At 70.8% G+C, this 52,892-nt stretch carries 37 protein-coding genes and 1 pseudogene (1 of these 38 running past the window's edge); 14 read left to right on the top strand and 24 right to left on the bottom strand.

Translation table 11 applies throughout. The features are described from left to right. The 3 genes from IE258_RS19120 to IE258_RS19110 form a co-directional block, all read left to right on the top strand. On the top strand, window positions 1-395 hold a 395-nt coding region (locus IE258_RS19120; protein WP_506417435.1), incomplete at its 5' end, for a phosphoglucose isomerase-related protein. 1 nt (window position 396) lies between these two features. After that, window positions 397-1,278 carry a phosphogluconate dehydrogenase (NAD(+)-dependent, decarboxylating) gene (gnd, locus tag IE258_RS19115; RefSeq protein WP_189745016.1) on the top strand — a complete coding sequence of 294 codons (882 nt, stop codon included), beginning with the start codon at window positions 397-399 and terminating at the stop codon, window positions 1,276-1,278. Window positions 1,279-1,363: 85 nt separating this feature from the next. Beyond that, the gene (locus IE258_RS19110) at window positions 1,364-2,869 is read left to right on the top strand and encodes a membrane-associated oxidoreductase (protein WP_189745014.1); all 1,506 of its coding nucleotides are present in this window, start codon (window positions 1,364-1,366) and stop codon (window positions 2,867-2,869) included. 16 nt (window positions 2,870-2,885) lie between these two features. Here IE258_RS19110 and IE258_RS19105 read toward each other — a convergent pair whose 3' ends face one another. Beyond that, window positions 2,886-3,479 carry a TetR/AcrR family transcriptional regulator gene (locus tag IE258_RS19105; protein ID WP_189745012.1) on the bottom strand — a complete coding sequence of 198 codons (594 nt, stop codon included), beginning with the start codon at window positions 3,477-3,479 and terminating at the stop codon, window positions 2,886-2,888. A gap of 266 nt (window positions 3,480-3,745) precedes the next feature. Between IE258_RS19105 and IE258_RS19100 the strand changes: the two genes are divergently transcribed. Further along, entirely contained in the window at window positions 3,746-4,633 is an 888-nt protein-coding gene (locus tag IE258_RS19100) for an NAD(P)-dependent oxidoreductase (protein WP_189745011.1), read from the top strand. A 66-nt stretch (window positions 4,634-4,699) separates the two neighbouring features. Next, complete coding sequence (locus IE258_RS19095; protein ID WP_189745070.1) at window positions 4,700-5,929, top strand: serine hydrolase domain-containing protein; 1,230 nt, start codon at window positions 4,700-4,702, stop codon at window positions 5,927-5,929. Between the two features lie 38 nt (window positions 5,930-5,967). On the opposite strand, the gene ribA is transcribed toward IE258_RS19095, so the two are convergent. Next, window positions 5,968-6,657 carry a GTP cyclohydrolase II gene (gene ribA / locus IE258_RS19090; protein ID WP_189745009.1) on the bottom strand — a complete coding sequence of 230 codons (690 nt, stop codon included), beginning with the start codon at window positions 6,655-6,657 and terminating at the stop codon, window positions 5,968-5,970. 53 nt (window positions 6,658-6,710) lie between these two features. Between ribA and IE258_RS19085 the strand changes: the two are divergent. Further along, a pseudogene (locus IE258_RS19085) lies at window positions 6,711-7,424 on the top strand (creatininase family protein); the annotation flags it as partial. Here the strand turns inward: IE258_RS19085 and IE258_RS41255 are convergent. The 5 genes from IE258_RS41255 to IE258_RS19065 form a co-directional block, all read right to left on the bottom strand. After that, window positions 7,307-8,413 (bottom strand): lysylphosphatidylglycerol synthase transmembrane domain-containing protein, encoded by a 1,107-nt coding sequence (locus IE258_RS41255; RefSeq protein WP_229892215.1) that lies wholly within the window; start codon window positions 8,411-8,413, stop codon window positions 7,307-7,309. The pseudogene IE258_RS19085 and the gene IE258_RS41255 sit on opposite strands and share 118 nt — an antisense overlap. 95 nt (window positions 8,414-8,508) lie before the next feature. Continuing rightward, entirely contained in the window at window positions 8,509-9,555 is a 1,047-nt protein-coding gene (locus IE258_RS19080; protein WP_373309770.1) for a hypothetical protein, read from the bottom strand. A gap of 218 nt (window positions 9,556-9,773) precedes the next feature. Further along, the gene (locus tag IE258_RS19075; protein WP_373309768.1) at window positions 9,774-10,997 is read right to left on the bottom strand and encodes a glycosyltransferase family 4 protein; all 1,224 of its coding nucleotides are present in this window, start codon (window positions 10,995-10,997) and stop codon (window positions 9,774-9,776) included. Continuing rightward, window positions 10,994-11,392 (bottom strand): 6-pyruvoyl trahydropterin synthase family protein, encoded by a 399-nt coding sequence (locus IE258_RS19070; protein WP_087805854.1) that lies wholly within the window; start codon window positions 11,390-11,392, stop codon window positions 10,994-10,996. Before IE258_RS19070 ends, IE258_RS19075 begins: the two co-directional genes overlap by 4 nt. A 115-nt stretch (window positions 11,393-11,507) precedes the next feature. After that, entirely contained in the window at window positions 11,508-12,518 is a 1,011-nt protein-coding gene (locus tag IE258_RS19065) for a zinc-dependent alcohol dehydrogenase (RefSeq protein ID WP_189745005.1), read from the bottom strand. A gap of 109 nt (window positions 12,519-12,627) precedes the next feature. Here IE258_RS19065 and IE258_RS19060 point away from each other — a divergent pair, with 109 nt between their 5' ends. Beyond that, window positions 12,628-13,458: a CDP-alcohol phosphatidyltransferase family protein gene (locus IE258_RS19060; protein ID WP_373309767.1), complete on the top strand. Its 831-nt coding sequence runs from the start codon at window positions 12,628-12,630 to the stop codon at window positions 13,456-13,458. A 39-nt stretch (window positions 13,459-13,497) separates the two neighbouring features. Here the strand turns inward: IE258_RS19060 and IE258_RS19055 are convergent, their stop codons facing one another. Beyond that, complete coding sequence (locus IE258_RS19055; RefSeq protein WP_189745003.1) at window positions 13,498-14,310, bottom strand: SDR family NAD(P)-dependent oxidoreductase; 813 nt, start codon at window positions 14,308-14,310, stop codon at window positions 13,498-13,500. Window positions 14,311-14,438: 128 nt separating this feature from the next. On the opposite strand from IE258_RS19055, the gene IE258_RS19050 reads away from it, so the two are divergent. After that, entirely contained in the window at window positions 14,439-15,026 is a 588-nt protein-coding gene (locus IE258_RS19050; RefSeq protein WP_189745001.1) for a TetR/AcrR family transcriptional regulator, read from the top strand. Here IE258_RS19050 and IE258_RS19045 read toward each other — a convergent pair. From IE258_RS19045 to IE258_RS19020, 6 genes are all read right to left on the bottom strand, one after another. Beyond that, window positions 15,023-16,468, bottom strand: a complete 1,446-nt coding sequence (locus IE258_RS19045) for an MDR family MFS transporter (protein ID WP_229892213.1) — start codon at window positions 16,466-16,468, stop codon at window positions 15,023-15,025. The genes IE258_RS19050 and IE258_RS19045 overlap by 4 nt on opposite strands. 1 nt (window position 16,469) lies before the next feature. Continuing rightward, a complete protein-coding gene (locus tag IE258_RS19040) occupies window positions 16,470-18,266 on the bottom strand; it encodes an ABC transporter permease subunit (RefSeq protein WP_229892212.1) in 1,797 nt (598 codons plus the stop codon). A 15-nt stretch (window positions 18,267-18,281) separates the two neighbouring features. Next, window positions 18,282-19,793: an ABC transporter substrate-binding protein gene (locus tag IE258_RS19035; RefSeq protein ID WP_189745065.1), complete on the bottom strand. Its 1,512-nt coding sequence runs from the start codon at window positions 19,791-19,793 to the stop codon at window positions 18,282-18,284. Window positions 19,794-19,904: 111 nt separating this feature from the next. Beyond that, on the bottom strand, window positions 19,905-20,459 hold the full coding sequence (locus IE258_RS19030) for a GNAT family N-acetyltransferase (RefSeq protein ID WP_189744997.1): 555 nt from the start codon (window positions 20,457-20,459) through the stop codon (window positions 19,905-19,907). 47 nt (window positions 20,460-20,506) lie between these two features. Beyond that, on the bottom strand, window positions 20,507-20,932 hold the full coding sequence (locus IE258_RS41250) for a hypothetical protein (RefSeq protein WP_229892210.1): 426 nt from the start codon (window positions 20,930-20,932) through the stop codon (window positions 20,507-20,509). A gap of 65 nt (window positions 20,933-20,997) precedes the next feature. Continuing rightward, window positions 20,998-23,130 (bottom strand): hypothetical protein, encoded by a 2,133-nt coding sequence (locus IE258_RS19020; protein WP_189744995.1) that lies wholly within the window; start codon window positions 23,128-23,130, stop codon window positions 20,998-21,000. Between the two features lie 274 nt (window positions 23,131-23,404). On the opposite strand from IE258_RS19020, the gene IE258_RS42050 reads away from it, so the two are divergent. Both IE258_RS42050 and IE258_RS19010 read left to right on the top strand, forming a co-directional pair. Then, a complete protein-coding gene (locus IE258_RS42050) occupies window positions 23,405-23,632 on the top strand; it encodes a DUF4011 domain-containing protein (protein ID WP_189744993.1) in 228 nt (75 codons plus the stop codon). Between the two features lie 111 nt (window positions 23,633-23,743). Next, window positions 23,744-24,313, top strand: a complete 570-nt coding sequence (locus tag IE258_RS19010; RefSeq protein WP_189744992.1) for a hypothetical protein — start codon at window positions 23,744-23,746, stop codon at window positions 24,311-24,313. 69 nt (window positions 24,314-24,382) lie between these two features. Here the strand turns inward: IE258_RS19010 and IE258_RS19005 are convergent, their stop codons facing one another. Both IE258_RS19005 and brxD read right to left on the bottom strand, forming a co-directional pair. Then, a complete protein-coding gene (locus tag IE258_RS19005) occupies window positions 24,383-26,578 on the bottom strand; it encodes a DEAD/DEAH box helicase (RefSeq protein WP_189744990.1) in 2,196 nt (731 codons plus the stop codon). Further along, window positions 26,578-27,927, bottom strand: coding sequence for a BREX system ATP-binding protein BrxD (gene brxD, locus IE258_RS19000; protein ID WP_189744988.1), 1,350 nt, complete (start codon window positions 27,925-27,927; stop codon window positions 26,578-26,580). Before brxD ends, IE258_RS19005 begins: the two co-directional genes overlap by 1 nt. A 174-nt stretch (window positions 27,928-28,101) precedes the next feature. Between brxD and IE258_RS18995 the strand changes: the two genes are divergently transcribed. Further along, the gene (locus IE258_RS18995; protein WP_189744986.1) at window positions 28,102-29,919 is read left to right on the top strand and encodes a DUF262 domain-containing protein; all 1,818 of its coding nucleotides are present in this window, start codon (window positions 28,102-28,104) and stop codon (window positions 29,917-29,919) included. After that, complete coding sequence (locus IE258_RS18990) at window positions 29,916-30,968, top strand: CBS domain-containing protein (RefSeq protein WP_189744984.1); 1,053 nt, start codon at window positions 29,916-29,918, stop codon at window positions 30,966-30,968. The genes IE258_RS18995 and IE258_RS18990 overlap by 4 nt, the downstream gene beginning before the upstream one ends. Window positions 30,969-31,037: 69 nt before the next feature. On the opposite strand, the gene pglZ is transcribed toward IE258_RS18990, so the two are convergent. The 5 genes from pglZ to IE258_RS18965 all read right to left on the bottom strand — a co-directional run bounded on the left by pglZ (window position 31,038) and on the right by IE258_RS18965 (window position 40,449). Continuing rightward, window positions 31,038-33,959 carry a BREX-2 system phosphatase PglZ gene (gene pglZ / locus IE258_RS18985; protein WP_189744981.1) on the bottom strand — a complete coding sequence of 974 codons (2,922 nt, stop codon included), beginning with the start codon at window positions 33,957-33,959 and terminating at the stop codon, window positions 31,038-31,040. Next, window positions 33,956-37,843, bottom strand: a complete 3,888-nt coding sequence (pglY, locus tag IE258_RS18980) for a BREX-2 system ATPase PglY (RefSeq protein ID WP_189744979.1) — start codon at window positions 37,841-37,843, stop codon at window positions 33,956-33,958. Before pglY ends, pglZ begins: the two co-directional genes overlap by 4 nt. Before the next feature lie 460 nt (window positions 37,844-38,303). Continuing rightward, on the bottom strand, window positions 38,304-39,179 hold the full coding sequence (locus IE258_RS18975; protein WP_189744977.1) for a hypothetical protein: 876 nt from the start codon (window positions 39,177-39,179) through the stop codon (window positions 38,304-38,306). A 236-nt stretch (window positions 39,180-39,415) separates the two neighbouring features. Then, window positions 39,416-39,619 carry a DUF397 domain-containing protein gene (locus tag IE258_RS18970; protein WP_189744975.1) on the bottom strand — a complete coding sequence of 68 codons (204 nt, stop codon included), beginning with the start codon at window positions 39,617-39,619 and terminating at the stop codon, window positions 39,416-39,418. After that, complete coding sequence (locus IE258_RS18965; RefSeq protein WP_189744973.1) at window positions 39,616-40,449, bottom strand: helix-turn-helix domain-containing protein; 834 nt, start codon at window positions 40,447-40,449, stop codon at window positions 39,616-39,618. Before IE258_RS18965 ends, IE258_RS18970 begins: the two co-directional genes overlap by 4 nt. A gap of 191 nt (window positions 40,450-40,640) precedes the next feature. Here IE258_RS18965 and IE258_RS18960 point away from each other — a divergent pair, with 191 nt between their 5' ends. Further along, on the top strand, window positions 40,641-41,201 hold the full coding sequence (locus IE258_RS18960; protein ID WP_189744971.1) for an ATP-binding protein: 561 nt from the start codon (window positions 40,641-40,643) through the stop codon (window positions 41,199-41,201). Here IE258_RS18960 and pglX read toward each other — a convergent pair. Both pglX and pglW read right to left on the bottom strand, forming a co-directional pair. After that, on the bottom strand, window positions 41,128-44,748 hold the full coding sequence (gene pglX / locus IE258_RS18955) for a BREX-2 system adenine-specific DNA-methyltransferase PglX (protein ID WP_189744969.1): 3,621 nt from the start codon (window positions 44,746-44,748) through the stop codon (window positions 41,128-41,130). The genes IE258_RS18960 and pglX overlap by 74 nt on opposite strands. Next, window positions 44,745-49,421 carry a BREX system serine/threonine kinase PglW gene (gene pglW / locus IE258_RS18950; RefSeq protein WP_189744967.1) on the bottom strand — a complete coding sequence of 1,559 codons (4,677 nt, stop codon included), beginning with the start codon at window positions 49,419-49,421 and terminating at the stop codon, window positions 44,745-44,747. The genes pglX and pglW overlap by 4 nt, the downstream gene beginning before the upstream one ends. A 352-nt stretch (window positions 49,422-49,773) precedes the next feature. On the opposite strand from pglW, the gene IE258_RS41245 reads away from it, so the two are divergent. Continuing rightward, window positions 49,774-51,573 (top strand): HNH endonuclease, encoded by a 1,800-nt coding sequence (locus IE258_RS41245; RefSeq protein WP_229892201.1) that lies wholly within the window; start codon window positions 49,774-49,776, stop codon window positions 51,571-51,573. 133 nt (window positions 51,574-51,706) lie between these two features. Here the strand turns inward: IE258_RS41245 and IE258_RS18940 are convergent, their stop codons facing one another. Then, window positions 51,707-52,892: the 3' portion of a DUF2075 domain-containing protein gene (locus IE258_RS18940; RefSeq protein WP_189744965.1), read on the bottom strand. 704 nt of this gene lie beyond the right edge of the window; 1,186 of the gene's 1,890 nt are visible here — the last part of the coding sequence; its start codon lies beyond the right edge, outside the window — the gene reads right to left on this strand; its stop codon occupies window positions 51,707-51,709.

Here is a 52,892-nt window from a genome sequence, read left to right as displayed (position 1 = left end):
TCAAGGCCCAGCACGACCTGCTGATGGCCAACTTCTTCGCCCAGACCCAGGCCCTCGCCTTCGGCAAGACCCCGGACGAGGTACGCGCCGAGGGGGTACCGGAGGAGCTGGTCCCGCACAAGACCTTCCGCGGCAACCACCCCACCACGACCGTCCTGGCCGCCGAACTGACCCCCTCCGTCCTCGGCCAGCTCATCGCGCTCTACGAGCACAAGGTCTTCGTGCAGGGCGCGATCTGGAACATCGACTCCTTCGACCAGTGGGGCGTCGAACTCGGCAAGGTGCTCGCCAAGCGCGTCGAACCCGCCCTCACCGAGGGCGCGGACGTGCCCGGCCTCGATCCGTCCACGGCCGCGCTGGTGGCCGCCTACCGTGAACTGAAGGAAGTGCACTGACATGCAGATCGGTCTTGTTGGTCTCGGCAAGATGGGCGGCAACATGCGCGAGCGGCTGCGCAACGCCGGCCACACCGTCGTCGGATACGACACCAACCCCGAGCGGGCCGACGTCGACAGCCTGGTCGAGCTCGTCGACCGGCTGGAGCGGCCGCGCGCGGTCTGGGTGATGGTGCCGGCCGGCGGCGCCACCCAGCACGTCATCGACCAGCTGGCGACGCTGCTCAAGCCCGGCGACACCGTCATCGACGGCGGCAACTCCCGCTGGACGGACGACGAGCGGCACGCCGAGGACCTCGGCAAGCGCGGCATCAACTTCGTCGACGCCGGTGTGTCCGGCGGCGTGTGGGGTTTGCAGAACGGCTACGCCCTGATGGTGGGCGGCGACAAGGAGACCGTCGAAGACCTCAAGCCGGTCTTCGACGCGCTCAAGCCGGACGGCCCCTACGGCTACGTCCACGCGGGCCGGGTCGGTGCCGGGCACTTCGCCAAGATGGTCCACAACGGCATCGAGTACGCCATGATGCAGGCCTACGCCGAGGGCTGGGAGCTGCTGGAGAAGGTCGACTCCGTGGACAACGTCCGCGAGGTCTTCCGCTCCTGGCAGGAGGGCACCGTCATCCGCTCCTGGCTCCTGGACCTGGCCGTCAACGCCCTCGACGAGGACCACCACCTGGAGAAGCTGCGCGGGTACGCGGAGGACTCCGGCGAGGGCCGCTGGACCGTGGAGGCGGCCATCGACAACTCCGTGCCGCTGCCCGCGATCACGGCCTCCCTCTTCGCCCGGTTCGCGTCCCGGCAGGAGGACTCGCCGCAGATGAAGATGGTCGCCGCGCTGCGCAACCAGTTCGGCGGCCACGCCGTGGAGTCGGCCAAGAAGTAGCCGCCCGGCAACGGCCGCCCTGGAAGTGGGCGGTCCGGAAAGCGCGTTGACGTGATCGGCCGGTTCGGGTCAGAGTCCCTCCCTGATGGAGATCAACGACCTGACACCGGCCGAGTCGCGTCTTTGGCGGGCGTTCGCCTCGGGCACCGACGTGGACTTCCGCACCGCGGGCTCCTCCGCCGCGGGCTCCTCCGCCTCGAACTCCTCCGCCGCGAACTTGGACGACCCCGCCGTGGGCGGCACCTGGGGTCCGGAGCGGACCGTGCGCGCGAGCGTGCTGCGGTCCCTGCTCCTGGACGGCCCCCGGGAGGACGGCCGGGTGGCGGCGCTCAGCCTGGCCGGCGCGCGCGTCACCGGACGGTTGGACCTGCAGTACGCGACGGTCGACCACCCCGTGCGGCTGCGGCACTGCCACTTCGAGGAGGCACCGAGGTTCTACGGGGCCCGGCTGCGCGAGCTGAACCTGAGCGAGTCCGTACTGCCCGGGCTGATCTCGCACGCGGTCCGGGTGGAGGGCGTACTGCGGCTGACCCGGGCCCGGTTCAGCGATACGGTGCGGCTCGCGGGGGCGGAGGTCACCGGCAGCCTGTACCTGGAAAGCACCCGCATCGAGACGCCGAACACCGAGTGGCCGGTGCTCCAGCTGAACCAGGCGGTGCTGGGCGCCGACCTGTGGGCGCCGGGGCTGCGCGCGGCCGGCGAGGTCCGGCTCACCGGCGCCCGGGTGGCCGGCACCATCAACCTCAACGACTCGGTGCTGGACCGGCCGGGCGGCAGCGCCGTCCAGGCCGAGACGCTCGCCGCCGAGGCCGACGTGCTGCTGCGCCGCGCGGACGTCCGGGGCCGGCTGGAACTGCGCGGTGCCCGGATACCCGGCCGGCTGGACCTGTCGCACGCCCGGCTGGCCAACGCCGGGAACACCGCGCTGCGCGCCAGCAGTTGCGTGATCGGCGAACTCTGGCTGCGCGAGGGCCCGGCGGTGCAGGGGGCGCTCAATCTGCGCCGCGCCCAGGTGGACGTGCTGTTCCTGCAGCCGGAGGTGGTGCCGGACTGGGTCCAGCTCAACGACCTCACGTACACGTCGCTCATCCCGCACGAACCCGCCGAGCGACGGCTGCCGATGCTGGAGAAGGGTGACAGCTACCTCCCCTTCACCTACGAGCAGTTGACCGCCGCCTACCGGCGCATCGGTGACGACGACGCGGCCCGCATCGTGCAGCTCGCCAAGCAGCGGCGGCGCCGGCGCACCCTGCCCTGGTACGGCCGTCTGTGGGGGCACCTGCAGGACATCGCGGTCGGCTACGGCTTCCGTCCGCTGCGCGCGGGCGGCTGGCTGCTGTCGCTGCTGGCGGTCGGCTCGGTCGCGTACGGGCTGCACCATCCGCCCGCGCTCAAGCCGGCGGAGGCCCCCGGCTTCGACCCGGTCTTCTACACGCTCGACCTGCTGCTGCCGGTGATCTCCTTCGGCCAGGAGAACGCCTTCGCGCCCGAGGGCTGGTACCAGACGCTGTCCTACGTGCTGATCGTCACGGGCTGGATCCTGGCCACGACGGTGATCACCGGCCTGACCCGCACGGTCAGCCGCCAGTGATCCGCCGCGCCGCGGATCAGTCCCCGGGCACGGCGGCGTCCAGGAGCGGGCCGAGTTCGCGGGCGACGGTCGTCAGGGCCCGCACATCGCGTTCGGCCCGGGCGATGAGGATCGCTCCTTCGAGGGAGCTGATCATGACCGTGGCCAGCGGTTCGGACCGCGCCTCGGGCACGCCCATGCCGACGAGCGCCGCCGCGACCGGCCGCGTCCAGGCGGCGAAGGCGTCGGCGGCCGCCTTCCGCGTGGTCTCGGAGCTCTCGGCGCAGTCCACCGTCGCCGCCGCCACGGGACAGCCCGCGGCGAAGCCGGACGCCTCGTACTCGTCGGTCCACTGCCGCACCATCGCGGTGAACAGCCCGCTCGGCGCCGGACGGTCCATGCCCCGCAGGAAGCGTGCGACGCGGTCGGCGGCGTACCGCCCCGCCCACTGGAGGGCCTCACCGACAAGCTGTTCCTTGCCGCCCGGGAAGTAGTGCTGGAGCGACCCCCGGGGCGCACCGGCGTGGGCGGCGACGTCCCGCATGCCCGTGGCCTCCACACCGTCCCGCCGGATGAGCTGGGCGGCACTGAAGACCATCCGCTCCCGCGGCCCTCGCCCGGACGCCGTCATCGCCGCTCCCTCGCCGTACCGTCACGTGCCGTGCCCGTGCCCGTGCCCGTGCCCGTGCCCGTGCCCGTGCCCGTGCCGACTCTATGACGGCTGTCATGATGCGGGCTACTATGACGGCTGTCATATCCCCTGTTTCCTTCCTTGTTCCCTTTCCCTGCTCCCTTTCCCTCGCCTTCTCCCGCGCCATTCGGCTTCCGGCTTCCCTCCCCATTCGGCTTCCGGCGCGTCCGCACGCGGGCGGGCGGCTCTCGTACGGACGGTGTGTCATGCGGCTCGTCGGCTTCATCGGTCTCGGCATCATGGGTCAGCCGATGGCACTGCGCCTGGCCCGCGCGGGCACTCCCCTCGTGGTGCACAACCGCACCCCCTCCCGCGCCGCTCCGCTGCGCGCCGCCGGGGCCCGGGTGGCGGGCGGCCCCGCCGAGGTCTTCGACCGGGCGGACACCGTGATCCTCATGCTGGCCGACGGCCCGGCGATCGACGCCGTACTGGCCCGCGGCACCGCGGAGTTCGCCACCCGGGTCGCCCGGCACACCGTCGTCCACATGGGCACCACCTCCCCCGAGTACTCGCACGGTCTGGAGGCCGACATCCGGGCCGCGGGCGGGCGGTACGTGGAGGCGCCGGTGTCCGGTTCGCGGGTCCCGGCGGAGACCGGCGCACTGGTGGCGATGCTCGCCGGGGAGGAGAGCGCCGTGGCCCGGGTGCGTCCGGTGCTGGCCCCGCTGTGCCGGGACACCTTCTTCTGCGGTCCGGCGCCGAACGCGCTGCTGACCAAACTGGCCGTGAACCTCTTCCTGATCACCCTGGTCACCGGCCTGACCGAGGCGTTCCACTTCGCCGAACGACACGGCCTCGACCGGCGCCGGTTCCTCGACGTCCTCGACGCCGGCCCGATGGCCAGCGCCGTCTCCCGCATGAAGGCCCCCAAACTGCTGGACGGCGACTTCACGGCGCAGGCGGCGGCGTCGGACGTGCTGAAGAACAACCGCCTGATCGCCGAGGCGGCCCGCGCCACCGGCCTCGCCTCCCCCCTGCTCGACGCCTCGCACGCCCTGTTCGAGGAGACGGTGTCCCTGGGGCACGGGGGCGAGGACATGGTGGCGGTGCTCCGTGCGTTGGAGGCGCGCACCGCGGAACTCGACCGATCGTGAGTTCCGAGATGGACCGCGCGGGGTATGCCGGACCCGTCAGTCGAACGATCAAGGAGAACGATGGCGATGCCACCCCTGCGGCAGGAGGTCGAGGCGGGCGCGGCCGGGCTGGACCCCGGGGCGCTTGACCGGCTCGACCTGCACTTCGCCCGGCAGGTCGAGGAGGGTCGGCTGCCCGGGTTCCTGGTGGCCCTCGCGCGGGGCGGACGCGTCGCCCATCTGACGGTGCACGGGCTGCGGGACGTCGCGGCCGGGCTCCCGGTGACGGCGGACACGCTGTGGCGGATCTACTCCATGACCAAGCCGGTCACGTCCGTGGCCGTGCTGACCCTGGTGGCGGAGGGCCGGCTGTCGCTGGACGACCCGGTGGACCGGTACCTGCCGGCCTTCGCCGAGCCACGGGTGTACGTCGAAGGGACCGGCGAGGAGGTCGTCACCCGGCCGGCCAACGGCCCGGTGCGGGTCCGGCACCTGATGACCCACACCGCGGGGCTGACCTTCGGCTTCTACCACACCCACCCCGTCGACGCGCTGTACCGGGCGGCCGGGCTGGAGTCCTCGGTCCTGCCTGGCGCGGACCTGGCCGAGACGGTCGAGCTGTACGCGAGCCTGCCCCTGCAGTTCGAACCGGGCACCGAGTGGAACTACTCGGTGGCCAGCAACGTGCTGGGGCGGCTGGTCGAGGTGGTGTCCGGGCAGCCCCTCGACGTGTTCTGCGCCGAGCGGATCTTCGGGCCGCTGGGCATGACGGACACCGGGTTCCACGTCACCGACGCGCAGGCAGACCGCCTGGCCGAGCTGTACGGCGAGACGGAGGACGGCGGCATCGCCCCCGTCCCCGGGCTGCCGCTGCGGGGCCGGCCGCGGTTCCTGTCCGGCAGCGGCGGCCTGGTCTCGTCCGCGTACGACGTGCACCGCTTCGCGGAACTGCTGCGGCGCCGCGGCGAACTCGACGGGGTCCGGCTGCTCGCCCCGGCGACGGTCGACCTCATGACCCGCAACCACCTCCCGGGCGGCGCCGACCTGCGGTCCTTCGGCAGCCGCCCGGCACACGACGAACCCGGCAACGACGGCGTCGGCTTCGGACTCGGCGTCTCCGTTGTGACCGACCCCGGCCGCACGCGGTCGCCCTCCGGGCCGGGCACGTACGGCTGGAGCGGAGTGGCGACGACCACCTTCTGGGTCGACCCGGGCCGTGATCTGACGGTGCAGTTCATGACCCAGGTGCGGCCGAGGTCCTCACACACGGTCTACCCGGACCTGAAGCGGCTCGTGCACGACGCCCTCGTGGACTGATCCGGCCCCGCCCCGGCGGAGCCCGGCCCCCGGCACGGTCAGGACGACAGGTGCGCCACGGCGTCCAGATGGGGCAGGTGGTGGTCGAGCCGTTCCCGCTTGGTGCGCAGGTAGGTGATGTTGGACTCGCACGGCGGTATCAGCAGCGGCACCTGCTCGGCGACCTGGATGCCGTGCCGCACCAACGCCTCCCGCTTGCGCGGGTTGTTGGACATGAGCCGCACGGACCGCACCCCGAGGTCGTCGAGGATCCGGGCGGCGACGCCGTAGTCCCGGGCGTCCACGGGCAGACCGAGGGCGAGGTTCGCCTCCACCGTGTCCAGGCCCTCCGCCTGCAACGCCATCGCGCGCAGCTTGGCCAGCAGACCGATGCCGCGCCCCTCGTGGCCGCGCAGATAGACCACCACCCCGCTGCCCGCGTCGGCCACCTGCCGCAGCGCGGAGGCCAGTTGGGCGCCGCACTCGCAGTGCTGGGAGCCGAGGGCGTCGCCGGTCAGGCACTCCGAGTGGAGCCGGGTGAGCACGCCTTCGGCTCCCGGGTCGCCGTGGACCAGGGCCACTTGCTCGTCACCGCGTTCGTGGTCGAAATACCCGAAGGCCCGGAATTCCCCGTACACGGTGGGAAGCGGTGTGACCACGACGCGTTCCACGTCCGTGCGTTGCGGCCGTTTCGGCCGCTGTGACCGCTGCGATGCCTTCTTGCCGAGTACACCGATTTTTTCTGTCATGATTCTCGCGTTCCTCAACAGGTTGCTCAACCGAGATGAAAGGCCGTGCGGGAATGGATGTTTCACTGGTGCCGACGGACACGAGCGACAACGTGCGCGAACGCGGTTCCAAGGTCGCGGTGCTGCCGGTCGGGAGTTACGAACAGCACGGCCCCCACCTGCCGCTGGCGACCGACACGCTCGTCGCCTGCGCCGTCGCCCGGGAGATGGCCGCCGCGTACCCGGTGCACCTGCTGCCGCCGGTGACGATCGGGTGCTCGCACGAGCACGCGGACTGGCCGGGGACCGTCAGCATCTCCGCCGTGACCCTGCACGCGGTGGTACGGGACATAGCGGACTCCCTGCGCCGCTCCGGTGTCGAGTCCCTGGTCGTGGTCAACGGACACGGCGGCAACTACGTCCTGGGCAACGTCGTCCAGGAATCCTCGGCACGCGGTGAGCGGATGGCGCTGTTCCCGGCCGCGGAGGACTGGGAGGCGGCGCGGCAGCGGGCGGGGGTGGTCACCTCGCTGCTCACCGACATGCATGCGGGGGAAATCGAGACCTCCATTCTTCTGCACGCGCACCCCGAATTGGTCCGGCCCGGTTACGAGGCCGCCGATTTCGTCGCGGACGACCGGCGTCATCTGCTCTCCCTCGGTATGTCCGCCTATACCGCTTCCGGTGTCATCGGGCGCCCTTCACTGGGATCGGCGGAAAAGGGGAAGGAACTGCTGGCGGGCCTCGCGGATTCCTTCGCGGATTGTTTCGCACTGCTGGCGGCGGAGACGGTCGCCGTGTCCGACGAGGCGCCCGCGTAGCGCACGGCGCGCCGGCGGGCGACGAGGAGGACGGCGCCGGGCAGGCTCGCCACGAGGCTGAGCACGCCGTACACCACCGCCACGCCGAGCCCGGTGCCCGCGCCGAGCCCCGCCGCGCCGAACGCCCAGGCGGTGACGCCCTCCCGGGGCCCCCAGCCGCCGACGTTCAGCGGCAGCCCCATGGCGAGCAGCGCGAGCACGGCCAGCGGGGTGAGCGCGGCGACGGAGGCCGCGCTGCCGGCGACCCGGGCGGCGAGCACGAACATCGTCAGGTGCCCGGCGAGTACGACGACGGAGGAGAGGGCGACGCCCGGCAGGTTGCGCCGGGACAGCAGCCCGGCCCGTGCCTCGCCGAGGGCCGCCCGCAGGGCCCGCGCCCGGCGTACGGGCGTCCGGTTCATGCTCAGGGCGAGGGTCACGGCGAGCGCGCCGAGCAGGGCCAGCGCCGCGGGCGGTGCGATCCGCCGGGCCTCGGCGAGCACCGGGGAGGGCATGGTGAGCAGTACGGCGACCCCGACACCGGTCAACGCGAGCTGTCCGGCGGCCCGTTCGAGGACGACGGTGCGCACACCGCGTCCCAGGTCCCCGGCGCTCCGCCCGTGCCGCACGGCGCGGTGCACGTCACCGACGACGCCGCCGGGCAGGGCCGCGTTCAGGAAAAGGGCGCGGTAGTAGTCGGCGACGGCCGTCGCGAGCGGCAGACTGATGCGCAGCCCCCGGGCCACCAGGGCCCAGCGCCAGGCGCTGAACACCGTCGTGATCAGCCCGATCCCCAGTGCCGCCAGCACCGTGGGCCCGTCGATCCGGCGCAGCCCGTCCAGGAGGGCACCGGTCCCCAGCCGCCACAGGACCACGCCGAGGACGGCGGTGCCGGCGAGCGTGCCGAGGTGGGCGCGCAGGGCGCGGCGGCGGCGTGGTGGCGGGGCGCCGACGGAGGTGTCCGGTCGGGGCGGCATCGGCAGGTCCCTCGCCGGTGCGGTCGGGGCGGTTGGTGCCGCCGGTACGGCCGGTGGCGCCGGTGCGGTCGGTGTGGTCGGCAGCGTCGGTGCGCTCACGGGGCCCCGCCCGTCGGCCGGCACAGCGCCAGCAGGTCGGTGTGGTGGACGACGACGCGCAACTCCCCGGCCGCGCAGGCCGCGAGGCGCTCGTCCAGGTACCGGTCGGCCCGCTCCCGCAGTACCGGGCGCTGTTCGACTGCCGCGCCGACCCAGCCCCGTAGCCACTGTGCGGTCAGTTCGGCCTCGTCGGGGCCGAGCCGCCAGGGGCTGGGGTGCGCCCGTACGGTGGCGCCGTGCCCGGCGAAGGCATCGGCCGCCGCGTCGACCGCGTCAGGACCCAGCATGCCGGTACGCCGCTGGTGGGCGTTGAACGCCTCGGTGATCTCGGCGTCCAGCGGGTGCGCCGGGGTGAGGTCGACCCGCCCGGCGACGGAGAGGGTCAGCAGCGCAGGACAGCCCGCCGCGGCACAGGCGGCGGCGAGGGTGCCGACCTCCTCGGTGGTGAGGACGTCAAGCAGCGCGGACGCCGTCACCAGCGCGGCCCCGGTCAGGGCGTCCGGGGTGAGGCGGGCGAGGGCCCCGCGCCGCGTCTCGACGGTGACCCGGCTGCCGTCGGCGGCGGTGCGCGGAGCGGCTACGGCCGCAAAGTGCAGGAGGTAGGGGTCCCGGTCGTGCAGCACCCAGTGCTGGGCGCCGTCGAGCAGCGGGGCGAGCCAGCGCCCCATCGACCCGGTGCCGCAACCCACGTCGTGCACCACCAGTCCGTCCGCCCGCCCCGGCAGGTTGGCGAGCCTGATCCGCAACGGATCGAGCAGGTCCCGCGCCCGCGCGGCGGCGTCCGCGGGCTCCCGCAGCCGCAGCCACTCGGGCGCGTAGCGCGGAGGGTCGTCGGACCGCACACTCACCGATGCTGCCTCGCGGAGCCGGACGGTACCCCTGTCGACGCCGGTCCGCCCCTGGCGTCCGGCGCCCGCTGCGGGGGCCCATGACCCGTTGCCGTCGCCGTGCGCGTCGCCGTCGCCGTGCGCGTCGGCGAAAGACCGTCCGCGCCCGTCACCAACCGCCTCGTCGAAGGACCCTTCACCACCATGGCTGCCCAGCGCCTCGCCGAAGGATCCTTCGCTGCCGCGACCAAGGGCCCCGGCCGAGGGCCGCCCGGAAGGGGCCGGTGTCCGGTGGGCGGCGTCGTCCGAGCATCGCGTCGCGGGGCGGGCGGGGCTGCCTTCGGGTCCGTCGGGGCGCCGGTCCGTCCAGTCCTCGCCCGGACCGGGCTGGGCCGGGAGGGTGCCTCGGGTCGGTGCGGGGGACTTCCTCGTGGTCATGCCGCCCTCCTCGGTTCACCCGGCAGCCCGCGCAGTACGCCGGCCAGGCTCTGGGCCGTGCTCGCCCAGCCGTTCAGGGCGGCGCGGCGACCGCGGGCGGCTGCCTTCAGCCGACGTCGTACGTCCGCCTCGCCGAACCAGCCGCGCAGCTCCGCGGCGAGGGCGCCGGGATCCTCCGGCGGGACGAGGATGCCGGGCACCCCGCCGTCGGGGGCGCGTCCGACCGCTTCGGGGAGGCCGCCGACGTCGGTGGCCAGCACGGGGATGCCACGAGCGAGGGCCTCGGTCACCGCCATGCCGTACGTCTCGGCGTACGAGGTGAGCACCATCAGGTCGGCCGAGGCGTAGACGGCGTCCAGCTCGGCGCCGGCCCGCGGTCCGGCGAGCACCAGCCGCTCCTCCAGACCGTGCCGCGCGATCAGCGACCGCAGCCGCTCGACGTACTCCGTGTCCTGTCCGAGCCCGCCGACACACACGCAGCTCCACGGCAGGTCGGCCACGGCCGCCAGCGCCTCCACCAGCCGGTGCTGGCCCTTGCGCGGGGTGACCGCGGCGACGCACACCAGCCGGGAGACTCCGTCGGTGCCGGGCGCCAGGGGCGCGATGTCGGCACCGGGGGCGGCGACGTGGACGCGGCCGGGGTCGAGGCCGTGGTGGGAGACGAGGCGCCGCACCGCCCAGTCGCTGGTGGCGACGACGGCCGGCACGGCACGCAGCACCGTGCGCTCGCGGGCGTCCAGGTCGGCCGCCACGGCGGGGTCGAGGCCGGTCTCGTCGCCGAGCGGGAGGTGGACGAGGACGGCCATGCGCAGCCGCTCGGCCTCCGGGACGACGACCTCCGGCACCCCGCAGGCGACCAGGCCGTCGAGGAGGACGACGGCGCCGTCCGGCAACCGCCGCAGGACGCGCGCGAGTTCGGCGCGGGCGGCCTCGTCCGGCCGGGGCCAGTCGCCGGGCACGGGCAGCCCCCGCACCCGCCAGCCGAAGCCGGGGAGGTCGAGCCGCACCCGCCGGTCGTAGGCGTTGCCGCCGCTGGGCGCGGCCGGGTCGTCGACGCCGCCCGGCATGACGAAGTGCACGGACCGCAGGGACATGGGGACGATCCCCCCGTTCCTCGGGGCCGAGGCGGGGACGTCCCCGGACAGCTGTGCGGGGACGTGGGCGAGCCTGGCCCGTCCGGCAAAGGCGCCGGTCGTCGCCTCCACCGACGTGCCGGTCACAGCGCACGCTCGTAACTCGCCCAGGCGACGTGCGACTCGTGCAGCGTGACGGTGAGCCCGGCCAGGCCCCTGGCCCCCTCGCCGAGGGCGCCCTTGTGCACGCGCTCGGCGAGCCGGTCGGCGACGACCTTGGCGAGGAACTCCGTGGAGGTGTTGACGCCGGCGAAGTCGGGTTCGTTGTCGAGGTTGCGGTAGTTCAGGGCGCCGACGACGGCACCCAGCTCCTGGGTGGCCAGGCCGATGTCGACGACGATGTTGTCCTCGTCCAGCTGCTCGCGCCGGAACGTGGCGTCCACCAGGAACGTCGCTCCGTGCAGTCGTTGCGCGGGCCCGAACACGTCGCCGCGGAAGCTGTGGGCGATCATGATGTGATCGCGGACGGTGATGCTGAACAACGGACGACCCTCCAGGTGTGGCACGTCTGGTCCCCCGCCGGTCGCTGCGCGGGGTGCCGTCTATTACGGCTGGGTGCCTTCCCCCGTTCAGTCGGTCATACGTCTTTCCTCAAGGTCAGGCAGCACTGCGGGCGCCCGTGCCGGCGTCCTCCCCGTCGTACCGGATCCGGTGGCACAGTGCGGGGATCTCGCCGGAGGCCAACCGGGGCATCAGGTCCGGCAGTTCGGCGAACGCGGACTCCCCGGTGACGAGTGCGTCCAGGGCCGGGTCGGCGAGCAGTTCGAGGGCGAGGGCGAGCCGGTCGGCGTAGGTGCGGGTCGCGGCGCGGGCCGGGGAGACGGTGCCGACCTGGCTGCCGCGCAGGGTCAGGCGCCGGGAGTGGAAGGCCTCACCGAGTGGCAGGGCGACGCGCCGGTCGCCGTACCAGCTCAGTTCGACGACGGTGCCCTCGGGCCGCAGCAGCTCCAGTGACCGGGCGAGTCCCGCCTCCGTCGCGCTGGCGTGCACGACGATATCGCGGTCGCCTGCGGCCTCGCCCGGGGAGGCGAAACCGGCGCCGAGCGCCTCGGCGACCTCCGCGCGGGCCGGGTCGGTGTCGACCAACTCGACGCGGACGCCGGGGAATCGGGCGAGCAGCGCGGCGACCGAGCAGCCGACCATGCCGCCGCCGACCACGGTGACCCGGTCGCCGACCAGCGGTGCCGCGTCCCACAGGGCGTTGACGGCGGTCTCGACGGTGCCGGCCAGCACGGCCCGCGCGGCGGGGACCTCCGCGGGCACGGGCGTGACGGCGGCGGCCGGGACGACGTACCGCGTCTGGTGCGGATGGAGGCAGAACACGGTGCGCCCGACGAGACGCTCCGGCCCCTCCTCCACCACACCCACGTTGAGGTAGCCGTACTTCACCGGCCCGGGGAAGTCGCCCTCCTGGAACGGCGCGCGCATGGCCGTGTACTGGTTCTCGGGCACCCGGCCACCGAAGACGAGGGTCTCGGTGCCACGGCTGACCCCGCTGAAGAGGGAGCGTACGAGCACCTCGTCCGCGTCCGGTGCCGGCAGCCCCACCTCGCGGATCGCGCCCCGCCCCGGCGCTTCGAGCCAGAAGGCACGTGCCATGCGTGTCATCGGAAGTCCTCCTGAACGATCGGGAAGCCACTCACGTACCGAGGGATGCACAAGCCGCGCACAAGGTAGCGGCGTTGATCGACTCTGTCACACGGCCGGAGGATGTTCGGTGGCCCTGATCAACCTGAACCACACGGACGACGCGTACGACACGGACGACGCGTACGACACGGACGACGTGTACGACACGTACGACGCCTGTCCCGCGAGGTCCGTTCAGCAGGAGACGGCGGTGGGGGCGGGCGCGCAGCTCCTGCTCCTGGCGCTGCTGGGCACCGCGATCGGCATGGGCACGGCCGGCTGGCTGACCGGCCTGGCGTTCGCGTTCGCGAGCTGGGCGGTGCTCTCCCGGGCCCTGCACCGCTCCCGGCTGCCGGTGTTCGGCCCGGCCAACCGGGTCACCCTCGGCCGGGCCACCCTGGTCGGCGCGGTCACCGCACTGGTCGCCGACTCCTTCCGCGACGCGCCGCCCGTCTCCCTCCTCGTCGGCCTCACCGCCGTGGCCCTGGTCCTGGACGGGGTGGACGGCAAGGTCGCCCGCCGCACCGGCACGAGCACACCGCTGGGCGCCCGTTTCGACATGGAGGTCGACGCGTTCCTCATCCTGGTGCTCAGCGTGTACGTCGCGATGGACCTGGGCCCGTGGGTGCTGCTGATCGGAGCCATGCGGTACGTGTTCGTGGCGGCGGCCCGGGTGTGCCCGTGGCTGACCGCCCCGCTGCCGCCGAGCACGGCCCGCAAGACGGTGGCCGCGCTGCAGGGTGTCCTGCTGCTCCTGGCGGGAGCTGATCTCCTGCCGCGCGCGGCGAACGCAGGGGTCGTGGCGATGGCTCTCGGCCTGCTGGTGTGGTCGTTCGGAAGGGACGTGCGGTGGCTGTGGCGCCGCTCGCGGGTTCCGGCGACGCCCGCCACGGCGGTGCGGGAACTCCTCGCCCGCTGAGTCCGCGCGGCTCTTCGCGCGCCGTACCGGCGGGCCCGCCTAGGCCGCCGCGCCGACCGGTCCCGAGGAACGCGCCGAGATCAGCCCGCCGATCAGGACGGTGCGGCGACGGGTGAAGAGACGGGGCAACGAGACCATGACGGCGTTCAGCCGACCCGACTGCACGCTCGGCCGCCGTCCCCGGTCCAGGGCGCGCATCGCGGTCGCGACCACCTGCTCGGGGGTCTGGTAGCTGCCCTGGTAGGCACCGCCCTCCAGACCGTCGAAGAACTCGGTGCGGGTGAGTCCGGGGGCGAGCGAGAGAACCCGCAGTCCGGTGCCGCGGGACTCGTACCACAGGGCCTCGGTGAAGCTGAGCACGAAGGCCTTGCAGGCGGCGTAGACCGCCATCCCGGGGCTGGGCGCGTAGGCCGCCGCGCTCGCGACGTTGACGAGGACGCCCCGGCCGGAGTCGCGGAGCGGCTCGATGAACGCCCGGGTGAGGTCGACGAGGTTGGCCACGTCCACGTTGATCTCGTCGGTGAGACGGTCGGGGTCCTCGCGGTGGAAGGCGCCGTTGGTGCCGAACCCGGCGTTGTTGACCAGGCCGTCGACGCGGATGCCCCGCCCGGCCAGGTCGGCGGCCAGCCGGTGCCCCGCCCCCGGCTCGCTCAGGTCGAGCGGCACCGCCGTGGCCCGTACGCCGTGTCGTGCCCGCAGTTCGGAGGCGAGGTCCGTCAGGCGGTCGAGCCGTCGTGCGACGAGGACGACGTCGGAGCCGCGGCGGGCGAGTTCGCGGGCGAACGCGGCGCCGATGCCGGAGCTGGCACCGGTGACGACCGTGGTCTGACCGGAGAAGTCGATTGCTCTCATGCCCTGCACTGTAGGCAGTATCTTGCACTCAGTGCAAGTGGTGCATTCGATGCATCTACTGCTCGCGATGCAGGACAATGCGCCAGGTGAACCCATACGCGCACCGTGCACAGCTATAGGCTGAGTGCATGGCCGACACCCCCACGCTTCGAGAGCGCGCGCGCCGCGCCGCGCGCGCGGAGATCACCGCCACCGCCATGCAGCTCTTCGCGGAGAACGGCTTCGAGGCGACGACCATCGACCAGATCACCAGTGCCGTGGGCATCTCGCGCCGCTCCTTCTTCCACTACTTCGGCAGCAAGGAGGACCTCGTCCTCGGCGACACCGAGGCGCTGGGCGAGTCGGTACGGGCCGCGCTGGAGGCCCGCCCGGACGACGAGTCGGCCTGGACGGCCGTCCGGGCGGCCTTCCTGACCATCCGTCCGGCGGACAAGACCCCGGAGGAGCAGCTCACCCTCGCCCGCATCCACCACGAGTCGCCGTCCGTGCGCGCCCGGCACCTGGAGAAGCACCTGCGCTGGCAGGAGCTGCTCGCCCCGGACGTACAGCGCCGCCTGGGTCTGCCCCCGACGACGACCCCGGACCCCCGGGCGCTGGCCTTCGTCGCCGCGGCCCTGGCCTGCTTCGACGCGGCCGTCGACGCCTGGTACCGCTCCGGCGGCGCCGAGGACCCCGAGCGCGTCTTCGACGAGGCGGTGGAGACGTTGCGCCGCTAGGTCCCGTCCGGCGCGTCCCCGGACGGGGACGGAGACGGGGACGCGGTTGAGGCCGGGGTGGTGGCCCGGGAGGTTCGGTGCGGCCGCCCGGGCAGCGTCCCCACCGCAATGAGCGGTACGGCGGCCAGCACCAGCCACGGCACCGCGACCGGCAGCCCCGTGTCCAGCAGCAGGCCGGTCGCCGAGCTGCCGGCCAGCACGACGATCCCGGAGACCGAGGACAGCGCCCCGGTGTACAGCCCGAGCCGCCCGTCCTCGGCGAGGTCCGGCACCCAGGCGCGGGCGACGGGCGCGACGAGCATCTGCCCGAGGGTGAGCAGGACGACGAACCCGGCGGCGGGCACCAGCCCACCCGTCCCCGTCCACCCCGCGGGCCGCGCAAGACCGACCACGGCGAACCCGACGGCGATGAGCACCAGGCCCGCCACCATCGACCGGCGCGGCGCCAGCCGCTCCCCCGCCCACCGGGTCACCGGCAACTGCGCGGTCACCACCAGCAGCGACGACAGGGCGAACAGCCAGGCCAGCGGCGCCTGTGAACCGGCGGCCCGCTCCACCTCGGCGGGCAGGGCGAGGTAGAGCTGGTTGTAGGCGAGGAGGTAGGCACCGTAGGCGCAGCACAGGGCGAGGAAGCGCCGGTTGCGCAGTACCAGCCGGGCCCCGCCCTTCATCCGGACCTGGGGCCGGCCCGGGATGCGCTGCGGCAGCAGCCACGCGTGCCCGCCGAGGACCAGCACGAAGACCCCGGCCCCGGCGAGGCAGGCCGTACGGAAGTCGACGGCGAGCAGCAGCGCCCCCAGCAGCGGCCCGACGAAGGCACCGGCCTGCCCGGCGACGGTGAAGAGCGCGAGCACCCGCGTCCGGTCCCCGCCCCCTGCTTCCTCCCACACGACGGCCTGCCGGGCGACCTCCGACTCGACGGCCGGCGAGAAGAGCGCGGCGGCGAACCCGATCAGCAGTACGGCACCGACCACGGCCCAGGTCCGCTCGGCGAACCCGAGCCAGGCGAACCCGGCGATCCGCAGCACGCACCCGGCGAGCACGACGGGCCGGATGCCGTACCGGTCGGCGAGCGCCCCGCCGACCACGAACAGCCCCTGCTGGCTGAAGGTCCGCAGCCCGAGCACGAACCCGACCAGCCACCCTGCCATGCCGACGGACTGCCCCAGGTGCTCGGAGAGGAAGGGCAGCACGGCGAAGAAGCCGACGTTGAAGGCGAGTTGGGTGAGGACGAGCAGCCTGAGCAAGGGGGAGAGCCCGGTGGGCGGGACGGCACGACGGCCGAGCCCCCGCCCGGACCGCCCCTTGGAGGCGGAGTCGGAGGCGGAGTTCGAGTCGGGGGCGGGGGCGGGGGCGGAGGCGGAGTTCGAGGCTGAGTCGGATGCGGAGTACGAGGCGGGGGCGGGGGCGGAGGCGGAGTCCGAGGCTGAGTCGGTGGTCATGTCAGCGGACTCCGGCCGGTTCCTGCTCCGTCCCGGCGACGGACCGCCGCTCGGGCCCGGCCGCCGCCTCGGTCGTGCCGGGGGACGGTTTCGCGGGCCGTCGGCGCAGTCCGCCCGCCGCGCTGACGGCCAGCGCGCCGAGCAGGGCGAGTACGGCGGCGGGGGCGAGGACGGCCCAGGGGGCGCGCTCGGCGTAGGGCTGGTTCTCGGCGAGGAGCAGGCCCCACTCGGGGGACGGCGGCTGGGCGCCAAGGCCGAGGAAGCCGAGCGAGGCGAGCGCGAGGGCGACACCGGGCAGCCGCAGCAGGGCGTGCCGCAGGACCGGCGGAACCACGGCGGGCAACAGCTCGTACCGCAGCAGATGGACCCGCCCGGCGCCCAGCCCCTTGGTGGCGGTGATGTGCAGCGTGGCGCGCTCCTGCCGCAGCAGGGAGGAGGTGTGCGCGGCGAGCGGCGCCCAGGCTACGGCGCCCACGGCGAGCGCGGGGGTGGCCGCACCGCTCCCGGCGACGGCGGTGACGAGCAGCGCGACGAGCACCGGCGGCACGGCGTTGACCGTGTCGACGAGCGGAGCGGAGATCCGCGGCACGAGCCCGAGCAGTACGCCCGCCAGCAGGGCGGCGGCGCTGATGGCGGCGGCGAGGAGCAGCGTGTCCAGGGCCCCGTGGCCGACGCGGGCGAGCAGGTCGCGTCCGAGGGCGTCGGTGCCGAAGGGGTGGTCGAGGGAGGGCGCCCGCAGCCGCTGCCCGGTGTCGAGGGCGAGCGGATCACGGGCCAGCCCGAGCCCGACCACGGCGAGCAGGACGAGGCCGTAGAGCAGCGGCAGCAGGCCCCCGGCGGGCGGGGCGGGCCGGTGCAGCGAGGACAGGGCGCCGTCGCGCAGCGCGGGCCCGGTGAGCAGCCGGGCGGCGACGCGCGTGGCGCCGGTGGCGAGGGCGGCGAGCAGGACGAGGGCGAGGGTCCCGGCCTGGAGGACGGGCAGGTCCTGCGCGAGGGCGGCCTGAAGGGTGGTGCGGCCAAGCCCCGGGATGTCGAAGACCTGCTCGACGGCGACGGCCCCGCCCGTCAGCCCGACGACGAACAGCCCGAGGTTGGGCAGCAGCGCGGGCACGCACCGCCGCAGGGCCTGGCGGGCGATGGACCGCCCGGTCAGCCCACGGGCCGCGGCGGCCAGCGCCCACGGCTCACCGAAGGCGCCGGGCAGCAGATCGTCGAGCAGCCGCCCCAGCACGGCGCCCGCGGGCAGCCCGAGGGCGAGCGCGGGCAGCACGGTCCACTGCGGCCCGTACCACCCGAGCGCGGGCAGCCACCCCAGTTGCACCCCGACGACGGTGGCGAGTACGGAGGCGACGAGGAACTCGGGCAGCGAGGCGAGGACGGCGGACGCGCTCCCGCCGCCGCGCCGCCCGCCGAGCCGCCGCCGGGCCCCCAGCCGCAGGGTCCGTGCGCAGATCAGCCCGGCGGTGAGAACGGCGACGAGCAGCGCGACCGCCATGAGCAGCAGCGAGGCACCGAGCGCTCGGAGCACGTCGGGCAGTACGTCACCGCCGGAGATCCACGACTGCCCGGCGTCCCCGCGCACCAGCCCGCCCAGCCAGCCGGTGAGGACGTGCAGGGGTCCGCCGTCGATGCCGAGCTGCCGCCGGATGTCGGCGAGCACCTCCGGCGTGGGCTCCCGCTCCGCGGACCGCGCCTTGAGGACGGTGTACGCGGGGTCGGTGCTGGTGAGCCAGGGCAGCAGCCCGACCCCGCACACCAGCCCGACCGCGAGGAATGTCCGCCACCCGGCGCCGGCCACCCGCTGCCACACGGTTCAGCGCCGGGTGCCGGTGCCGACGAGGGTGCGCTCGTACGGGTCGAGGATCACACCCTGCACGGAGTCGGCGACGCCGGTGATGATGCGCTGGTGCACGAGCGGCACGACGGCGTCGCTGCCGAGGATGCGGGCCTCGGCGGCCATGGCCGCGTCCTGCCGCTTCGCGGTGTCGGCGATCTTCTCGGCGTCGGCGACGGCACGGTCGACGTCCTTGTCGCAGAGCTGGGCGATGTTGAAGCCGCCGCCGCAGGTGTAGTCGCTGGCGAGGACGGCGACGGGGTCACCGGTGTCGAGGAGGGTGTTGCGGGCGAGCACGAAGGCGTCGAACTTCCCGTCGAGGGCGTCGCCTTCGAGCCGCGAGTACTCCCGCACGGTGAGCTTGACGGTGAACCCGGCCTTCTCCAGCTGCTGCTTGACCACCTGGGCGACCTCGGGCAGCTCGGGCCGGTTGTCGTAGGTGGCGAGGTGGACGGTGGCACCGCCGGCCTTCTTGGCCGCCGCCCGCCCGACGGGCGCGGTCCGCTTCCCTTCCGCCCAGGTGACGGCGGGACCGTAAACGCCGGCGGCCGGGTCGGCGTACCCCTCGTACACGTCCTCGGCGAAGACCGAGGTGTCGAGCGCGCCCCGAGCGGCGGCGCGCAGGCCGGCGTCCTCGAAGGTCCCGGACGAGGCGTTGAGCAGCAGGCTGGTGGTCCGGGTGGTGGCGGTGTCGCGCCGGGTCTTCTTGTCCAGGGAGGCCGCCTGGGCGACGGGCACGGCCTCGGCGATGTCGAGTTCGCCGGTCCGCAGGGCGTTGGCGCGTGCGGTGCCGTCGGCGATGAAGCGGGCGTCGATGCCGGATGCCTGGGCGCGGCCGCCCCAGTAGTCGTCGAACCGGTCGAGGGAGGCGGAGGTGGCGCCGTTGACCTCGGTCAGCTCGAAGGGCCCGGTGGCGTGACCGACGGGGTCGACACGACTGCCCTTCCCGTAGGCACCCTTGGACAGGATCGCGAGACTGGGGCTGGAGAGCCGCAACGGCAGCACGGGGTCGGGTTCGGCGGTGGTGATCCGGACCACGCGGTCACCGCTCGCCTCGGCGCGGAGGTCGACACCGGCGAGGGCGGCGGGCGCGGGCTCGGCGTCGGTGGCGTGCGCGAGGGACTCGGCCACGGCGGCGGGGGTCACTTCGCCCCCGTCCTGGAAGGTGGCGTCGCGGAGGCTGAACTCCCAGGTCTTGTCCCCGTCCCGCCGCCAGGATTCGGCGAGCGCGGGCGCCGCGGACCCGTTGGCGTCCAGCGAGGTGAGTCCCTCGGTCACGCCGAGACGGCTGAGCAGCGTGGCGTCGGCGCCGTACGGGGACAACTTCTCGGCGGGCGGGAAGGCGAGGGCGACACGGAGACGGGCCCCGTCGCCGTCACCGTCCTTGCCGCCGGATCCGGAGTCGTCGCCGCCTCCGGATGCGAAGCAGCCGGCCATCAGCGGGACGAGCAGGAAGGGGGCGAGCAGCCGGGGGTGGCGGTGGAAGCGCATGGTCCTCGGATCGATCAGGTTCGGGACGGACACGTGGAGTTCGCGGGCAGGCGTGTGGCGGGCGGGCGCGCGGCAGCGCACGGGGAGCCTACATGGAAACGATTTTCACGCCTACCGGGCCCCTGGCCGTCCCGCCAGGGGCACATCGAAGTGCACGATGCCCTGCCCGCCCCCGGCGTCCTCCCGCTCGTCGTGCACCACCTTGGCCAACGACCGCCAGAAGGGCTCCGCCCCGGTGACGGCTGGGTCGGTGTGCAGATAGACCGCTCGATACCCCCCGTCGGCAGCGGCGAACGCCAGCAACTCGTCGACAAGCCGACGCGCGAGCCCCCGCCGCCGATGCTCGGGCCGCACGTAAACCCGCCGCAACTGCGCGGTCACCCCGGAGGGATACCGCTCGGTGACGTGCACGGGGTTCGGGGGGTGCGCGGGCCCTCGGGAGTCCAGGGCCCCGGTACCGACGACCTCACCGTCGCCGTCGACGGCAACGATCAGGGTGTGCCGGGCGGGGGTCAGATAGGCCCCGGCCAGGTCGATGACATCGGCATGCCAGCGCGGAACGTACCCGGTCCCGAAGTCGCGGTAGACGGTGTCGAGCATGACGGCTCGGGCGGCGTCGAGGTCGGCGGGGGTTGCCGGACGGATGGTGTAGTCGGTGGTGCGCACTTGCACATGGTACGCATTAGCGGAATCCCGCCTGATCAGCACCCTCGTCAGTGCGCCACTTCGGCACGCATGAGGTGCTCGTTGACGCCGTCGACGAACGCGTACAAGGTGCCTTCGGTAACGATGCTTTCGCCTTGTCCCTGACGCCACGGGTCCACACCGATGACCGTGACAAGCGCGTTGCCGAGTCCGACGACCACCCACCAGTCGCGTGCGCCCACCCGCACACGCCACGTGGACGCGACCCACTTCCCAGTGTCGGTCCGTACTTCGGCGGAGACCAGGTTCCACCTCGCCGGGTCGAAGTGCGTCAGCTCGTCGACGGGTGCGCCCCGCTGCCGGAGACGCTCTGAGACATGCCTGCCGTGCGCCTTCAGATCCACTGGCTCGCGCAGGATGTGGCGGACACGGGTGAACAGAGAATCCGGTCCCGACGCGCTGTGGAAACGGGCGGTCTCGAATCGTGGTGACACGATGAACTCCTGTATCGGATGTGGAGGGGAGGGCTAAATCGCCCGCTTCGAGCGGACGGGCGCGGTCAGCGGTGGCGCCAAAGCTGGTAGAGTCGAAAGACCTCCATCTGCCAGTCCATCTCGAGGGACTCGTCAGGTACGCGATCCCGGCCATGGCTGTAGCGGAGATGCCGGTAGAGACCGTGCGGCGACAGGTCCGCTCCGGCCACCAACGCGGCGAGTAGCGGTTCGTCCGCCTGTGTCTGCTGGTCGACCATCACTAGAAGCTCACCCTGATCGTCTGGGTGAAGGTAGGGCAATGCCCCGCCCAGCCGTCGGCGCAGATCTCCCCAAGTGAGCGTTGTGCCGGCGCGCGCCGCGTCCTGAAGGAGGGTGCGCACCTGAGCGGCGAGAGGTTCGAGAGCGTCCTGCTCCAGCCGGGAACCCGTACGCCGTCCTTCGGATGAGGCTGCTGCCGTCCTGTCGGTGGGGAAGCCGACGCCAAGGCTCGAATCCGCCTCCGACCGTGCAAGGGGCCGCCCGGAGGCGTCGCCGCGCCGGGCCCGTTCCGTGCGGTCTGTGAGATGGGCGCGGTGGAGGCGCTGCCTGTGGTCTCTCCAGACGTCGGACGCACCTGCCGCATCGGTCCAGTGAGGCCATCCCAGGGCCACGAGCACTTGGCGGAAGAAGGGAGGTGGGGTGTCGTTCGGTTGTGCCTGCTTGGAGAAGGTGATGAGGCTGGACAGCAGCGGTCGACGCGCTTTGGCTTGTGGTGCGTCGAGGGCCGTGAGCAGCCGTAGTTGGCGCGTCTCGCTGACTTCCCACGGGAGGGTCCCGGTCTGCTTGAGCAGCTCGTACCAGGTGATGGTGGTGCGCGCGCGGGCGGTCCTGACCAGGACGCGGCCCAGTTCGGCAATGAGCCGGTCGTCCGAAGCGGGAGCGTCGTCCGTCGGCCCGGAGGTGCGCGCAGCCCGTGGTTCCTTCGGTTCCGCCGCGGCGGCCCGCTGCGTGAGTACGGGCTTCTGCTCCGGAGCTGATGCCGTCGTGGTCACGGGGACCTCCCGTACGGGCACGGGTGGCTTGAGCAGCTCCCATTCCGCTGCCTTCGTGACCGGGAGGCGAACGAACCCCTCGGCCCGCAGGCTCCAGCGGGAGACGTGACCGGTGCCTGGAGGACCCTCGAGCACCACCGCTCGCTCCGTCAGTACGTACACGTGGTGGGACGCCGGGGCCACAGTCGATGCCGGCAGGGACAACCAGGCGCGGAACAATGCCGATCCGAGCGGCTGGGCGTGCACGTCGTAGACACGGCGACCGTTGTCCTCCGACAGCAGCGTGGCACCCATGAAGGCGACACACCCCGGCATGAGCGGGAGGACGGGACCGGTGAGGGGACTGGTCTGCGGCTCCGGTGCGTCGTCCGTTGCGGGTTCCGGCTCTGCGACGACGGTCGGCCGGCCGGCCGGGCTCCGCGGAGGCTCGGTCCCTTTCGGCTGCAGCCCGTACGGAGTCTCCGTCAGCCAGGGAGTCACGATCCCTGCGGGGGCCAGGCGGCACTTGTCGAGAGTTGTCCACGTGACCTGGTGGCCAGGAGGATGCGTTCCGACGTGGACGACGCGCGTGCCGTTCTCGGTCAGGCACCGGAAGCGCAGGGCGTACCCCGTGGCCTCAAGTTCGAACGGGGCGAGCTGACTCTCCGGCCCGTACAGGCGAATGGTGGATGGTTTCCCGGCCGGCGCGGCAAGCCGCTCCCCATCGGACTGCCACTCCGTGAACGACCGCCGGGCCATCTGCACGTGGATGAGGCGGCGCTTCTTCTTGGACCCGAAACGGACCTCGATCGCGTCGCTGCGAGCACCCTTCTGCTTGGCGTACTGAACGCTGACGTTCGGCTGACCCTGCGTGCGGAGCCACTTGTCGATGGCTTCGCCGATGTACAGGTGGTCGGCGCTGCTCTCACCGAGTGCGGTGCGGCTGCACCGGACAGGCGGGCGGTGGGCGAAGTGCGACTTCTTGTCGTCGCAGGCTCGCAACGTGAGGAGCTTGCCGCACCCCCCGAGGAGGGTGCCGCAGGTGAAGGCGTTGGAGCCATGCTCCTGTCGTAGCCGAGCGGCGGCCTGTTTCTCGTACGGGAGGAAGAGGGGGCGATGGCCGTCGGGACCGCCCAGCACGGCCGTCTGGACCTTGCGAGTGTCTTCTTCACGTCCGACTGAGACCATCGGGGGCCGTCTCCTTGCTGTATGTGCAGAGTGCTCGTCCCCCATGAAGTCGGGCGGCACGTCATCTTCGACCTCGCAGGGTCGGTCCTGGTTGTGCACGAGTTCGTCACATCCCGATACAAGACCCACTTCTGCTTTCCATATCTCCCCCATACAATTTCGTCCGTCCGTGGGGGCGAGTGCGACAAAACGAACATGCTGCACGCAGGGGGATCAGTCGGAGACGCCGGGCCTGCCCGCCGCCCGAGCAGCGCAGAATGAGAGCAGGTAACGGGTGACGACCAATCCGGATGCATTCGGGGGCGGCAGCGATCTGGAACGTCTCAGGACGATTCTGGCGGGTTGGCGCACGTCGCTTGTGGACCTCAGCGGTCGCAACCGACTGCTGAACTTCAAGCACCCCCGTGCCTCGACGCTCGAGTTGTCGGCACCCTCGCCCTCTGTCCTGGTGCAGAGGACGAGGAACCGATGTGGCCGCCTTCCGGTGAGAAGGACGTCGTGACGCAGAAGACCACGGCACCGGCCCTCCAGAGCGCGCCGCGTTTCCTCCGCGCCAAAGCCACTCAGGTGTTCAACGACTACGGCACAGAATTCGGCAGGTGAGGGAGAACTCATGGGTGCGGCATTGTTGGCGCTTGCTGCCGCGGTGATCGGGGGCGGGGTCTCCCTGGTGTCGGTACTCCTTACGCAGCGTGGCGCAGAACGTGGTTGGTCCCGTGAACACGAGCGGATCGAGCGGCACCGCCAGGAGGATCGGATCCGCGAGTGGGACAGCCGACTGCTCGAGGAACGGCGTGCCGCATACACACGGTTGCATGCGGCGGCACGAGCGGTCCGGGACGCCCTCGCAGGCTGCATGCACGACCTGCGGCGGGACGGCGCTCTCAAGGAAGCACGGAGAACCGAACTCGAGGATCGCTGGAGCGCGTACGTTGTCCAGCACGCGGAGTCCCACATGATCGTGTCCGATGAAGTACTGCCCGTCCTGGGAGCCGCCAACGGTCCGCTGCGCAAAATCTACGGACTGGTCAAGCGCTTGGACTCGGGTCTTCCTCGGCGGGAAGAGAGCGTCGACGAACTGAGTCGGCGGATGGACAGCCTTTGGGAAAAGCTGTCCGACCTGCGCGATGAGATGCGTCGCGATCTCGGCGTCACCGAACGTGTGGAGTGTCCAAGCAGGTAGGCAGGCAGGCAGGTCGAAGCTGCCGAAGACTGAAGCGGGGAGCCTGCCCGGGTAAGAGCATCGCCTGCCTCAGGCGCCATCGCTGGAAACGACGAAACGCACGGCCTCCGACAGTACGGACCGCGCGCTGTCGAAGTCGGCCAGTCGGGCCGCCACCGTCGCGACCGCCAGGCGTTCGGGGAGTGCGACGGAGAACTTGAGACCGCGTACGGCGCGTGGGTCGACGTCGGGGAGGACGAGAGTCTCACCGACGCCCTTTCGGGCTGCGTGCCAGTCGGCCGAGTCGAGGTCCTCGCGCAGGCGCAGCCAGCAGTCGGTGGGGCGCTGCAGCGGGTCGGTGACCGACTGCAGGGTGGCCGCGAGGGTGGCGTTGGCGCGGTATCCGGCCCAGGTCCACCAGCGGACGTCTTTGCCTACACGGGTGACCAGCGTGCCGCCCGGGTGCACGGTGTCGGGTGCGTCGCTCTCGCGTTGCTCGGCCAGCTGCGCCTGGGCCCGCCGGGTGAGCACCACGGGAGGGTCCTCGCCGAGCAGGACCTCGCGCATGGCGCGCGTCAGGGCGTACGTGAGTCCGGCGATTCCGCCGTTCATCCACTTGGCGACTCCCCCGCTGTCGGCAGGTTCGACGAAGACGCGTTTGCGCAGCCAGTCGATGTACGTGACCTGCCAACTGCGTCCGCCGAGCAGCAATCGTCGCGGGCCGGGCCGTTCCTCGGTGAGCACGCTCGGGTCGGTCCGTCCGATCTCGGTGCGGCCGGACAGGACGGTGAACTGCGGCGGCGCGGTGAAGGAAGCGGTGAGCTCGATGAAATGTCGCTTTCCGAAGCGCCGTTCAGCCTCGGGGCCGACGAACAGCAGGCCGCCGTCGCTGTCCAGGAAGCCCTCTTCGGTCAGGTGTCGCAGGATGGGAGCAGCGGACTGGTCGAACGGCGCGAGACCGTTCCACTGCCGGTCCCACAGCTGGTCGCCCAGCTTGTGCTGCTGGAGGGTGACGGCGAGGAGCTGCTGTGCCACGAGATGACGTGGTTCTGGAGGTGGATGAACCGGTTCGACCCAGCCGCGCGACCAGAGCAGCAACAGGCCGGCGGCCTGCAACAGCGTGTCCTTGCGTGTGGTGAGGAACAGGCAGTTGCGCACCGTGCCCGCGCGTCGGCCGGTGCGTCCGATGCGCTGCAGGAACGAGGCGACGGTGGCCGGTGAGTCGATCTGGATGACTCGGTCCAGGTCACCGACGTCGATGCCGAGTTCCAGAGTGGACGTGGAGACGATGACGCAGTCGCGTGCTTCGGCGAAGGCCTGCTCGGAGCGGGTACGTTCGTCGACGGAGAGGGAGGCGTGGGACAGGAAGACCGTCACCTCGCGGGTCCGCAGTGCGGCACCCAGTTGCTCCACCTGGGCCCGGGAGTCGCAGAAGACGAGGCGCTTTTCACCCCGATGCAGAGCCGCGATGAGTTTCGCCGCGTTGTCGAGGGAGCCCACGTAGTCCAGTTCGACTGCGCCCGCCGGCCGGGGAAGCTGTTCGGCGGTGTCCTTCCGGTCGCCGCCCACCGCGTCGGACGCGGACAGTGTCACCCCTGGAGCGACGACGCGCCCCACACGGCTCTTCCCACCCGCGCCTTGCAGCCAGCCCAGCAACTGATCCGGATTTCCGACCGTCGCGGACAGGCCGATGCGCTGGATGGGTCGCCCGGTGACACGTTCCAGTCGTTCCAGTACGGCCAACAGGTGCCAGCCCCGGTCGTCACCGGCGAAGGCATGTACTTCGTCGACGACGACAGCCCGTACGTTCCCCAGCAAGCGCGCGTGTTCGGTCTTGACGCCGATCAGCATCGCCTCGAGAGACTCGGGAGTGGTCAGCAGGACGTCGGGTGCCTCGGTCCGGATGCGCTGCCGCTGCGACTCCTTGGTGTCGCCGTGCCAGAGGGCGGCACGTCGTCCCAGCCACTGGGCGTAGGTGTCGACGCGGCTGACGAGGTTGTTGAGAAGTGCTTTGAGCGGGCAGAGGTAGAGCACGGAGGTTCCGGTCCATGTCTGTTCCGCCATGGCCGACAGCAGGGGGAAGCAGGCCGCCTCGGTCTTGCCACCCGCCGTCGGGGCCAGCAGAACGGCGTCGTCGCCGTCCATGAGCGGGGTGATCGCCGCTCGTTGGAGGGGACGCAGATCGGGCCAGCCGAGAGTGTTGACGATGTGGTGCAGGACGACGGGGTCGAGCCGGTCGAGTACATCGCCCCTTTCTGCCTCGGGCGGGCTGCCGGCATCCGCCATCACAGCTCCAGTTCGATGTCGTCGGCGGATGCGGAACCGCCGGTGACCGTGGCGGCCAGGTTCCGTTCGACATCGGTGAGTTCGCTGCTCGCGACGGTCAGGCGATAGTGCTGTCGGGGGTCGAAGTCGTCGAACTGGTCCACCCGGTCGAGAACGTCACCAACGAGTTTCTTCAGAAACAGTCTGGGTGCCACACCGACCTTGCCGCCCAGAGCGCCGCCTACGGCCTGGGCGAGGTCGGCGACATAGGCGTCATCGACGACAGCCCGCACGCGCTCGGGAGCCTGGGCGGCGTCCGCGTACAGCTCACGGATGGTGACTCCGAGACCGACCAGTGACTCCTGGCTGAAACCTGGCAGCCGGATCTGCACGGCACGGGGGTTGTCGAAGCGCGGGTCGGTGGTGAAGTCGGTGGCGAGCCGTTGAGCGAGCGGCGCGAGTCGCTGGACGCCCTGCTGGCCGTCGTAGAAGGCGGGCGTACCGGTGATCACCAGGTACAGGCCCGGGAAGCGGCCGGAGTGCACCTCGTCGATGAGCTGTCGCAGGGCGTTCAACGCCTTGTCACGGGCGTCAGACCGGACTCTCTGCAGCGTCTCCACCTCGTCGAGGACGACGAAGAGCCCGGTGTGTCCGGAGTCGCGCAACACGGTGAGCAGGCCCTGCAGGAAGCCCAGGGCACCGAAGTGGTCGAGGTCGCCGCGCACTCCGGCGGACCGGCGGGCGGCGGCGGCGACGTGTGGCTGGCCACCGAGCCATGCCAGCACGGCCGCGGCGGTCGCTTCGTCGCCCTCCGCGAGCGCCGCTCGGTACCCGCGCAGTGCGGTGGCGAAGGACGGCGCGTGCCGGGACACCTCGGCGAGCCGTGCGACGAGGAGTTTCTCGACCTCTCCCGGCAGCTCCTCCTCGGTGGCGCCGGCGGCGAGCGCGTCCTCCTCCAGGGCGTAGAACCAGGCGTCCACGACGGGCCGCAGCGCGCTAGGCGGGAAACTGGACGTGGCGAGCCGTTCGGTGAGGCGGCGGTAGACGGTCTCCAGCTTGTGCAGCGGTGTCTCGTTCTCGGAGATCTGGATCTCGGCGACGGCGAAGTTCCGCCGCTTGGCCCGCTCCCCCAGCCACCGCGTGAAGAACGTCTTGCCGGATCCGTACTCACCGCGCACTGCCTTGAACACGGACCCGCCGGATGTGACGGCGTCCAGTTCCGCGTCAAGGGCCGCCTCGAACCGTTCGAGTCCGGTGGCGAGCAGATCGAGCCCGCTCTCGGGCACCGCCCCGCGGCGCAGAGCGTCGACAACGGTGCGGCGGCGGGCGGCGCTCACCTGGGCGGGGCGCTGAGATCCGGTGGTGCTCACGCCTGCCAGTCTTTCACCTTCCAGTCCGCGCTCGTACAAGACGGCCTCCGGTCGCCTCCTCAAGGTCGGCAACCGACTGGTTACCGACCGACGCGAGTGATCCGGTTGACGGTTACCCGTGAGCACTGCTGGAATCACTCTCTGTACATTTCTCAGGGCGGGGAGTGGAGTCACATGGCGGCCCTCGACAACGTGAAGCTCAAGGACGTTCTGGCGGATGTCGCCTCGGGCTCCTTACAACTGCCCGACTTCCAGCGGAACTGGAAGTGGGACGACGACCGGATCCGAGCCATCATCGCGACGGTCACCCTGGACTACCCGCTCGGCGTAGTGATGACGCTGCAGACCGGCGGAGCCACCCGATTTCGCTCACGCACTCTCACCGGTGCCCAACCGGACGCAGACCCGGCGGCCGACCTGCTGCTGCTGGACGGGCAGCAGCGGCTCACTTCGCTCTTCCAGTCCCTGTGGCTCGATGCCCCGGTGGAGACGGCGGACGCCCGGGGCAAGGCCATCCAGCGCTGGTACTACGTCGACATCGCGAAGGCCGTGGGACCGTCCGCGGACCGCGACGAGGCCATCGTGTCCGTCCCCGCCGACAAGGTGCTGCGGACGGACTTCAACCGCACGGTGGTACTGGATCTGACCACCACCGAGGCCGAGTGTGCGGCCGGCCTCTTCCCTCTCCACTTCATCTTCGACGCCCAGCGCGTCAACGAGTGGAAGAAGGCGTACATCAAGGCGGACGAGGACCGGAACTGGGACCTGTGGGGTCAGTTCGACGAGGCCGTCCTCCAGCAGGTCCGCGCCTTCCAGGTGCCGATGATCCGGCTGGCCGCCTCCACCTCCATGGACGCGGTCTGCGCGGTATTCGAGCGGGTCAACACGGGCGGCGTTCCGCTCAACGTCTTCGAACTGCTCACCGCCACCTACGCCGGGGACGGCGACTACGTGGAGCGGACCGGAGACTACTACCAGCTTCCCGAGGTGTGGCGGGAGATCAAGCAGGCACTGGCGAGCAAGTACCCGGTCTTCGGCCGACTGGACAGCGGCCTGGAGAACGGGCTGAGCAGCATCGACTTTCTGCAGGCCATCGCGCTGGTACGCACCTGGGAACGGAAGCAGAACGGCATCGGGACCACGGTGTCGTGCAAGCGCCGCGACCTCCTGGACCTCCCCCTCGCCGACTTCGTCCGCCTGGCCCCCAAGCTCGCCGACGCCTTCGCCTGGGTGGGCGACTTCCTGGAGCGACAGAGCATCGTCCGCCCGGCCGACCTGCCGTACAAGACGCAGCTCGTGCCGCTCGCGGCCGTCCGCGCCATCCTCGACACAGGGGCGGACGGGCTGGGGGCGGAGGAGAAGACCGAGCAGTGGTACTGGTGCGGGGTGCTCGGGGAGATGTACGGCGGCTCCACGGAGACGCGCTTCACCAAGGACGTCGAGCAGCTCGTCCCCTGGATCACCCAGGGCGAGAGGGCGCCGGAGACGGTCACGGAGGCGTTCTTCTTCGCCGAGCGCCTCGACACCCTCACCACCCGCAACAGCGCCGCCTACAAAGGGATCTACGCCCTGCTGATCAAGCAGGGGGCGGTGGACTGGCACCACACGGACGCCCCGCTCAGTCCGGGCAGGCTGGACGAGTACGGCGTGGACGTGCGGCAGATCTTCCCCAAGACGTGGTTCCGGCGGGGCAACAGCGAGGGTCTGCCCACGAGTTCCATCGTGAACAAGACACCCTTGTCCTATCGTGCGGCGATGGACATGACGGGGGCGCCGTCGTCGTACCTGTCCACGATGGTCGCCGCGTCCGACATGCGGCCCGAGTGGTTCGACGACGTCCTGTCGACCCATCTGATCGATCCGGACGCGTTGCGCGAGAACGACTACGAGCGCTTCTACCGTGACCGCTCCAAGCAGTTGCAGGAGCTCGTGCACTCGGCCATGGGCAAGAGGACGATGCTCCGCGACCTGCCGGAGGGCGACCTCCGATGACGACGAGGCCGCACGAGCGGGACGTCTCCTCGCTCAAGGGCAGGACCGTGTCCGTGCAGGAGATCCTCGACCTGTTCGAGGTCAGGGTCCGCGACCACCGGACGGTGCACCGCATCTCGCATGCCCTGACCGACGCCGGACTGACCACGCTGCCGGACTTCGCCGTCTGCGGTCTGCGCAGCACCGTCGACGTCGTGCCGCTGGCAGCCGTTCCCGCGCAGCGCACGCCGGCCGACACGGACGACGAGAGCGATGCCACGGACGAGGCCCTGCCCTCGCACGCCCTGCCGCAGCGACTGCTGCTCGGCGACATCCCCTCGGCACGGCGCGGTGTGGTGTCCGTGGGCCCGGGCACTCCGCTGTCCCAGACGACCTTCCTCATGCGCACGAAGGGCCTCGCCCAAGTGCCGGTTACCACCGGCATGGCGCAGGTCCACGGGGTCGTCACCTGGGGGTCCGTGGCCAAGATGTACGAGGCGGGGAAGCCGGCCACCCTCGACAACGCCATGGAGAAGGACTCCCTGCCCGTCGCCGACGCTCGGCAGGAGTTCTTCGCCGCACTCCCGGTCATCCGCGAGCACGGCTATCTGCTCGTCCGCGGCGACGACGGCTGCCTGTCGGGCATCGTGACCGCCGCGGACGTCACGGACCGCTTCGAGGGCGCGGCACGCCCCTTCTTCATCGTCGGCGAGATCGAGTCGCTGCTGCGCCGCTGTCTGGGCGCGGCACTGGACGCGGAAGCCATCAAGGCGGTGCAGACGAACAAGAAGCAGGAGCACCGCACCGGCCAGGTGTCGGACCTCATGTTCGGCGACTATCTGAGGCTTCTGGACGGCGAACAGACGAAGCAGTCCTTCGCCGAGCGGGCCGACCTCAACTGGGAGGCGTTGAAGTGGCCGAACATGCCCCGGGAGCAGTTCGTCGGCCTGTTGAAGCGGGTGAAGGACATCCGTAACCGGATCGCCCACTTCGACGAGAAACCTCTTCCGCCGGAGATGATCGACGAGCTGACGACCTTCGCGAAGGTACTGCGGGCGTTCGCGTCGTGAGGGCGGGGTGCGCGGCGGTCTTCGGGGTGCCTCAGGTCCGAGGACCGAGGCACCCCCCGAGTCGGGATCTCAGCCTCCTCCGAGGGCGAACTGCTCACGCAGCAGCGCCTCTTGGAGCCGTAGGGTACGGCCGTCTGGGAGGGTCTCCAGGACCTGTACGCCGTCGTAGTTGAGGAGTTGGCCCAGGACCGCGGCGAAGCCGACGCCCCTGGTGACGGGCATCCCGACGCGTTGCGCGAGCGCCGTCACGGGCAGGGTGCCGCCCGCGTCCAGCAGAGTGGTGAGCGCCTTGTGGACCTGTTCCTGCTGTGGCTTGCGTGCCAGTCCTCCGAGCTGCGCCTGGTACGTCTCCGAGTCGAGCAGTGCCGTCACCAGCGTCTCTGTGCGGGAGACGATGCTCGGGGTGAGGAGAGCGTCATCTCCCCCTGCCGTCAGCGCGACGTCGAAGAGCGCCTCATGCATCCGGGCGACTTCCGCCTGCTCCTTCCGTGCCTTGCCCGTGGGCTTCTTGGGAGCGGCAGTCGTTGCGGTCGCGGGTCGAACGGCATGCCCGCCCGGCAGCGGTGCCTTGCCGGTCTCCTCCGGAGCCCACCAGCCCGGCCGCTGGTCGCCCAGTTCCCGCCATCCCTTGGGAGGCTCCGCGCCGAATGGCAGGAAGGCAAGCACCGGAATGGTGACCTCGGCGAGCGACGCCCCGCCGTGGTAGCCCGCCTTGAGAGCGGTGTATCGGGAGTCCGCGTCCCACAGGGCAACGATGGACGCTCCGGGCTCGGGCCAGATCACGCGCGGTCCGGAGAGGACGATCTCCCGTTCGGCGAACGGGCCGACGCCGGGCACACGGTGGCGGGCGGAGGCGGGATCGGCGGCCGGGCCGACCTTCGTGCCGTGCCGGTCGACGACGTGGCCGTGGTCGCTGGTGAGGACGACCGCCATGCCCTGGGTGGCGGCCACCCTCAGCAGGTCGCGCAGGCCGGGCACGTCGTCGATCCGCCAGGCGCCGTCACCGAGCTTCTGTTCCTTGCCGAGCCGGTCGTCGATGGCGTTGAGGACGACGGCGACGTGGGTCCTGCCGTCGGCCAGCGCCTCCGCGAGCACTGGGCCGAAAGTCTCGCCCGCGGTCTCGGTGCGCAGGTCGTCCTTGTGGAACACGGCGGCCGGCGCCCCGCCCCACAGCTTCAGTGCGGGGAAGAGCCTCTTCTCGTCGGCCTGGGTGCCCTTCGTCAGATTGCCCGCGAAGAGGGAGGTACGGGAGACGGCCGTCACGGTGGGCAGAGCAGCGGCCATAGCCCGTCGGTACGGGGTATCACCCTCGGGCAGCGGGTCGAACTCCGCCCACGATCGACGCAGTTCCTCACCGAGTTCGTTGGCGATGGCCGCGCTCATGCCGTCGAGCACGAGCAGCAGCGTCCGCCGTTCCTCCCCGCGCCGCACTAGCGGGCCGACCACGCGGTCGAGGAAGGTCTCGACGGTCAGCATGGAGCCGGGCTGGGTGCCGGACTGGGTCCAGGCCGCCAGCGAGCGCGCGAAGGACGCGTCGATCTGCCGGCGTCGGTCCCTCACGCGGGTGCCGAGGGTGTCGTAGGCGGCCTTGAGGACGGGACCCTGGTCGCCGCCGGCCTCGATGTGCTCCAGGGCGAGGTCCGCCCAGCCGGTCTCGGCGACGTGCCGCCTCAGGGCGTCGGCGACGGTGGGGGCGTCGGTGGGCGGGTCGGTGGCCAGCCAGCGGGCGAGGCGTTGGCCCATGCGGGCGCGCTCGATGCGGGCGGACTCCTCCGGCTCGGCGGCGAGCCGGTGGTTCTCCAGTCGGCGGACGGCGTCCGCCACCGCGGTGGTGTCGCCCGCGGCGAGGGCCCGGCCGACGGCGGTGAACCGTGCTTCGAGTCCGCCGCGCAGGACGGGGCTGGCCGCCACGGCCTCCTCCGCGCCGAACTGGCGGGCCAACGCGGCGGCCCGGTCGAGCACGGTGCCGGTGGTGCGGCGTGCCTCGCGGGCCTGGTCGGCGTCGGTGCCGCCGCTGCGGTGTCCTGCCACCAGCAGTGTGGTCACGTACTCCTCGGCGGCCCGCCCGAAGACGGTCACTAGGGCGTCGAGCTGGTCGCCGGTCGTCGGGGGCTGGTCGCCGAAGTAGCGTTCGGCACGTCCCCGGGCCCGGTACGTCTCGGGGGCTGGTTCGGCGTGCTGCCACAGGGCCGCGCAGACGAGGCCGAAGGCGGCGGCGTCCTCGCCGCGCTCGGCGTCGACGAGTGCGAGCAGGGCGCGGCCGGCGAGGCCCGCCTGGTCCTCTTCGCCGAGGAAGGCGGCAAGTCCGGCACGTTCGGGTCCGCGCAGGGTGAGGAGCCGTTCGGGGGCGCCGGGCCGGGTCGACCAGTGCAGCAGGGCCTGTGCGTCGAGCCGGTCGTCGCCTGGGCGGCGCGGGCCGCCCTCGGTGTCGTAGCGGCCCAGGCGCAGGCGGCGCTGGGCGAGCGCGGTGAGGGCGTACTGGCGGGACAGCCAGCCGCCGGGCACGGCGGGCCAGCCGCCGGGCGGGGTGGCGTCGAGGAGTGCCTCGGCGGCCCAGTTGACGTCCTTGAGCCGGGGGTCTATCTGCCGGGCGCCGAACGCCTCGCGGACGACGTCCCAGCCGTCGACCGTGTCGATGCGCAGCTTGTGGACGCGAGCGAGGATCGCCGGGTCGAGTTCGTGCTGCTCCCGGTCGGTGAGGACGACCAGGACGGCGGGGCCGGGGCGGCGGGCCGCCAGGTGGTCGAGGACGAGTTCGTGGACGGCGAGGGGCGACGGCGCCACCGCGATGCCGGCCGTACGGCCCTCGCCCCAGACGGGTTCGGCGGGGCCCTCCCACTGCGGTGCGGACCGCAGCAGCACGACTCGGCGCCTCCCCTGCTCCTCCCCGGTCAGGGATGCGGCGAGATGCGTCTGGGAGGACAGGTACTGGGTGACGGTCGCGGTGTTCAGCCGGACCGCGCCCGGGGCCGCGGTGGCGGTGTCCGTCATTCGATGACCTGCCAGGTGATCTCGATGGTCGCGTTCGGGTGGCGGGCGGCCAGTTCGGACAACTCCGCCTGGAGGTCGGCGGCGGCCCGGGACACGGTCGTGCTGCGGCGTCCGGCCTTCCGCGCGGTGCCGCCGCTCGCCGGGGAGGGTGTCTCCTGCGGCGGGGTGTACGGGATGCGCGGGTCGCTGGTCGGCGTGTCCAGGGACTGGTCGTCGGCCGTGGCAGGCTGGGGCGCGGCGGGTGCGGGCGGCGGGGTGGCGGCGGCCTGGCTGCGCTTGATCAGGGCGACGACCTCGCGCTGGGTGCGGGAGAGGGCGTCGCGCAGGTCGGCGGTGCGCTGGTCATCGCGGGCCACGTTGCGCAGCGAGTCGAGCAGCGCCTCGCCCTCGGGGCCGAGTCCGGCCGCGAGTTCCAGGGTGCTCCAGGGGGCGGCGGCGACGGCCTCGGCGACCGCGCGCGCCTTCTTGATGGAGGTGCCGTACCGGTCGGCGCTGGTCTCGCCCAGGCCGAAGGAGGCGAGGGCCTCCACGGTCTTCTTCGCCCCGGCCGCGCCCTTGCCGGCCTCCGCCGTGAGCGCGTCCAGCAGTTCAAGGGAGCGGCGGGCGAGGGGGAGCCGTCCGGTGTCGGCGGTCTGGTCGAGGCCGAGGAAGGTGGCGTGGGCCTCCAGCTGGTGCACCAGGTCGGCCGCGTGGTCCCGGTGGGCGCGGGCTGCCTCGATGGTCTGGCGGGCGAACTGGTTAACCATCCGGCCGCGCCGCAGCGTGGGCGGCTTCGCCCCGAAGATCGTCTCGAAGCGCTGCCGTGCGGTGTCCCAGTCCGACTCGACGGGCAGCGGCTGGCTGCGCAGCGCGTCGTGGTCCTTAATCGCGGACAGTTCGGGCGCGGGGTCGAGGACGGTGCCGCCGCGCACCCACACCCGGTCGTCCATCTCAGCGAAGGAGGCGACGACGAGCCGGGCGAGGAAGTCGGGCAGGCCGCGCGGGTCGGGCTGGTCGGTCCAGTCGGTGAGCGTGATCAGGGACAGGTCCCCAGTGACGCCCTGGGAGCTGGCCTGCTGCCGGAAGTGATCGGCCCAGTAGCGGGACAGCTCGAAGTACGCCTCCTTCTGCTGCCCGAGGCGCAGGGGCCCGGCGATCCGCTGCATGAGCTTGCGGTCGGCGGCCGGGACCTCCACCCGCCCGTCGCGGGCTTCGGCGGCGGCCCGGACGTGGGTGAACACCTTCTTGGTGTCGGCGGGCTTGACGGCGGTGCCGGTGGCATCGGGGTCGAGGTCGGGGTGGGCCGGGTACTGGTGGGCGAGCAGCTTGCCCGCGACGTGCCGGATGCCGTCGTGCAGGCTCTGCCCGAAGGACAGGGTGAGTCCGTCGATGTCGGGCAGCGCGACAAGGTGGTCGTCGAAGTCGGGGACGACATCGGCGGCCTGCTTCTGGGCGAGCCCGTACGCCTGCTTGAAGGCGCCCTTGACCTGCTTGAGCAGCGCCTCGCGCTGGGTTTCGAGCAGCCCCTTGGCGCGGCTGCGGTTGTCGGCGTTGAGGTGGCCGGCGTACTGCGTGTCGAAGCGGTGCTCGTCGGCGAGGGCCTTGTCGATGACGACGAGGCGCCGGAAGTCCTGGAAGCGCTGCGCGGACAGGTGGGCGGGCAGCCAGGCGACGGTGCGGGACCGCTCGCCCTGCTGGCGCTCGCGCAGCCGCTGGATGCGGTTGACGTCCTCGACCGGCCCCCACTCGCCCTCGTCGAAGGGGAGGTCTATGGCGATGCGCCAGCGGCCGTCCTCCTGCGGCATCAGGTCGTGGTCGGGCAGCTCGTCCTCGTCGGCGACGTTGCCGAAGACGATCTCGGCGGTGCGGGCGGTGCCGCGCCAGGTGAAGTGGAGCTGGTCGCTCAACTGGCCGTGCTCGATGCCCAGTTCCTCGGAGAGCAGGCGGCGGGCGAGCGCGACGCGGTTGCCCGGGTTGTCATTCACCTGGGCGTTGGCGATGACGGAGTCCACGTCGACGCCGGAAAGTTCGAGGCGGACGCCGGGGTTGGCTTCGGTGCCGGTCTCCTTGATCTCGGGGAACCGGGCCGCCCACTCGGCGACCTTGTTCTTGATGATGCCGACCTCGGCGCCGGGGATGGGGGCGAGGACCGATCCGTGGTTGAGCGCGCCGAGCCGCCGGATGGTCAGCTCGGACAGGGCGGGCACACTGGGCGCGAGCGCAGACAGCAGCAGGGTGCACACGAGCCGGTTGTCGCCGGTGAACATCCGGCAGCCGTTGAGCTTCTTCGGGTCGGTGAGGGACTCGGGCCGGTTGCGGTACTGCTCGACGTCGTCCTCGGTGATGTCGTACGAGCTGAGCAGGTAGGGCCGCAGCTTGGTCTTGTAGAGCTTGTCGGCCGCGTCGAAGACGACCTTCAGGCTGTCGGTGAACGGCTTGTCGCCGCCCTGCGCGATCACCGGATAGAGGTCGCCGACTGGGACGAGCTGGCCGAGGCGGATCTCGTCGCGGTGGTCGGCGAGGAGCTGGCCCATCAGCTTCAGACCGGTGCGGGAACGCTGCAGCGCGGACGAGATGTGGACGAGGGTGTCCATGAACGCCGGCGAGAACGGGTACGTCAGCCGGAACGACTCCGCGTCCGCGCCGGTGGTGCCCTTCTCCGAGCCGAGCAGGGTGTCCCAGACCTGGGGGCCGACCCGCTTGGTCTTCTCGAAGGCTTCGTCGACCTGCTGGGCCGCCTCAGCGTTCTTGGGCTTGAGGAGGCGGGCGTGGGCGATCTGCGGGAGGTTGCGGTCCTCAAGGGTGATCTTGTCGAAGCGGCCGGAGGCCAGGTTCAGGGTGTCCTGGATGGACGACTCCGCCGCGCCGGACACCTCCTCGCCGACCAGCTCGCGCAGGTCACGCTGGCGAGCGATGAACGACACGACGGGGATGGCGCGGCGGGCGTCGCCGCCCTCCACGAAGTTCGTGATCTTGCTGGCCTCGCGGGCCACGAACTTCTCGTTGTGGATGAGGGTGGCCAGCCACAGGATCAGCTCGTCCATGAACAGGATCAGGCCGTCGTAGCCGAGCGACTTGGCGTGCTCGGCGATGACGGAGAGGCCCGCGTCCAGGGAGATGAAGCCGTGCTCGTCCTCGGCGGCGTTCTTGGTGAAGCCGGGGAGGAGGTTGGTGCCAGCGTCGTTTACCAGCTTGGCGCGCAGTTCGGCCGGGGTGGAGGGGTTGAGGAGGTTGAGCGATACGCCCGATTCGTGATTCTCCTCGGCGGCGAGCGCGGTGTCGAGGAGCTGCGGAGTCCAGGTGAAGCCCTCGCCCCACTCGTCCTCTTCACCATCGTCCGTCTCGCTGCCGCCCAGGCCGCGGATGACCGCCTCGTCGCCATAGGTGGCGCGCTGAGCACGGATGTCGGCGAAGAGGGAGTCGGTCCGGTACACCTGCGGGGTCGGGGCCTCCGGGTGCAGCTTCTTGACGTGGTGCACGTACCCGCCGAGCACCCGCTGCTCCAGGGCCTTCGCGCCGAGCATGTGGTACGGCACGAGCAGGAACTTCTTGCCGTCCGTGCTCAGCCACTCGTGCTTGGTCAGCACCGGGTCGAACTCGGTACGGGAGCGGGCAGCCGGGTTGCCGCTGAGCAGCGCGTACAGCACGGCCATGAAGTGCGACTTACCGGAACCGAACGAGCCGTGGAGATACGCCGCCTTGGAGCGGTGCCCGTCCAGCGCGGACTTGATCAGGTCCAGCGCCTCGTCGAAGTTCTCCAGCAGCCGCTCGGTGACGACGTAGTCCTTGAGTGCGTGCTGGGCACCCTCGGGTGTCGTCGCCTCGGCGAGGGACAGCACGAAGTCCGAGGTGGAGATGGACTCCTTGATGTCGATGACATCGCGGAGGAGTGGCGGCTGGGCCATTGCGGGTTCTCGCTCTCCCTGACGGTGATCGCTGCTGCTGCTCGTGCACGGTGTCGTGCGGGTCCGCCGCCGGGGCCCGGGGCCGGTCCGAGGGGCGGGGGCTCAGAGGTACGGATGGCCGGTGCGGCGGGCCGGCTGTCCCGGCCGGTGGCGAGGGACGGACCCGGTCATGCAGTGACTGGGCGGGGCGACGCTCACGGCGTCGGCCGGTTCAGGTCGGACGGGTTCGCGGCGTCTGCACTCTTCGTCCCCCTCGTACTGAACGTCACCCATACGGCCTGCGCCTAGCACCCTACATCGGCACTCCCGTCGACCCCGTGGCGTATCCCCTCGCACACGGTCCGTGCGGGCCGTCCCGGTCCCGCCGAGCGGAAAGCACCAGTCCCCATGCCGACGGATCACCGCCCCCTACGGCAACGAGAACACCCGCCGTGTCCGGGCCAGGAGGGAGCACGCGGCGTCAGGACTTGGGGTCCTCCAGCTTGTCGGCAGTGGTGGCCGTGCTGTGCTCTTCAGCGTGTGCTGTGGCGAAAGTTTCGTGGTCTTCCACGACTTCGCCGTCCACGACATCCCCCTCCGGCACTCGGTGTGACGGGTCCGCCAGTGGCAGGCCGGCGAGGTGCTTCTTGAGCCTCTTGGCCATCGGAAGGTACGTCGAGAAAGTGAGCCCGCCGGACACGACGGCCCCGACGACGGGGATGGCCTTGGAGACGCTCTTCGCGAAGGACTGCTTGGTCATCTGGACACCGAGGTAAGCCGCGGACTTCTTCACGATCGGGTAGACGACACCCTTGGTGAGCGCCTTCTGGGGCAGCTTCTTCGCGACCTGCTTCGACATCATCCCGGCGACCTTGCCCACGGCGACGTTCGCCGACTGGGTACCGAACATCACGCCGAAGAACAGCGTGAGCACCCCCATCGTCGCGTCATCGACGCCCTCCCCCTCATCGTCGAACAGGTCGGGCCAGCTATAGAGGTAGGCGAGCTTCTGTGCGATGCGCAGCATGTGGCCGACGTACTGGGCCACGTCGGCGGGTACCGTGGCCGGAAGGGCGAGGATGCCGGGTATCCCGGCGGCGGCCGAGAGAGCGCTGACTTTGGCGGTTTCATAGCGGATGGAGTCGTTGGCGACCTTGTCGAGGAGGTCGACTGTGATGCCCGCGGCAGCGGGAGTCTCCTCTATCGCTCGTCGGATCTCATCCTCGGAGCAGTGGCGAGCCAGCGCACTTCGGAGGTAGGCCTCCCTATGGATCCGCACACCGGGGAGCTTCGCCGCCGCCAGCAGCACCGCGAAGAAACGCGACTCGGGGTTCTCGACCTCTTTACCCTGCTTCATGGCGGGAACCTACAGCACCTCCGAGCTGCGAGGATCAGCATGGATCAACTCCGTTGAGACCTCGTTATGAGGGTGACGGTGGCGTGAGGGCCGGCTCTCTGCGCAGTGCGGATGTCGCCGGGGCAGGCTACTGCGGGCGAGCAAGACGCCAAGTCTGCTGAAGGTATGCAGCAGAGAACGCAGGGCCCTTGAAAGGCACACGCCCGCTGGGGGCCCTGCGATCGGTGCCGTCTCTGTCAGAGGGCCGCGAACTCCACGAAGGCGGACCACGCCGTGGGTTCTACAGCAAGTGCCGCGCGGGTTGTGTCCTTCGAGTCGCGGACGTGGACCGTGGCGGGGCGAAGGGCGACCTCGATACATTCGCCGCCTTCCTCGCTGCTGTAGCTGCTCTTCCGCCACTCCAACTGGTCTATCTGCGGCTGATGTACGTGCGCGTTCATGGCTCTCCCAGCAACTTCTCTACGTACGCCAATGATTCACGAGGAGTTAGGGCCTGCGCCCGGATGATCCCGTACTTGACCTCCAACGCACGGACGCGGTCCCGCTCCGTCTGCAAGCGGCTGACGTTCTGTACCTCGGCGTACGCGATCCTCCGCCCTTCCTTCGTTTCGATCAAGGTGAAGGGACCAGCCATACCCGCGTTCTCCTCACGGTCAAGCGGCATCACCTGGATCTCGACGTTCCGGCGTTGCCCCATCAGGAGAACCTGCTCAAGCTGGCCACGCAGGATGCCTCGGCCTCCGATGGGACGCCTCAGCACTGCCTCATCCATGACGAAGCTGGCGAGCGGCGCGTCACGGCTGGACAAGATCTCCTGTCGAGCCATGCGAGCGCTCACCCGCTGTTCGATCAGCTCGTCGTGCATGGGCGGCCGCATCATCATGAAAATGGCCCGAGCATACTCCTCCGTCTGCAAGAGTCCGGGCACCGCCTGATTCGCGTACACATGCAGTTCGACGGCCTCCGACTCCAGTCGTGCCGCATCCCTGAAGAACGCTGGGTATTGCGCCCGAGCCACCTCCTCCTTGCTCGCACTCAACACCCCACCTGCCCTCAGCACTTCATCGGCCTGGTCGATGAACTTCGGCGGCGGAATACGTCTTGCCTGCTCGAACGACGCGATTGTCGAGGCCGAGTACCCGGTCAGCGATCCGAGCCCCGCGCGGTCCAGGCCCGCCCGCTCCCGGAAGAGCTTCAACTGCCGCCCGAACACGCACAGCATGCCCGTCCCGACCTCGTACTCCTCCGGCTGCTGAACCTCGTCGTCCACGCCACAGCTCCTCTCGTGCAACCGCCCAGTCAGCCAACCCGGGGGCCGGAAACCGGTTACGCCCAACACCACGTACAGGCGCACCAGCCGCGCGTACAGCGTGTACCCGTCAGCGCATCTCTCCTGGCCAACGCTACGCAGAGTCCGACACCGTTGACCCTATGAAGTCAGCAACTCCCCCGAACGGGCATATGCCGCAACACCTCGCACCCGAACGCGAGTTCACCATGCGCTTCACCTCAACGTCGCGCGGTGCCCGCCTCGCCCGCCGACTCGTCTCGCACCGCCTGAACGAACGGGGCCACCCCTACACGTCCCCAGTCAACGAGACGCTCACCCTCATCACGGCGGAACTCACCGCCAACGCCGTACGCCACGGCCACGTGCCCGGCCGAGACTTCCACGTCCAGCTCACCTTGGCGGAGGGCACCTTCCGCATCGAGGTGACCGACACCCTCACCGAGAAGCGGCCCCCGACCAGTCCCCCAGCGACCGACTCGCTTTCCGAGTCCGGCCGGGGCCTGCTTCTCGTCGCCGCCCTCGCGGACGACTGGGGCGTCACTCCTCGCCGGGCCGCCCCGGGCAAGACCGTGTGGGCGCAGCTGCACGCACGGACAAAGGGCCACCCGCATACGCAACGGGTGGCTCCTGAACCGACAGGTGTCGATCTACTTCTGGCTACTTCTTCGCTGCTGCGCGGCGGCCTCGGGTCGCGGCCGGAGGACGCCAGCCACGGAGATCGTCGTCCGTGAGTCCGTGCTCGCCCTGCTTCTGCTGACGGTAACCGGCGAAGAAGTCCGCCGGGGAGCCGCTGTAGAGCATGTCGAACTCGTTGTGCCACTGGTACAGCCACGGCTGGAGTTCCAGCAGGCCGGCGAGGAACGGGGTGATCTCCTCGGTGGACAGCGCGGTGTTGGTGAAGTACGTCGCCAGCGCCTGAGCCTGCTCCTTGTGGTCCCAGCCGGCCCAGCCGTACAGCTCGGGCGTGACTGCGTTGGTTTGTCCGTAGGAGATGAACCGCTCCTTGGGCACGTCCAGCTTGCCACGCGCCTTCCAGTAGGAGGGGCGCAGGAAGTCGGCTGGGGCATACTTCGGGGGCACGGGGATGGCGTCCCGGATCTTCCGCTTGGCCGGCTCGTCGGGGGCGGCGTCCTCCTTACGCTGGAGGTCCCAGACCTCCTCCCAGTCGGCGCGCTTCTTCAGCCCGGCGGGCTTGTAGCGCAGCGCGGAGAGGAACGGCACGTGCTCGTCGGTGATCAGCTCGGCGACGACCTTGGGCAGGTCCTTGCGGGGCGCGTAGAGCCTGGCCACGGAGACGAAGTCCTCGTCGCGGGAGAGGGCATCGGTGAGGCGGGCCAGGGTGAGGATGGCCGGCTGGCCGTTCTCGTCGAACCACAGGTCGCGGATCTCCATGCGGTCGAGCAGGCAAGAGCGGAGGGCCTTCTCCTGGAGGGCGTCCCAGCCCTCGGTGGCCCAGCGGCGCTTGTACTCGGGCCGCTCGACCATGCCGATGGCCCGGTTCGACTCGATGGCGTCGATCCGCTTCTGGACGACATCACGGTAGGCGGCGGGCCAGTCGGCAGGGATCTCCGTGATGGGATCGAACTGGTGGTTGTGGTGCTGGAACCACGAGGTGTTGACCTCGCCGCGTTCCCTCTTGCGAGCCAAGACGATGGCAAAGGCACGTTCAGCCGAGGCGATCACAGGGATGTCCGCAGCAGAAGCAGCGATCTCCCGGTCGAGGAGACCGTACAGGGCGTACACCTGCCAGTCTAGTTCTTCCTGAGTGGCAATCATCCGACCACGAATAGACTCCCATTTTTCTCGACCCTCACGCAGTGCCGCCGCTGTAGGGACAGCGTTCGACGCAATGGCAGAAGGGCTAGTAGCAACCAGCTCCTGAGCGAGATGGTCCATGGCGGAAGCAAGCGTTGTGGGGAACCCAGAGGGAATCGGGAATTCCTCCAGCTTGGTTCCGGTGAACTCGAATCGATGCTCCCAAGGTTCATCGGCTCCTGCGACGTCCGCGCCAGGTCGGCCCTTGTCGTGGCTGACCTGCCGAAGCCAGAATCCAGCAGTGGAGCTATTGAGCAGGCCGAGCAACCGCAGATGCTCCTCCTCGCTCGCACCCTCCCGCAGCTTGATCACCGGCGCGGAACGGTTGAAAACCTTCCCACCCCGATCCAGCACGAAGTGGTTATGCGTCGCTACGAACGCGAATGGGATGGCCCACTGGTGCGCCCCTTGGTCCTTGGGAAGCTGATGCCACTCCCACCAAGGTCGGCCATCCGTGAAGTACGTTCCGCCGGAGAATGTTGCGCGGTTTCCCAGTTCGGTCCGATACGGCCACAACCAACTGGCCAGGTTGGGAAAGGACTCCGGGCGGACCAGCTCACGTCGAGTGTCGTACGGGTGGAAGGCGTCGTCCCCGTCAGCGAATTGGAAGTCACGCACCTCGTCACCTACGACAAGGCGCCGGACGTATTCGGACTCGGCATCAACCCTTTTGAAGGTGCGCGGAACCGCGCTCATGGCATCGTCCGACCCCATGATTCCGTAGAACCCAATCCGGTGCAGATCGCGCTTCAGGACCGCCTGCCGGGCCGTGTTGATCTGGTCCAGCATCTCCTGGCCGCCATCAGCGAGAACCCACGGCTGCTTCGCGAAGTACTTCTCGCGGTCCAAGTGATCCACAGAGACCCACTGGCTCACCGAGCCAGGCTTGTCAATCTGCTCGACGATCGCAAGCCACACCAGGCCCTCCTCAGCTTTCTTCGGCGCGGACGGCTCACCCTGCACGCTGCGAACAGTCCGGATGACCGGCGAGCGCCCGTCCCCACCTCGCTGCCTGCCCACGAGAATGACCGTGGGTGTTCCATGCCCCGGAATGTAGGCGCCCGAGGTGTCGATGACCTCAGTGAGCTCCACCGCGTGCCCGAAGTACCCTTCGATGAGCTTCGCCCCGAACTCCCGCTTCATGAACGAGTTCGCGGTGATCTGGCCGACCATACCGTAGCCGCGTCCCTGGGCGTCGCCGCGCTTGGCCAGTTCGAAGAACCGCTGGGCGAACGGCACCGACAGCGCATACTTGCCGGCACACGCTGGGTACAGCTCCCGGTAAAGGACGTTGAGCTTCTTGTCCTTCACCGTGATGTAAGGCGGGTTTCCCACCACCACGTGATACCGCCCTGGCCGCAAGATATCCGGGTATTCGTGCACGTCCTCCGTGGCGTACTTGAAATCGGCCAGCTCGTCCGCGAGGCCCTCGTCCATCCCGCCGAACAGGTTGCCCTGCTGGGAACGGCGGGACTTGATGAGAGAGTCCCCGACTGCCAGGTTGATCGGCCACTCGTACTTGGCCGCCTCCTCCAGCGTCCGCACCCCGCTCGCCGCCATGGCCACCACCAGCAGCCGGAACCGGGCAATGGCCACCGCGAACGGGTTCACATCCACGCCGTGCACCGAGTCCAGCGCCTCCCGCACCCGCTCGTGCACATCGCGCCCCGGCTGACCCTCCGCCCACAGCCGCACCAACCGTCGAAACGCCCCCAGTACAAAGTGCCCCGACCCACACGTAGGGTCGATCATCTTCAGTTCCTCGTAACCGAACTCCCGCACCGCCGGATTCATCGTCCGGTCAAGGATGAACTCCTCCAAGAACTCCGGCGTCTGGAGCAGTGCGTACGTCTTCCGCGCAGCCTCACTCAGGTCCTGGTACAGGTCGCCCAGGAACCGCGTGTCCCAGCCCTCCGTGCCGTCCCCGTTCAGCGGGTCGGTGAAGTCGTGGACGAGAACTCCCGCCTCGTCGCGCTGGCGCCAGAACTCGACCAGCTCGCGCGCACCGTCGTGCGACAGCGGGATCTGGTACAGCGGGTTGTGCCGCTTGTCGAAGAGCAGGCGGCCGGCCTGGCCCTGGCCCAGTTCGTCGAACGCCTTCTCCAGCCAGCCGCGGTAGGTCGGGTTGTCGTCCGACTCCACGTACGCGTCGTACCGCGACTCCGCCAGCTCGCGCCGGTCCCCGTCCGGCCCCGTCAGGTACGGCTCAGGGATCAGCCGGTTGTCCTCGCAGAACCGTACGAAGACCGTGCCCAGTACCCACGCCACCGCGACCTGCGTGACCCGCTCGTCAAGCCACGAGTTCCACGTCGCCGCCGTACGCCCGAGCTTGCGCGCCTGGTCGTACTCGGCCCGCAGCCGCGCGCCGACCTCACCGAGGGCCTTCACCTGCTTGCCGAGGTCGGCCTCGACCGCCTTGACCTGCTGCTTCAGGTCGTCCAACAGGGCCTTGCGGTCGATCACTTCGCGTCTCCCTCGACACCACTTGCCACAACCTCGCCGGACCCGCGGTGGGCGTTGCCCACCCACGTGTCCGGGAGCTGGATCCACTCCCCCAGGCCGGCCTGGTACGGCACGGCCACCTGTCCGAGCCTCGGCTCGCGCGAGGGGTCGTTCTGCGGGACCAGGAGCCACAGCCCCCGCCCGCCCCGCCGGGCCGCCGACGCCAGCCGGTCCAGGACGCCCATCGCGTCGTACCGGGCGAACACCCCGGCCTCCGTCAGCAGGACCGGGCCCGCGCCACCGCCACCGTCGCCCAGCAGCTCGGCGATCCGGGGCTCGACCGAGCCCCAGGCCGTGCGCGCGTACTCCGCGAACCGCACCGCGCCCTTCGAGCCCGGCTCGGCAGCGTCCGCCTTGAGCAGGGTCTCCCAGGTCGGCTTGGTGCCCGGGGTGACCTGCCCGTGCAGGGCCTCCAGGAACAGCTCGGTCACCGACACCGCCCGCGCGCCCAGCCGTTCGGCGCCCAGTTCCCGTACCGCGTCCCGCACGAGCTGCTGCCGTACGGTCAGCACCCGGTACCCGTCCCGGCGGGCCGAGGCGAGGAGCCGTTCCTCCGCGCGGACCGCGCCCGCGAGCTGCGGGTCGTCCGCGTACCGCGTCACCGTGCCCGTGCGCGTCGACTGCCGCCACGCGCCCGTCGTGAGGTAGCTGGAGGCGTCCTCCACCCGCGTCGGCAGGTAGCGCAGCGTGCCCGTGTCCTCGCGCATGCTGAGCGACAGCTCGAAGCCCGCGTCGCGCAGCGCCTTGGTGAGCGGGCCGGCGGTCGGCAGTTCGTGGGTCGTGCCGCCGCGCCCGTCCGGGACGCCCAGCTCGGGGAAGCGGGCGCGGACCCGCTCGTGCACGTCCTCGCCGGTCAGGCCGGGCTGCCGGCCCTCCGGAACGCCCGGAATCCAGCGGACGAGCCCGGCCTGGGTGAGGCGCAGCGCGCGGACGAGCGACAGGTCGCGTGGGTAGATCTCCAGGCGCGGAGTGGCGGCGGCGTTCACGGACGCGGCGGCGGCCAGCTCGACCATGCGCCGCTCGTCCCAGTCGACGGCGCCGGGCGGGACCGTCAGCGCGCTCAGTTCGGCCAGGACGGTCGCGGCCGTCGGCAGGGTGTCCAGCTCGGCGAGCCGACCGCCCGTCTTGCCGAGGCGCATCGCGTAGTCGAGCAGGCCGGGTGCGGTCGGGGTGTCCGGGGCGTCGTTCTCGCGCACGTCGAGGGCGAGCAGGCCGGCGCCGAGCGACTCGTCGATCGCCTTGCGGTTCGGCTGGTGCTGGAACTCGGCCTCCTGCGGCACCAGTTGCTCGACCTCGACGACGGCCCGCACCGCCGCCAGGGCCATCGCGCGCCGCTGCTCGCGCCCGGCGAGGTGCGTGCCGCGCCGGACGGCGAGGGCGTCGGCGATCTCCACGGCGGAGGCGACGCGCCCCATGCTCGCCAGGAGGTCGATGATCTCGTCCCGCAGTGCCTGGACGGCGGGCTCGGCCTTCCAACGCTTGCGCTCGTCCTTGAGCATCTGCGGGATGCGGCCGTGGCTGAGGCCGAGCGCGTCGGCGACGTCCTTCTGCTTCGGCCAGACGCCGATGCCCGGCAGAACGCCGTGCTCGTCGGGCAGGCGCAGCAGCAGCCGCACCATCTCCGCCTTGTTGCGGTTGGAGCCGTTGTTGTTGACGGCCGGAACGAAGACGGTGGCGAGGGTGTCGAGGCTGACGGAGCGCAGGGTGCGGGCGGACAGAGCGCCCGCCGACTCGCCCGTCGCGAGCTGCCCGACGAGGGCCGACTCGGCGGCGGTGAGCTGCTCCAGCTCCTCCTTCGCCTCCGCCCGGCCCTTCGGCGTGAGCGGGGAGACAGGGGCCTCGCGCAGCCGCTCGCCCCATTCCCGCTGCCGCTGCTGGACCTCGTTGCGGGTCTTGGCGCCGAGGCCGGGAGCGTTGACGAGCTTGCGGCGGCTGTAGTCGAGGAGTTCGCCGACCGTCGTGATGCCCAGGCCGTAGAGGAAGGACTGGGCAGCGGGCGTGAGGCCGGAGACGGTCAGCGGGGTGTCGAGGACGGCCTCGGCGGCGAGGCGGTCGCGCTGCTGCTCGGCGGTTTCCGGCTCGGCGTCCGCGATCGCCACCGTGGCGGCGCCCTCGGCGGGTGCGGTCCCGTCGGCGGGGGCCGTGGGGCGGGTGCGGTGGCTGGAGGGGACGGTCTGCGACGCGTCGAGGAAGACCTTGCGCCAGGCGTCCCGCATCGGCTTCAGCTCAGGGAACCGCTGGCCCGCGTCGCGGTGCAGGGCCTTCTGGAAGAAGGCGACGAGCCCGTCCCGCACGGCAGGGTCGAAGGCCTCGGCCGCGATGGTCGGGTACGGCCACTCCTTCGGGTCGGTCATGCGCGGCAGGACGCTGCCGTCGCCCCACTTGGGCAGCTCGCCGGAGGCCATCTGGTGCAGGGTGACGGCGACGGCGTACCGCTCGGCGTGCGAGTCGTAGGAGCCGCGTGTGATGACGTCAACGAAGGGGTCGAGGTAGCCGTCGGTGCCCGCGTCGGTGTTCTTCGCCGGGTAGCCAGCCAGCGAGAAGTCGATGAGGACCAGCTCGCGGGTGCGGTTGGGGCGGATGCGGACGGCGATGTTGTCCGGCTTGATGTCCCGGTGCCAGACGCCCTCGCCCTCGAGGAAGTCGACGGCGCCGAAGAGGTAGTCGCCGTACGCCTCCAGCTGGTCGACCGGAAGGCGGCCGTGCTCGCGGAGTTGGCGGGCGACGGTCTCCTCGCGGCGGCGCGGCCGGTTCGCGCCCTCGGCACCCTGGCCGTCGTCGTCGCGCTCGTCGCCGACGTACTCCATCGCCAGGACAGTGCGGCCGGCGATGTGCAGCGGCTCGGGCTCGACGAGGCGGATGATGCCGGAGTGGGGGCGCAGGCGGCCCATGGCCTCGGCCTCGCGGACGAGGATCTCGCCGCGACTGTCGGAGAGGCCGACCTTCAGCACGGCCAGCGGGCGGGTCTTCCGCGTCTCCGCCTCCAGATCGCGGACGAGGAAGGCGCGGCTGGTGGAGCCGGTGCCGAGACGGCGGCGGATCTCCCAGCGGCCGGCGAGCACGTCGCCGGCGACGGCCTCCAGCGGATCCTTGTCGGCGGCCTCCCCGGTCTCCTCCTCGGTGTGCCCGTCGAGGGCCGTCGCGGGGGCGGTGAGGGAGTCCTCGACGACCTCCAGCAGCTCCAGGAACTCGTCGACACTGGAGAGGCGCTGTCCGGGGCGGTAGGCGGTGGCGGCCTGCACCAGCTCGTCCACGTCCTCGGAGAGGCCGTCCACCAGGGAGCTGGGGCGCAGGCCCTCCCCCGCCTCAAGGCGGGCCAGCAGCTCGGCCTGGCTGGCGGCCGGGGCCTTGCCGGTGACCAGCAGGTAGGTAAGAACGCCGAGCCCGTACACGTCGAGGTAGACCGGGTCAGGGCTGAGGGCGGTGAGTTCCGGCGCGAGGTAGGCGTCGGCGTCGTCGGACAGGTGCATGGCGGACAGCGCGGTCGGCGCGAACCGGGTCATGCCCTGGCCCTGCGAGGAGTCGCCGCTGCGCTGGGTTGCGATCTGCCAGTCGGAGATCTGCAGCTGCGGGGTGAGCCAGGCGGCCTCCTCCCCGACGGCCTGCCCCTTCCGGCCGCGCGGCCGGGGGACGACGTGGACGGAGCGGGCGGCGAGCGCGCGGTGGTGGATGCGGCTGGCGTGCGCGGAGCGCATCGTCTCGGCGAGCTGGCGCACCAGCGCCATCCGGCCGAGGATGTCCAGCTTCTCGCCGTACTGGACGAGGTACTCGTCGAGCTTCAGGGTGTCCGGGTGGTAGTCGAAGATCAGCGCGGGGCCGGCGGCGTGCCCGGAGGGGAAGTACTGCTTGAGCTGGACGACACCCGGGTGCTTGAACCTGCCCAGCACCGCGGCCTCGCGCCGGGCGGCGTTCTCGACGGACTGGCGCAGGGAGGCGTCGGAGCCGCGCTCGCTGAGGTAGATCCGCACGCGCGCGGCCTCGGGCAGGTCGCTGTGGTCGGCGAGGTAGTCGGCCCAGGTGGGTCCGGAGTCGAAGGCCTTCCGCTTCAGCTCGTACGGGCCGACCTTGTACTGCGCGTCGCTCTTGCGGATGCCGATGCTTTGCAAGGCCGCCGCGACTTCCCGCGAGCCGATCGCCGTGATGCGGCGCCGCTCGTCGCGTGCGGGCTGCTTGAGCATCTCGATCAGCTCGTCGACGGTATAGACGCCGTTCTGGTCGTGGGCGGGCAGGCGGACCCGGAGGCTGTTGTCGGTAAAGCAGACGGCCTCGGCGACCCAGACCCGCTTGGCGCCGGTCTGGGCGAGCAGGCCGGCCAGCTCCTTGGCCTTGCGGTTGACCAGATGCAGCGGGTTGCCGTGGGTACGGCGGTAACCGCCGGGGGTGGTCTGGACCCAGGTGCCGTTCTCGGAGGTGACCGAGCCGTGCCAGTCCTTCAGCTCGATCATGCAGAGGCCTCCGGGGGCGACGACCAGCAGGTCGACCTCGCGGACATGGCCGGTGTTCGCGGTGAAGGTGAAGTTGGACCAGGCCCGCCAAGGGTCGCCATCCGGCAGCTTCTCCCTGATCGTCTCCAGGCCCCGGCGTTCGTGCTCGAACTCGGACTCGGTGACCGTGACCCACCGGCCTTCCCGCATGCCTGTTCCCCGCTCTTCGTTCGCCTCAAGGGCCGCCGTTCCCCATGGTCAGACCCTCGCTGCGCATCCTAGTGGTTGCATGCCACATGAGAAGAGGCGGTGAAGGACGGGACTATAGGACATTCGACCCACCTTGGCGAAATGCCGGTTTTCTTCAGGTATTGGAGACTTGAGGCATTAGGGCATTTGTTGGCACACGGGGGGGAGGGCTCGGTCTCGGCGAGGAGAGACAGACCTGAAGCACATGGTGACACAGCACGCCTGTACTGCTGCATCTCGCTAGCAGCAGGCAGAACGGTGCCGGTTCGGTACGGACCGACGATTGTCATACCGTCCTACTAACCTCCTCGGCATGGGACTTGGAAATCTGACTCGTGCAGGCGTGCTGGCCGCGGTCGCCGAGTGTCAGCAGCTGGGGCGCGAAACGTTTCGTCGCCAGTACGGCTTCGGCCGGGCAACGACGTACGAGTTGCTCGTGGACGGCAGCCGCTTCGACTCGAAGGCCATCGCAGGGGTAGCGCACCTGTACTCGGTCGGCATCCTGATGTCGGCCGAGGACTTCAGCGGTGGCGCGCGTACGGTCGCCCACCGTCTGCGTGCGCTTGGCTTCACCGTGGAAGACGGGAGCGCCGTTACGGACGGTCGGCAAGGAGAGCCACAAGTGGTTCTCCAACCCCGCGGTGGCGCCCGGGATCGCGGACCGCAGAACTTCGCCAAGTCTGTACGACGAGGTGTACCGATCGCAGACATCGAAGACGCGCTCGGCGAGCAGGCGCACGTGCTCGCGGCGTTGTACCCGGACGGGATCGCTCGGCTGTGGGGGTCCACGCCCACCACGCAGGTCAACAACGAGAAGGCGAAGGCTCTGCGTAACCGCCGAGTCGGGGATGACGTGCTCTTCTACGCGGAGAACCACTTCATCGCCCGCGCCCGCATCCTCCACCTGTTCGACAGCCTGCCCGTGGCACGAGAAGTCTGGGGTACGGACGAGGACAGCGCCACGTGGGAGCACATCATGGCCCTGGGGGAGGTCGAGGAGTTCACCACGCCGCTTCTCGCCGCCCCCGTACTGGCGCGCCTGAACGTTCCTGCACCGCTGCGCAGCCTCACCCTCCGGTCGGATGAGGACTACCGCCGTACTGCCGAACTCCTCCCCGGAAGGCGCAGGAACACTTCTTCCGAGCCGCCGCATCCGCTTCCAGCCGTGTCCGCCCCGCTGACTGCCAAAGACCTGCTGGACCGAATCGGCTCACTCCACACTCATCGCCGCCCGGGCAGCGATTCTCCCAGTCGTCACCAACCGTTGTCTCTGCTGTGGGCGATCTCCCGAATCACGGCAGGGAAGCCGCGCCTGGCGCCGTGGTCATCCTTCCGCTCGGAAGTCGGTCAGCTCCTGGCCGATTTCGGCCTGCCGGATTCCAAGGTCACTCCTGAGTACCCCTTCTGGCACTTGCAGGGCAGTGGGCTCTGGGAGGTGCACGGCGCCCCGAGCGACGCCGGCCCCATGCCGCAGGTGGGGACCTTCAACACGGTGCAACCTGTCGCGGGCCTCACTCGGGCGAGCGCTGAACTACTGCAGAACCCGCTGACTCGCTTGGAAGCCGTGGTCAAGCTCTGCAGTACCTACCTCGACCATGTCGATCAGCGGGCGCTGCTCGGCCGGGTGGGGCTCGCGGGATACGCCACAGCCGACGGCCTGGTCGATGGTGACGAGGACATCACTGTTCCCGAGACCGACCACGAGGAGCGGGCAACCGGCCCGGCGACCCGCCGGGAAGCCACTGTGTCCCGCCTGGTTCGCGATGCTGCGCTCGCCAACCGCGTCAAGGAATTGCACGGCCATGCCTGCCAGGTGTGCGACACCCGCCTGCAGTACAAACGCAGGCCCTACAGCGAGGCCGCTCACATTCGTGGTCTGGGCTCTCCTCATGACGGTCCGGACGAATTGCAGAACCTGCTCTGTCTGTGTCCCAACCACCACGTTCTGTTCGACGGCCTCGAGATCTACGTGGACGTCGACGGCATCGTGAAGCAGACCCACGGGAGCGCCCCCTTGGGACGCCTGCGTCGACACGACGACCACCAGATCGATGAGGCGTACCTGCGCTACCACCGCACTCTGTGCGAACTCGACATGCTGACGAAGAAGTAACGGCTCAGGTACCACGCCGCCGATCGGCACCCTTGGATCTCAGATCACACGGGTGACGATCGGACCGGTGGTTCTTCCGGGCCCGTCCCCCGACCTCAATCCGTGCGGGCACATGGACATCGCACGTGTCGGGTCAAGCCGACGGCACTGCTTCCCGTACGCCCCCACCCGTCAGCTCCCGCAGCTTCTGCCGCGTCTCCGGGTCAGTCGAGTAGACGACGGTGCCGACCATGCCGCGCGTCAACAGCACTTTGTAGGTGTTGCGGATCAGCCGGTCGACGTCGTCGTCCGGAGTCGACTTCTTGAAGATCGTGTCCTTCGACGCCATGCGGTCGGTGACCCATCGGCCGCCGCGCCAGAGCAGGTCGGGGCCGATGATGACGCCGGACCAGTCGTACTCGAAGCCCTGGGCGGTGTAGACGCAGCCGACCTGACCGAAGCCGGCCGGGTCGGTGGCCCACAGGGCGGCCGGGGGCGCACCGGAGACGGAACGGTCACCGCGCAGGTTCCAGGGACGCGCCCAGTCACCGATGACTACGTCGGGCGGGAGCGGCTCTCCGGGCTTGGGTTCCGGTGACCAGCGCCAGCAGTAGCCGGCGGACATGCGGGCGCCGTAGCCCTGGGAGCGGCGGGCTTCCAGGAACTCCTCCATCTCCTGCGGGCTGTCGGCGACCAGCAGCTGCATGCGGCCGTCGGGTTCCCAGACGACCGGACCGCCGGTCTCGAGGCCCAGGAGCCGGACCACCCAGCGCAGATAGGAGTCACTGCCGCCGCAGCGGAACTGACTGTCCAGCGGAACGACGTGGCAGGGGATGCCCCGCTTCCCAGCCGCCTCCTTGATGTCGGCCACGGTGCCCATCTCGCCGGGGCGGACTACCTGATGTTCGTCAAGGAAGAAGACCGGGACGTAGGCAACGTCGATGAGTTCGTCGATCTGAGCCCGGCCGGTCCGCAGGGCGGCGCGCGTGTAGCGGTTGGCCGAGGTCTCCCGGATGCGGTGCGCCTCGTCGCAGATCAGAGCGCCCAGACTGTTCTTCTCGGCCGTCATGAAGCTGTTGAAGTACTTGAAGAGGTCCTGAACTTCCCGTTTGCGAGCCCCGGCGATCTTCCGCATCGTCTTGGTGAAGGACTGGGAGCCGGTGGCGTGCAGTGCAGGCACGCCGCGTCGGTAGAGCTCGCCGAGCAGCTGGAGAGCGATGACGCTCTTGCCGGTTCCGGGCCCGCCCGTGACGATGACGACTTCCTTGCGGTCGGCGTTCTTCGCCTTCTGCACCGCGTTGAGCACCATGCGGTACGCGACCTGCTGCTGGTCGAGAAGC

Source organism: Streptomyces tendae (genome assembly GCF_014650435.1).
In the GTDB taxonomy this organism is placed as follows: Bacteria; Actinomycetota; Actinomycetes; order Streptomycetales; family Streptomycetaceae; genus Streptomyces; species Streptomyces tendae.
Note: the sequence above shows the minus strand (reverse complement) of the source record. Positions and strands in the feature narration are given on the sequence as shown.

Bases quoted from the DNA above. Each gene is read 5' to 3' on its own strand.
- IE258_RS19105 (WP_189745012.1), bottom strand. From the start codon at position 3,479: ATGACGGCGTCCGGGCGAGGGCCGCGGGAGCGGATGGTCTTCAGTGCC.
- IE258_RS19110 (WP_189745014.1), top strand. From the start codon at position 1,364: ATGGAGATCAACGACCTGACACCGGCCGAGTCGCGTCTTTGGCGGGCG.
- IE258_RS18990 (WP_189744984.1), top strand. From the start codon at position 29,916: ATGACGACGAGGCCGCACGAGCGGGACGTCTCCTCGCTCAAGGGCAGG.
- IE258_RS18960 (WP_189744971.1), top strand. From the start codon at position 40,641: ATGCCGCAACACCTCGCACCCGAACGCGAGTTCACCATGCGCTTCACC.
- pglW (WP_189744967.1), bottom strand. From the start codon at position 49,421: ATGCGGGAAGGCCGGTGGGTCACGGTCACCGAGTCCGAGTTCGAGCAC.
- IE258_RS19050 (WP_189745001.1), top strand. From the start codon at position 14,439: ATGGCCGACACCCCCACGCTTCGAGAGCGCGCGCGCCGCGCCGCGCGC.
- IE258_RS41255 (WP_229892215.1), bottom strand. From the start codon at position 8,413: ATGCCGCCCCGACCGGACACCTCCGTCGGCGCCCCGCCACCACGCCGC.
- IE258_RS19005 (WP_189744990.1), bottom strand. From the start codon at position 26,578: ATGGCGGATGCCGGCAGCCCGCCCGAGGCAGAAAGGGGCGATGTACTC.
- IE258_RS19055 (WP_189745003.1), bottom strand. From the start codon at position 14,310: ATGAGAGCAATCGACTTCTCCGGTCAGACCACGGTCGTCACCGGTGCC.
- IE258_RS19065 (WP_189745005.1), bottom strand. From the start codon at position 12,518: ATGACACGCATGGCACGTGCCTTCTGGCTCGAAGCGCCGGGGCGGGGC.
- IE258_RS19045 (WP_229892213.1), bottom strand. From the start codon at position 16,468: ATGACCACCGACTCAGCCTCGGACTCCGCCTCCGCCCCCGCCCCCGCC.
- pglZ (WP_189744981.1), bottom strand. From the start codon at position 33,959: ATGACGGACACCGCCACCGCGGCCCCGGGCGCGGTCCGGCTGAACACC.
- IE258_RS19035 (WP_189745065.1), bottom strand. From the start codon at position 19,793: ATGCGCTTCCACCGCCACCCCCGGCTGCTCGCCCCCTTCCTGCTCGTC.
- IE258_RS19010 (WP_189744992.1), top strand. From the start codon at position 23,744: ATGGGTGCGGCATTGTTGGCGCTTGCTGCCGCGGTGATCGGGGGCGGG.
- IE258_RS41245 (WP_229892201.1), top strand. From the start codon at position 49,774: ATGGGACTTGGAAATCTGACTCGTGCAGGCGTGCTGGCCGCGGTCGCC.
- IE258_RS19095 (WP_189745070.1), top strand. From the start codon at position 4,700: ATGCCACCCCTGCGGCAGGAGGTCGAGGCGGGCGCGGCCGGGCTGGAC.
- IE258_RS19020 (WP_189744995.1), bottom strand. From the start codon at position 23,130: ATGGTCTCAGTCGGACGTGAAGAAGACACTCGCAAGGTCCAGACGGCC.
- pglY (WP_189744979.1), bottom strand. From the start codon at position 37,843: ATGGCCCAGCCGCCACTCCTCCGCGATGTCATCGACATCAAGGAGTCC.
- ribA (WP_189745009.1), bottom strand. From the start codon at position 6,657: ATGACAGAAAAAATCGGTGTACTCGGCAAGAAGGCATCGCAGCGGTCA.
- IE258_RS18995 (WP_189744986.1), top strand. From the start codon at position 28,102: ATGGCGGCCCTCGACAACGTGAAGCTCAAGGACGTTCTGGCGGATGTC.
- IE258_RS18975 (WP_189744977.1), bottom strand. From the start codon at position 39,179: ATGAAGCAGGGTAAAGAGGTCGAGAACCCCGAGTCGCGTTTCTTCGCG.
- IE258_RS19100 (WP_189745011.1), top strand. From the start codon at position 3,746: ATGCGGCTCGTCGGCTTCATCGGTCTCGGCATCATGGGTCAGCCGATG.
- IE258_RS18970 (WP_189744975.1), bottom strand. From the start codon at position 39,619: ATGAACGCGCACGTACATCAGCCGCAGATAGACCAGTTGGAGTGGCGG.
- gnd (WP_189745016.1), top strand. From the start codon at position 397: ATGCAGATCGGTCTTGTTGGTCTCGGCAAGATGGGCGGCAACATGCGC.